Genomic DNA, 57,671 nt, shown 5'->3' with positions numbered 1-57,671 from the left:
ATCGGTGTGTGGTGATTCTTCTCGTTGGGATCATTGTCTGCCCACGGACGTGTATCCCAGTGTGCAAAAAGGGCAATGCGTTTTTTGCTTTCGGGCTTGAATGAACCGATGATATTGCGTGCTTTCAGCAGCGTGCCGTCATAGGCGGGCAGTTCCACATTCTGGTTAGTCACTTTGGCCCCATGTTCTGCCAGCTTAGCAGCCAGATATTCTCCACATGCTGCATGTCCTTTACTGTTCGGATTGCGAGGGCCGAAGTCCACTTGTGCCTGTATGTATTTATAGGCGCTGTCTGCATCGAATTGTGGTGCTTTCACGGTTATATTCTTTTCAGGCTCCTGAACTGAATTGGTTTTGTTGTTGTTCGTTCCGCAAGAAAAGGCGGATAACAAAATAAAAGCTGTCAGTAATAGCATAGAATTTCTTTTCATAATTATGCTTTTGGGGTTAAGGCCTCAAAATTAGTCATTTTCGCAGTAGGGTAGGTCAGATAGGAGGGTTTATTAACAATTCTACTCCTTTCTTTCCGGATATAAGTTCTACTTCCGCCCCATTGATCAGTGGCAGATTTTCCGTTACATGCCCTACGGGGAAATCAAAGCAGATCGGATAATTATACTCTTCTACCAGATCGAAGAGTGCACCATAAAGGTCTTTCTTTATGGCACGATCTTCTTCGTATTCGGTAAACTGTCCGATGATGAGGCCTGACAACTTCTCAAGTACGCCCCCTAATTTCAGGTTATACATCATGCGCTCAATGGCATAAGGACGTTCGCCCACGTCCTCGATAAACAGGATTGTCCCTTCGGGAGGTATGTCGTATGGAGTTCCCCGAAGGCCGTGGAATACTGCCATATTGCCACCACGCAGAATACCCTTGGCTGTGCCGAGTCGGTTCAACTTGTGACGCTTACATTTATAGGCAGGCAGTTTACCGAAAAGTATATCCCTCAGGTACAGTGAACACGGATCGTCGGCCGCTTCTACTGCGAGATGGCGTGCCATAGGAGCATGTAACGAAGCAAACCCGTTGTACTGAAACAGATTATGGAGCACTGTGATATCACTGAATCCGATTATCCACTTCGGGTGTTCGCGGAAACGGGTGAAGTCGAGCCGTTCAATAAGATGAACCGCTCCGTAGCCGCCACGGCTACATAAAATCGCCTTAATTTCTTTGTCATCCATTGCTGTCTGAAAGTCCGAAGCGCGCTGCCGGATGGTGCCGGCATAGCATCCCCAGGAGCTACGGACGTGTTTCCCCATTTCAGGGACCAGTCCCCAAGACGCCAGTTGCGCCTTGGCACCTCTCAGAAACATATTGTCTATCTTGCCCGAAGGCGATACGATGGCAACTTTATCGCCTTCGTGCAGGAATGGGGGGAATTGTATCTTCATTCAGTGAATTTGTTTTAGTTTATTTCTTCTGGTAGAATTTTACCCAGTCTACATGCATTTCCACAGGAAGTTCTTTCGGGTCTACAGCTCCTACCCACGAGCCACCCAGTTGCATGTCGATCAGCAGATAGAAAGGCTGATCGAAAGGAAATTGCCCTTCTTTGTCTGTTTCGATGCGGGGATAGGTGAAAGTATGCGTATCATTGATATAGAATGCAATGCTGTCCGGATACATTTCTACCGAATATACATTGTAGTCATCGGGATTGATCGTACCTACGGAATGTGACAACGGATTGTCTTTGATGCCCAGATTGTATGTATAGTTGGTATGTATAGTCTGGTAAGCGATTGTGTCGTGATTCAGACGTTCCATAATATCGATTTCTCCACCCATCGGCCAGGGAGCATCTACCGGAAGCATCCAGATAGCCGGCCATTCGCCGCATGCACCGTTCAGCTTGGCACGTATCTCCAGGCGACCGTTGCTGAATGCCTTTTTCCCTTTGGTATAAATCCCTCCGGTCAGATAGGGTGCTGTGTCATTGGGCTGGCTGTAATTGATGATACCCCGCAGCACCATATTGCCGTCACGCATATCGAAACAAGAGTCGAAGTCTGTCATATAGTTATTCCAGTCCGATTTGCCACGTGGTATTTTGCTCCATACCTGTGGGTCAAAGCCTGTTTTTTGGTCGAAATTATCTTCCCAAACCAATGTCCACTGGTCAGACGAATGACGTTGGCACGATGAAAAGCCTGAACTGATACACAGCAGGCAGAAAAGAGCGAGAAAAGTTTTTGTTTTCATGGTTCTGTTTGATTATAGGTGTTTAACAGGATACAAATTTACATTAAAAAACGAAATTACCTGCATCCGTAGAAATGAAAGCGTTGTATAATATCAAAATGTTATCCGGTTTACCCATTTTTTCAGTATACCATGATGTACTTCTCGATCCTTTTTCTGATATTTGCTAAAAATCTAACGTTATGGAACCTATTAGAAACTTCGACCAACTGACAGAACACCTAAAAACCTTAAACCGACGGAAACGGATTGCCGTTGTCTGTGCCAATGATCCGAATACAGAATATGCCATTGCCCGTGCACTTGACGAGGGTATTGCAGAATTTCTGATGATTGGTGACTCAGCCATCCTCCAAAAGTATCCTACCTTGCAAAAGTATCCGGATTATGTGAAGACCATCCATATCGAAGATCCCGATGAGGCAGCGCGTGAAGCGGTCCGGATTGTCCGGGAAGGGGGGGCCGACATTTTGATGAAAGGGATTATTAATACTGACAACCTGCTTCATGCTATTCTTGACAAGGAGAAAGGGCTACTACCCAAAGGAAAGATCCTGACTCACTTGGCTGTAATGCAGATTCCGACGTATGATAAATTACTGTTCTTTTCGGATGCGGCTGTTATTCCCCGGCCCACTTTACAACAACGTATTGAGATGGTTTGGTATGCCATCTGTACCTGCCGGAGGTTTGGGATAGAACAGCCGCGCATCTCTTTGATTCATTGTACGGAGAAGGTAAGTGCCAAGTTCCCCCATTCTCTTGATTATGTTAATATCGTGGAGTTGGCCGAAGCCGGAGAGTTTGGCAATGTTATTATTGATGGCCCGTTGGATGTTCGTACTTCCTGCGAGCAGGCCAGCGGGGATATTAAAGGAATTGTATCGCCTATCAACGGGCAGGCAGATGTATTGATATTCCCTAATATCGAGTCGGCCAATGCTTTTTATAAGTCTGTTTCATTATTTGCCAAGGCCGATATGGCAGGATTGCTGCAAGGCCCCATTTGTCCGGTGGTGCTACCGTCACGTAGTGATTCCGGACTTTCCAAGTATTATAGCATTACGATGGCATGCCTGACGGCTTCTACCCGGTCGGCAGAGGGAGGAAGATGCTCCGAATGATGATCATAATTAAACTAAGAATATGGATAAACTGAATGCAATCCCCACTTCCCCTTCTGCAAGGAATGGACGGAGTGAAAGGGTCCTTGTTATCAATCCCGGTTCCACTTCAACAAAGATTGCCGTTTATGAAGACGAAACTCCTTTGTTGGTACGCAACATCCGCCATACAGTAGAAGAGTTGTCTGCCTTCCCCCAGGTGATCGACCAGTTTGAGTTTCGTAAATCACTTGTCCTCCGGGAGTTGGAGGCAAATGACATTCCTTTCCGGTTCGATGCTGTCATTGGACGCGGAGGTCTGGTGAAGCCTATTCCCGGTGGAGTTTATGAGGTTAACGAAGCCATGAAGCGGGATACTCTCCATGCCATGCGTACGCATGCCTGCAATCTGGGCGGTTTGATAGCCGATGAATTGGCCGCAGCTTTACCCGGGTGCCGGGCGTTTATTGCAGATCCAGGTGTGGTGGACGAACTGGAAGAGGTTGCCCGCATTACCGGTTCGCCCTTGATGCCGCGTATCACTATCTGGCATGCACTGAATCAGAAAGCTATTGCCCGTCGTTATGCTGCCGAACATGGCACTCATTATGAAGATCTTGATTTGATTGTCTGCCATTTGGGAGGAGGCATTTCCGTTGCGGTCCATCGTCATGGGCGTGCAGTCGATGCCAATAATGCACTGGATGGAGAAGGTCCTTTCTCACCCGAAAGAGCCGGAACTCTTCCCGCCGGACAACTGATAGACCTCTGTTTCAGCGGGAAATTCACCAAAGATGAATTGAAGAAACGAATTTCGGGCCGTGCCGGGCTTACCGCCCATTTGGGAACTACTGATATTCCTGCCGTTATTCAGTCCATTGAGGCAGGTGATGATCATGCCCGGTTGGTGCTCGATGCCATGATCTACAATGTGGCTAAAAGTATCGGTGCTGCCTCTACTGTTTTGTATGGAAAGGTAGACGCCATCCTGCTGACCGGAGGCATTGCCTATTCTGATTACGTAATTTCCCGTTTAAGGGAACGTATCTCTTTTCTTGCTCCTGTCTTCGTGTATCCGGGAGAAGATGAGATGGAGGCTTTGGCATTGAATGCTTTGGGTGCTTTAAGGGGAGAACTTCCGGTACAGGTTTATCAGTGATGGGCGGAGCTTGATGTAGTATAGGTGTTTGTGCAGAGCCAGAAAGCCCGTTCTTTAAAGTGTCAGGCTCACTGGCTTCTGGTCCCATTTGGTAAACTCACTAAAGATTGCGAACACATCGGACAGAAACACCGGACTGCCTGTTACCGTTACCGTCTACGAAGACGTCATTATTGCGGATGTAAAGACCGTAGCCTGAATTGCCGTTGAGGTCACTACTCCAGTAGTAGCTGCCTGTGCCATCGGTATAAGTGGTAGCAGCAGTACCACTACCTTTGTTGCCGTCTCGCCAGCCTGCAGCAGGCAAAAATAGACCGATCGAGCTATTCATAAACCACATACCTTGGGTACCGTTATACTTTACCAATTGCTTGTTACTACAGCGGGAGAGACTTGTGAATTCATTTCTTGTTGGAGTACGCCAACCGCTACCGTATTTACTTTCGTCAAGACGTGTACAAGGATCGACAGCACCATAACCTGTATAACCGGATGATACGTATACATTCTTCCATATATAATAGTAACCGTAATCGGTAGTAGAAGAAGCCCATGTCAGATTGTAGTTGCTTTGGGAATTGAGATTACCTTCAGCCCATCGGAGTTTTGATAAGATGGTCTTATCGTTTGCTGTACACCCATTTTGTGTGAGATTAATATCACCGTAGGGTACATTAATTCCGATGGCTTTCTTAAACTGTATTTTCATCGTATAGCTTTTTCCCTCTTTCAGTTGCACGCTTTGGGTGGAGGTGATTTCCGTATTGTTGGGCACGGTCCGTCCGTTTATTGTCAACGTATTGAAATGCACTGTAATGGTCCTGGCCCCTGCAAACGGAACCATGCGTATGGTTGTACTCAGGGTCGTGTTCGGACTGAATGCCGCCGTATTATTCGTGTTGGCGGCTACCACATTGGTCGAAGGACCGATCTTCCACGATGTGGAATTTCCCCCTTGCTTTACGTATACACCCGTGCAATTGCTGATCGTATTGCTTGGAAATCCGGTAGGACTGATGGTAATCGTCAATTTACATAGCTTCTGGCCGAAGCTCACCGGAAGAAGATTGTGGCTGAGGCTGTTTACATTCGTTATATCTCCGGAATCGAAGGTCATGAAGTCCTTGTTCATGTTAGGGATAGATACTGTGCTGCTGTTGTAGGCATACGTGGAAGGTATAGTTCCCAAGTCGGCAGCGGCAGTGGTATTAAAAGAGTAGCCCACCACGCGTATCGTTCCCGAGCGTGTTAGCAATTTCCCCTGTTTGAGTACAGGAGTGCCCGTACCATTTGAGGTGTAATCGGCCGCCGACTGGAAGACATAGTTGTTTCCGGACTTCCGGAAAACAATCAGCCGGAAATAAACTCCCACAGGCACTGTTGCCGCACGGGTATTTACCTGGGGGAGGATATCTTCCGTCAGTTCCATCGAGGCTATCCGGGGACCTTCATAGTCCGGTTGCTCTCCTGTACGTGTGGGGGAGAAAGCTTTTACCCCCACCCATTCGGCGATCAAGGGAGGATGGCTACGGGTCGAAGCGTCGTTAAAAGAGGAAGAATGATAGTCGTTGTTACTTGCCAGACTGATATGGATGGGGATTAGCTCGTCGGCAGTATCCCCGCTGTCAGCAGACAGGGGAGTCATTCTGTCATCTTCTGCACATCCTGTTATCGAAAGGCACAAACACAGCCATAAGGCTTTACCGAGACACTCTCGCGTAATAAAAGTTCTATTCATATACTAAGATATTAAAGTGAATAATCGTATCAAAGACACATTGCGGACTTATACATTCTCGTATAGGTCCGGAAAGGCTGTTTGATACCACTTTTATTATGCGTAAGTTTGTGTATTACAATCAGATATAACGGTCTTGGATACACAATGGTGTTTCAAAAAACGTTCGTCTGATGCAACAAAGATAAACCTCTTTTTTTATTCATGCAAATCTTTTTACATTGTTTTAATTATCAGCGATTTATCTACCCCCCTTGCATCCAGTGCAGAGGGTAAAAATGGTGTTTCAAAAAACGAACGTCCTTTGAAACATGATATTACATATAAGGTGTTTATTATCAGAGGAGTGATGTTTCCTTTAGTTGAATTTTTGTGCTTGCTTTTTAGGGACTGTTGTCACTGGAGTATTTTAGATTTCCCTTCAAGCGGTGCGCTTGGAATTTTGTTGGAGGAATGATTAAAGTTATAATGAGGCAACTGATTCGAAATAAATTAGTTGCCTCGCGCCTTTTGATTTATGCAATATCTTTGAAAATATTAGACTGTGGATTGTCAATAATATCTCTGTTGTTAGTCGTAAGAGTTTCGATAGTGGTGTTTTGCTTGGTGTTATGAAGAGCCGTTTTTGGTACATATTTGGCTTGTTTCTTCATTTCATTCATCGCATCAACCAAAGTTAGATTTCCGGCACTTTTCAGGATTAAGATTTTGCTTTTTTATTTTCAGTAGTGTTATTGATCAGCCAACCTTAAAGTTCTGTTGGTTCTTCTTCAAATTTGGTGGTGAATTCTTTATTTCTTTATTTTCAAGTTGATAATTGTCCTTTTTGCTTGCTTTAATAAGAAAAACCAGACACCGGCTGAATAAGATAACTCAAGTTTCGGAAGTGAATTTGCACCGTCCGGACCGGTATCTTCATCCTTATACCTTTCTTCAATTAACATTGTTAACGCCTTTTGCAGTTCGTCAGGTTCTTATGCGCAAATAATAAGGCTTTTGCATTTAAAGAACTTGTTATTCACATCCAAAGAACAAGCTTTAACTCTGTGTTAAAACAAAGCTTTTGAGGATAGAAATCTTACTCTTTAAAGATATTGATTTTCAGATGGTTTATTCTAAAATTCGCTTCTTCACCTCATGGATGGACTCTTCGGGGGAAAGCCGGGATACCTGCTTTTTTGTCAACTATAAACGAGGGCTTACACTTCCGAAAACTGAATTAGATTCCATGAGTAAAAGAAAACTTACCACCAAATTTGACGAAGAACCGTTCTGTTTTCATTCTTTTTGTTTAAAGGTAAATATTATAGTTTGGGCCCTTTGACACAACGAACTGGGTATACTATTCTCTTTTGTGTGCTATTGACATCGGCTTTACCTTCCCCTGGAGCTATATTCAATCTATAACAATCATTAGCATTAATTGATTCATCTGTAAAATAGTCACCATAAGTTCCTGGCCAGTGCTCCGCTTCCGTTCCTGGACTATTATCACGCCAACCACTTAATGGCAGGAAAATACCGGTTGTAGCATTTAGGAACCACACACCATTCACTCCATTGGAGACTTTTTTCACATTTGTACATCTTGTCAGTCTTTCAAATTCATTGCGTGTAGGTAGCCGCCAATCATTTCCATAAGTTGTGGGATTCAGTCTGGCACACGGATCAATGTTGTTTCCATTATAGTCTTTTTTCCATTGATAATAATAGCCATATTCTCTATTGGTTGCCCACACATAATTGTTGCTTGCACCGGTACTTTTTAAATTGCCGTCAGCAAATACCAATTTTGATAACTTTTGCTTATCGTCATTGGTACATGCTTTTTTCGGATTGCTTAGATTTATGCTGCCTGCCGGAACGTTTATTCCGGGGCTTCTCTTAAACTGTATTTTCATTGTATAGCTCATACCCTCTTTCAATTGGACACTTTGGTTTGAGGTAATGTCTATATTATCCGCATTATTAGCAATTATATTTCCTACTGTCAGTTTGTCGAAGTGTACTGTTATTGTCCTGGCACTTGCGAAGGGAACCATTCGTATAGTGGTAGTCAGGTTGGTGTTTGGGTTGAATGAAGCTGTGTTGTTGGTATTAGCAGCCACTGCTGAACTTCCAATCACCCACGAGGTTGAATTACCTCCCTGCTTTACGTATACTCCTGTACATCCGCTGATGGTATTACTTGTGAAGCCTGTAACACTAATGCTTATTGTCAGTTTGCACAGTTTCTGTTTGAATGTTACCGGAAGGTTATAGTTAAGACTGTTTACATTGGCTATGTCTCCTGAATCATAAGTCATAAAGTCATTATTCATGTTTGAAATGTCTATTTTGGTGGTATTATAGGTATATGATGCCGGGATATCGCCCAATGCCGCAGTTGTATTGAATGAGTAGCCGATTACCCGTATCGTTCCTGACCGTGTGAGTAGTTTACCCTGCTTCAGTACAGGCGAGGAAGTACCATTTGATGTATAGTCAGCGGCTGATTGGAATACGTAATTGCTCCCTGATTTCCGGAAAACGATCAGACGAAAGTAAACACCTGTAGATAGATTGTTTGCACGGGTAGTTAGGGTGGAAAGGGTATCTTCCGTCAGTTCCATGGATGCGATTCTGGGACCACTATATTCCGGGGATTCTTTTGTGCGGGTATGGCTTAGAGTTTTTACCCCTGTCCATTCGGCAATCAGAGGAGCATTATGACGGGGGGGCATAGTATTGTCCGGAGAGTAAGCATTGTACTCACCATTTTCAGCCATACTGATGTTAATAGGTATTACAATGCCGGAATCCTTATCTTTTTCCTGAAGAAATGGATACTTCTCTTCTTGGGTGCATCCACTGACCCAGAAGCTGGATGCTGTCATTACCGCGATCCATAAGAGGTGTGCTCGCATAATAAAAAGTTTGTTCATTCTAAATTTGTTTAGTGAATAATCAGATCAAAAATCTCTCGCCCGGCTTATACATGTGTGTATAAGTCGGTAAAGACTGTCTGATACAACTTTTATTATGCGTAAGTTTGTGTATTGCAATCAGATATAACGTCTTGGAAAATACACTCGGTGTTTCAAAAAACGTACGTCTGATGCAACAAAGATAAACCTCTTTTTTCATTTGTGCAAATATATTCTATCAATTTAATTATCAATTGTTTATCTATTTCCTTTGTCTTCAGTACAGAGAACAAAAATCATGTTTCAAAAAACGTACGTCCTTTGAAACATGATGTTACATATAAGGTGTTTATTATCAGAGGAATGATGTTTCCTTTAGTTCAATTTTTGTGCTTACTTTTTAGGGACTGTTGTCACTGGAGTATTTTAGATTTCCCTTCAAGCGGTGCGCTTGGAATTTTGTTGGAGGAATGATTAAAGTTATAATGAGGCAACTGATTCATTCCGAATCGGTTGCCTCGCACCTTTTGATTTATGCAATATCTTTGAGAATATTAGACTGTGGATTGTCAATAATATCTCTGTTTTTAGTCGTAAGAGTTTCGATAGTGGTGTTTTGCCTGGTGCTATGAAGAGCCGTTTTTGGTACATATTTGGCTTGTTTCTTCATTTCATTCATCGCATCAACCAGATTTAGATTTCCGGCACTTTTCAGGATTAAGATTTTGCTTTTTTATTTTCAGTAGTGTTATTGATCAGCCAACCTTAAAGTTCTGTTTTCATTCTTTTTTGTTTAAAGGTAAATATTATAGTTTGGGCCCTTTGACACAACGAGTTGTGTATGCCATTCTCTTCGGTGTGCTATTGACATCGGCTTTACCTTCCCCTGGAGATATATCTATTCTATAACAATCATTAGTATTAATTGATTCATCCGTAAAATAGTTACCGTATGTTCCTGGCCATTCGTCTGCTGCCGTTCCTGAACTATTATTACGCCAACCACCTAACGGTAGGAAAATACCGGTTGTAGCATTAAGGAACCATATCCCATTCACTCCATTAGAGACTTTTTTCACATTTGTACATCTCCCTAACCTTTCCATTTCATTGCGTGTAGGTAGCCGCCAATCATTTCCATAAGTTGTGGGATTCAGTCTGGCACACGGATCAATGTTGTTTCCATTATAGTCTTTTTTCCATTGATAATAATAGCCATATTCTCTATTGGTTGCCCACACATAATTGTTGCTTGCACCGGTACTTTTTAAATTGCCGTCAGCAAATACCAATTTTGATAACTTTTGCTTATCGTCATTGGTACATGCTTTTTTCGGATTGCTCAGATTGATGCTACCTGCCGGAACGTTTATTCCGGGGCTTCTCTTAAACTGTATTTTCATTGTATAGCTCATACCCTCTTTCAATTGGACACTTTGGTTTGAGGTAATGTCTATATTATCCGCATTATTGGAAATTATATTTCCTACTGTCAGTTTGTCGAAGTGTACTGTTATTGTCCTGGCACTTGCGAAGGGAACCATTCGTATAGTGGTAGCCAGGTTGGTGTTTGGGTTGAATGAAGCTGTGTTGTTGGTATTAGCAGCCACTGCCGAACTTCCAATCACCCACGAGGTTGAATTACCTCCCTGCTTTACGTATACTCCTGTACACCCGCTTATGGTATTACTTGTGAAGCCTGTAACACTAATGCTTATTGTCAGTTTGCACAGTTTCTGTTTGAATGTTACCGGAAGGTTATAGTTAAGACTGTTTACATTGGCTATGTCTCCTGAATCATAAGTCATAAAGTCATTATTCATGTTTGAAATGTCTATTTTGGTGGTATTATAGGTATATGATGCCGGGATATCGCCCAATGCCGCAGTTGTATTGAATGAGTAGCCGATTACCCGTATCGTTCCTGACCGTGTGAGTAGTTTACCCTGCTTCAGTACAGGCGAGGAAGTACCATTTGATGTATAGTCAGCGGCTGATTGGAATACGTAGTTGCTCCCTGATTTCCGGAAAACGATCAGACGAAAGTAAACACCTGTAGATAGATTGTTTGCACGGGTAGTTAGGGTGGAAAGGGTATCTTCCGTCAGTTCCATGGATGCGATTCTGGGACCACTATATTCCGGGGATTCTTTTGTGCGGGTATGGCTTAGAGTTTTTACCCCTGTCCATTCGGCAATCAGAGGAGCATTATGACGGGGGGGCATAGTATTGTCTGGAGAGTAAGCATTGTACTCACCATTTTCAGCGATACTGATGTTAATAGGTATTACAATGCCGGAATCCTTATCTTTTTCCTGAAGAAATGGATACTTCTCCTCTTGGGTGCATCCACTGACCCAGAAGCTGGATGCTGTCATTACCGCGATCCATAAGAGGTGTGCTCGCATAATAAAAAGTTTGTTCATTCTAAATTTGTTTAGTGAATAATCAGATCAAAAATCTCTCGCCCGGCTTATACATGTGTGTATAAGTCGGTAAAGACTGTCTGATACAACTTTTATTATGCGTAAGTTTGTGTATTGCAATTAGATATAACGTCTTGGAAAATACAATCGTGTTTCAAAAGACGTTCGTTTTATGGAACACGATTTTTGCTTCCTACACAGAATGTAAGAGAGAGAGATAAAAGATTGATAATTAAAACAATGTGGAAATATTTGCACAGATGAAAAACACACCTTATCTTTGTTCCATAAAACGAACGTCTTTTGAAACACTCTATGATGGGTAATATGTTTGTTATTAATCTATTATAGACTTATTGTTTAGGTTTTCGGGGATTTTTTCTATTGATTTTATTTTTAATAGAAAAGGGACAAAGCCCCCCGACTTTGCCCCTTCCAATCTTTTTTCCCGTAACTAATACGAAGAAAACACCACTAATTAAAATTTATACCTTTGTGTGTCAGAAATTTCTTCCGGTGTCCCACCACAGGCGAGTGCCGCAATTATCGGCTCCACCCAAAGCATTTACCAGTTGAGTATATTGTTCCGGGTTTGTTGTTTTGATACCTACGAAGAAGTTCAGTCGGCGTGGCCCGATGCCGGTGTCTACTGTACCCTCACTCTGATTAACCAAAACAGGGAATAATTTCGGATAACCTGTACGACGTTGTTCTGCCCAAGCTTCTCCTCCTTCCGGATACATGGCCAGCCATTTTTGTGTAATGATACGTCCCAGTTTATCTTCATTGCTGGCAGCATCGTCCCATTTTGGGGTCAGCGTATTGACAGCTTTCACATTATTCTCCGCTTTGAAAGCATCTATGTAGTCTGCAGGTTTCTTCTCGCTTTCCAGGTAAGCTTCTGCTCCTGCAGCACCCCATTGGGTAAATGATGCTTTTACACCTTTTTCATAACAATCCTTGACGGACTCACTACTCCACCCCCTCAGAGCTGCTTCGGCACGCAGGAACCATATTTCGGCAGGAGTCATTAGTATGGCGTCGGTTTGCTGGGTGATAGTGCTTTTGGAATGTCCGTTGTAGTTCTGGTGATTGAAACCCGTTCCCTGGCGGATTCCTTTGTAAGTACCCTTGTAGTTAATAATACTTGTTGCGTCGGAGCCGGCTGCTTTATTAAAGTATTTTTCCAGACGGGGATCTTCATAGCCTACTAACAAGGACTCCATATTGGCGTTCATAAACACCTCGCCCCATCCAATATTGATTTCTCCGAAAGGGTTGGTATAGCCCGACGCTGTCGATACGGCTATCACCTCATCATTTCCTTCCAGCAATCCTTCTTTGTCTGTAAGGGATTTCTGCGCCTCTGCAACAGCCAGTTTAGAGTCCGCCATGGCGATGCGGACAGCCAGGCGCAAACGGAGAGAGTTCGCGAACCGGATCCACTCGCTGAAAGTGCGTTTTCCCTGGGGCATCAGGATATCGAACTTAGCAAAGCTCTCTATCTCCGGATTGGCTTTTTGATATTCACGTATCTTTGCGATACCTTCGTCCAGATCGTTGAAGAAAGCTTTGTAGGCTTCCGGTTGTGTATCGGGAGTAGAACCAGTTTTCGATCCGAATTGGGTGTAAACGATCGGACCATATAAGTCGGACAAACGGTGCATTAGCTCCACCTTCAATATCTTGGTGATGCCATAGAATCCTATATTGTCTTTTTCGTTGATTGTCTCAGATTTCTGGACTTCCGGCATGATGTATCCGTAGGTGTTATCCCATGTGGAACCGTTCCATCCGTCCATCATATAATAAGTGCTGTTGTTCTTCCCCTCGTTGAAGGGTTTGAAGTCATGCACGTATCCCGAGAATAAATCCGCTCCCAGATTTTGCATGGTCTGGAAAGGCCAGTTCTTACCGCTTCCCCAATCGTAATTGAAGTAGATTCCTTGCTGGATAATGCCCAGTGGAATACCATAATAGTTGAAATCCTGTTTCTTGCTATCGTTATCGAATCCCGCTTCGTTGGTATTGAATGATTCGAAAGAATCGGTACAGGCTGAAAATCCGATCAGTCCTCCTAAGAGTATACTTGCTATATATTTGATATTGTTTTTCATGATGAATCTCTTTTAGAATGTGAACTTAATATTGAAACCTAAGCTGCGGGTAGTCGGCATGCCGAATACGTCAATACCCTGATTATCGTTACCTGTTGAAAGAACAGCATCCGGATCGAACGGAGCTTTCTTGGAGATGAAGAACAGGTTGCGTGCTACGAATGACAACTGGACATCTTTGAAAGCACCGCCGGCTTTGGCCAACCAGCTTTGAGGAAGTGAGTAGCCTAATGAAAGTTCGCGGAGGCGGATGTTGGTAGCATCGTACATATAGTATTCCGTACATCCGTCACGTCCGCTGACTGCGGTATAAAACTTTTGCGGTTTCACTTGGGTTCCATCGACATTGACATAACCTGCATCACGGGCTTTTCCACTGTTCAGGCTGACACCTCTTTGGTCAAGTTCGGCCTGAGTCTGTGAAAGTACATCGCCACCGAAACGTCCGTCAATCAGGAAGTAGAGTGAGAAACCTTTGTAAGTGAAAGTATTGCTCCATCCCAACATAAAGTCCGGATTACAGTTTCCTACTTTTTCTGTATTGCCGCCACCGATAACGTTTGGAATCTTGTCACCGTCTGCGTCTGCAGTGAACACCACTTTGCCATTCTTGTCACGCTCGAATGCCTTGCCATAAATATCACCGAATGAACCACCTTCTACCAGGCGCATGGAGTAGGAGGAAGAGAAACTTTCGTCACCATAAACAAATGTTTTCAGGTCCGGATGAAGCTTGATAATCTTGTTTTTGTTGGTAGAGAAGTTAAATTGAGTCTTCCAACGGAAAGCGTCATTCATCACCGGAGTGGCTCCTAAAGTGATTTCTATACCTTCGTTCTGAATGTTACCGGCATTTACCATGTAGTATTTATACTCGGCACCTGCCGATGAAGGCAATGTAAATAACTGATTCTTGGTGTTGGTACGATAATAGGTGAAGTCAAAATCCAGTCGGTAGTTGAAGAATTTCCATTCGGTACCGATTTCATAGGAAGTACTCATCTCGGGTTTCAGATCATTGAAAGGAGCTTTAGAGTAAGTAACGATGGCACCACCTGCACCGATGATATCATTACTGCCCGGAATCGTGTTGCTGATGAACAACGGGAGATCGTTACCAACTTTGGACCATGAACCTCTGATCTTTCCGAAAGAAATCCATTCGGGGAGTTTCACTGTATTGTTCAGCACCCATGACAGACCTACCGAGGGATAGAAGAAACTGCTATGTTTGGTATAGGCCAATGTAGACGACCAGTCGTTGCGTGCGGTGACATCCAGATACAGGCTTTCTTTCCAACCTAACTGGGCAGTGCCGAACAGAGACTGTAATACTCTTTTTTGATTGATTTGTTCGTCGATATAAGCAGCCTGTGTCATTTTGATATTGGCTACGGTGAAGACGTTGGGGTAGTACAGTGAAGCTGTTTTGGAGTCCAGTCTCAAAGAATTGACATTCGTACTGTTAATGCTGCCGCCGATTGCGCCATTCAATGAGAAGTCATTCCATTTTTTGTTTATCATAGCCATGACATCACCGTAATACAATGTTTCAGTATGGTTCAAGTCAATATAACGTCCGTTTTGTCCTGATAGGGCAGGAGCAGTAGAAGCGTACATACGTTGTTGATACTGATCGTGTGTGTAATCGGCAGTGCCACGAGCCTGGATATTCAGCCAGTCAGTGATTTTCACGTTGGCGGTCAGTGAAGCGATGGCGCGGGTACGTTTATCGTTGCTGTTGATGCGGTTGGTGATCCAGTAAGGATTCTGTTCCATATCCTGATAAGAAGTATACCAGTTCTGTACATTCATATTACGTGCCGGGTCAAACACTTCGAAGTTGTTTTTATATTCGGATAAGTCTTCACCTCTCGGGAAACCGTAGAGCCCCACCAGCGGATTCATATAATAACCACCGGAAGTCGGACGATTTTTGATTGTTTGTGTCATCAGGTTGACATTGGCGTCCAGCTTTAGATAGTCGTTAAAGAAATTGGCTGTTTCGCGGAAATTCAGATTGTGCTTCTGCATTTTGTTTTTCTCGACTATACCTTTGGCGGTGGTATTAGCATAAGAGAAGTAAGTTTGCATCTTTTCACTGCCGTTCATAAAGGATACGGAATTGATGGCTGTTACACCATTCTGGAAGAAATTATCTGCATTGTCATAATCTTTTAGAGTTGCCTTTTTCCCCCAACCGTTTTTTGCTTCGGGATCCATGGCATAACTGTTTTGGAATTCGGGCAGGCAGATGGCATGGTCTACAGTCAAGTTAGAAGAGAATGTGATTTTCTGGATACCGGCTTTACCCTTCTTGGTAGTAATCAGGATGACACCATTGGCAGCTTGTGAGCCGTAGAGGGCTGCTGCGGAAGCTCCTTTCAGGATACTCATGCTTTCGATATCATCCGGGTTCAGGTTGGAGATACCGTCACCGCCATCACGGTTACCTGCATCGGCAGTACCACCGATGGCTGTGGAAGCCTGTTCGTTGCTGCTATTCAGCATCGGTACACCGTCAATCACATAAAGGGGCTGGTTGTTTCCGCTGATAGAGCGGCTGCCACGAATAGACACTTTGGCTGAGCCGCCCAGTCCGGATGAACTTTTGGTGATTTGTACACCTGCTGTTTTACCGGCAAGGGCATTAATCATATTCGGATCTTTGGCGCGGGTCAGTTCGTCGCCACCTACTTGTTGGGTTGAGTAGGTCAAGGAGGCTTCTTTTTTCTTGATACCCATGGCGGTTACGACTACCTGTTCCAGTGCCATGGCTTCTTCCTGCATCTTTATGTTGAGATTTTGTTGTCCGTTTACCTGTATGTTTTGTGGATGATAACCGATATAGGTAATCGTAAGAATAGAGTTGCTGGGTACATTAAGGCTGAAGTTGCCTTCCATATTGGTGATGCAACCGTTTGTAGTACCTTTCTCCAATACATTGGCACCGATGATGGGATCGCCATTCTGGTCAGTAACTACTCCTTTTACGGTTACTCTGTCCTGCTGGGCTGTTGAGGCGTTATCGTTGTTTTTGGTCAGAACAATGTTGTGCCCTTCCATTACATATTTAATGTTGGTACCTTTAAATGCCTCGTCGAGAACTTCGGATACGGCTTTGTTGTCAGCCTGTACGTTTACTGTACGTCTGGTATCTACATTCTTTTTGTTATAGACAAACAGATATTCCGTCTGAGATTCAATCTTTGATAGTAATTCGCTTACTTTCAGACTTGAACGTGGTATGCTTATTTTAGCATTTTGAGAGTATCCATTCTCACTGTAAGCTTGGAATGCTACGAAAAAGAGAAGGAATAATGTGATCTTCATGGTTAACAATATTTGTTTTGAAACAAAATTTTTTGGGCATAAATGCCTTGGCAAAGAAATTTTTCTCATATCTTTGTAACGTGTTAAGTTAATAAATTGATTAAGGTCGATTTTTGACTGTTTCGAATCGGAAAGTATGGGGGTACTTTCCGATTCTCTTTTTTGAGAATAATGGACTTTCTTTTCTACTTTTTCATGCGTATCTGGTTTTTAATGGTTCGTACTAATTTAAGGTCTATATTGAGCTCTTTCCTTATTTCTATTCAATGATGATACTGTCTTTTTCTTCATTGATGCGGTATGTGAACTTATGATCTTTCTGAATGACTTTCAGAATATGCTCTATGCCATCCTGCTCTTTAAACTTACCTGTACAACGGTAGTTCAGTATTTTCAGATTTCTTACGCTTATGTTCACATTATAATATTTTTCCAGTTTGTTGAGCAGGCTGTTAAGCGGCGCATCATCAAAACAGTATAATCCTTCTTTCCATCTCAGATAATCGTACGAAGGTAAAGTAGTTTTCTTGTACTTTCCGTTGTATGATCCGAAGAACTCGTCTTTGGTCAGTCGGGTGATCACTTGATCACTTCCTACCGGATAGATGTCGACAATACCTTCAATCAAGGTCGTTTCAAATTCGTTACTGCCTTTGTAGGCGCAGACGTTGAAATGGGTTCCTACCACTTTTACCCGGTTTATTTCCGTGTTGACAAAAAATGGTATCTTTTTGTTTTTGGCTACTTCAAAATAAGCTTCTCCGTCCAGCTCTACGTTTCTTTCCTGGCGTCCGAAGTTGGATGCATAAGTCAAAGTAGACTTTGAGTTCAACCATACTTTTGTTCCATCTGCCAGTGTGATTTGTGCACGTTGTCCTGCAGGAACAGTTATGGTTTGCCGGTGAGCTGATTTTTCATATTGGTAATTCTTAAACAAGAACCCACAACTGACAGCTACGATGAGTACGGCAGCAACACGTGCACTCCACTTCAACATCGGGAGAATCCGGTTTTTTTTGTCTCTCCGGTTTATTTGTTTTTCATCCGTGAACAGAGCGATGTCATATAGCATCCGTTCTTTTTGAAATGCTTTCCGGTTTTCGGGAGATGCATCCACCCAGTTTAGAATTAGTTTTTCTTCTTCTTCGGAGGCAGTTCCTTTAAAATACTTGTATAGTAGTTCCTCTTCCATAAAATGTTTTTAGTTTATATATTGTCGGAGGCCTTATTTCCTCTTTCTGTATATATAACAGGATACTCCCGGACAACCCTAAAGGAAAATGAAGTTTTTTTTAGAAAAGTAGGGAAATAAGATAATCTTTGAGCTCAAGCCGCAATAATTTCAGTGCTTTAGTGATATGGAACTCTACACTCTTGATGGAAATACCGAGTTGTTCGGCTATCTTTTTATTGGGAGCATTGTGATAGCGGCTTAATATAAAGATGTGACGGCTTTGTTCCGGTAGCTGTTCAAGTGTTTTATATACAATGCGTTGTATTTCGGTGTTGAAGATCGATTCGGGTTCACAAGCTTCCAAAGTAGCAATGCGGAGGTCGAGTTCCCGCTGTTTGTGTGTGTTGATGGCTTCTTCGGCCCGCATACGTACCTGTTCGTGCTCAAGGTAGTTAAGAGATTTATTCTTGATGATAGTGAGCAATAATGCGTGGAGATTAGAATCTTTTTCCCATTTTTCACGGTTTTCCCACAGGCTGATCATTGCTTCCATCAGGATGTCTTCAGCTGCGGCTTTATTTCGGGTATATGAGTAAGCAAACGACAGAAACCTCTCCTGGTTTTCTTGGAAGAACCGACTGAATAGGTCCATGGTATGAAGACTGTTGTTGCTTGACATGAATAGATTTTAAAGGTTCGTTGGATTTTGTTATGACAAAGCAACATAAACTTTTTGGAATATCAAAATAAAAGAATGACTTTTATGCTGATTGCCGGTTAAAAAATAACCTGGCTATAAATAATAGCCAGGTTATCAATCTGTCAGTAAGGACAGGAATTATTTATTTTTTTTCCGGACGGGGTAACAAAACTTTTCTTGAAAGTTTGAACTTACCTGTCTTCGGGTCAATGTCGATCAATTTCACTTCGATCTCGTCACCTTCTTTGATGCCGGCTTCTTCTACAGTTTCAAGGCGTTTCCAGTCAATTTCTGAGATATGGAGTAGACCGTCTTTTCCCGGAAGGAATTCAACGAATGCACCATAAGGCATGATTGAGCGTACCTTACCTTTGTATACTTCACCTATTTCGGGAACGGCAACAATACCTTTGATCAGGCGGATTGCATCATCGATTGATTTCTTGTTGGTTCCGGAAATCTCAATGCGGCCCACGTTGTCGATCTCCTCGATAGTGATTGTAGCACCTGTTTCTTCCTGCATACCTTGAATGATTTTTCCACCCGGGCCGATTACAGCACCGATAAATTCTTTAGGAATAGTCATTGTTTCGATACGGGGAGCATGATCTTTCAGTTCGGTACGTGGTTCGGCAATTGTCTCCTGGATTTTACCAAGAATATGCATACGTCCTTCTTTTGCCTGGTTCAAAGCACGTTCCAGAATTTCATAAGACAGACCGTCTACTTTAATGTCCATCTGGGTAGCTGTAATACCGTCTTTGGTACCTGTTACTTTGAAGTCCATATCACCCAAGTGGTCTTCATCACCGAGGATGTCAGACAATACTGCATATTTTTCTTCGCCGGCGTTCTTAATCAATCCCATAGCGATGCCCGATACCGGTTTCTTAATCTTCACACCGGCATCCATCAGGGCCAGAGTTCCGGCGCATACAGTAGCCATGGATGAAGAACCGTTTGATTCAAGGATATCTGAAACAACACGTACTACATATGGGTAATCTTCCGGAATCATTCTCTTCAGTGCTCTGTGTGCCAGATTACCGTGCCCGATTTCACGACGGCCTACGCCACGTTGAGCTTTTGCTTCACCTGTTGAGAAAGGAGGGAAGTTATAGTGCAATAAGAAGCGTTCTTTTCCGTGAGCCAGAACGTCGTCAATGATTTTTTCATCCAGTTTGGTACCCAAAGTGACTGAAGTCAATGACTGAGTCTCACCACGGGTAAAGATGGCTGATCCGTGAGGTCCGGGTAGGTAGCCGACTTCACACCAGATAGGGCGAATTTCAGTAGTCTTACGTCCATCCAAACGTTTTCCTTCATCAAGGATACAACGACGCATGGCCTCTTTTTCTACGTCATGGTAATAACGATCAATCAGTGCACCTTTTTCTTCCAACTCTTCTTCGGAGAACTGAGCTTTGAATTCGTCACGGATAGCGTCGAAAGCATCCTGACGTTCATGTTTGTTTCTGTTTCCGGAAGCTGCGATGGCATACGATTTATCGTAGCAGGCATCGTGAACAGCTTTGCGGAGTTCTTCGTCGTTTTCTTCGTGACAATATTCACGTTTTACGGTTTTACCAACCATTTCAGTCAGTTCCATCTGTGCTTTGCAATGTACTTTGATAGCTTCGTGAGCTACTTTCATTGCTTCCAGCAATTCGGCTTCTGATACTTCGCTCATTTCACCTTCTACCATCATGATGTTTTCATAAGTAGCGGCAACCATGATGTCCATATCAGCTTTTTCAAGCTGGTCGAAAGTCGGGTTGATAACGAACTTCCCATCAATACGCGCAACACGTACTTCCGAAATAGGTCCGTTGAAAGGAATATCTGAAACAGCAAGTGCTGCTGAAGCTGCAAGTCCGGCCAATGCATCGGGCATATCAACACCGTCTGCTGAGAAAAGGATAATGTTTACGTAAACTTCTGCGTGGAAATTATCGGGGAATAAAGGACGGAGAGCACGGTCTACTAAGCGGCAGGTAAGAATCTCATAATCAGATGCTCTTCCTTCTCTTTTTGTAAAGCCACCGGGGAAGCGGCCGAATGCTGCAAATTTTTCTTTGTACTCTACCTGAAGCGGCATGAAATCTGTTCCGGGAACTGCATCTTTAGCGGCACAAACAGTAGCTAACAACATGGTGTTACCCATGCGAAGCATCACAGAGCCATCTGCCTGTTTTGCCAGCTTTCCCGTTTCGAGTGTGATGGTTCTGCCATCTCCCAACTCGATCGTCTTAACAATTGGGTTAATCATAAAAATTGTTTTATCTAATATCTTTCTTTCAAAATTCCCGCAAAGATATACATTTATTGCACTAATCTCGTGAAAATGAGATAAAAAGTTAGTGGGAATTTGATTTTTTTCAATTTTGGAGTGAAGAACATGGCAAAATGCTTTGACTAATCTTGAAAAGAAGTATATTTGCAGCTTGAAAAATAACACGCATATTATGAAAAAAGTAACGTTAGTAGCTCTTGCGGCTCTTGCTTTAAGTTCTTGTAATTCTGACCCTAAATTTAATGTGAAAGGAGATGTTTCGGGAGCAGATGGAAAAATGCTTTATCTGGAAGCTTCCGGACTTGAAGGAATTGTGCCTTTGGATTCTGTAAAATTGAAAGGAGACGGTTCATTCAGTTTTAAACAATTACGCCCTGAATCTCCTGAGTTTTATCGTTTACGGGTGGAAGATAAAGTGATTAATTTCTCGGTTGACTCTACAGAAACTGTCAGCATCAAAGCGCCTTATACAGACTTTTCGACTGCTTATACAGTAGAAGGCTCGGACAATTCTGCGAAAATTAAAGAACTGACTCTAAAACAGATCCGTTTACAGAAGAATGTGGATGCGTTGGTAAAAGCTGCGCAAGCCAATCAATTAGGTAACGATGTGTTTGAAGACAGCCTGGCTGTATTGTTGAAGAATTATAAGGATGATGTGAAAATCAATTATATTTTTGCCGCTCCCAATACAGCTTCTGCTTATTTTGCTTTGTTCCAGAAGCTAAATAATTATATGATTTTTGATCCTTTGAACAATAAAGACGATATTAAATGTTTTGGTGCCGTAGCCACAAGTCTGAACAATACTTATCCGCATGCGGTACGTTCGAAGAATCTCTATAATATAGTTATAAAAGGTATGAAGAATACTCGTACCCCCCAGCAAAAGACAATCGAGATACCGGAAGAAAAGATTGCTGAAACAGGTGTGATTGATATTGCTTTGAGAGATATGAAAGGTAATATCCGTAAACTCACTGATTTGAAGGGTAAAGTCGTTCTTCTTGACTTTACGGTCTACCAAAGTGCAGTTTCGGCTCCACATAACCTGATGCTGCGTGACTTGTATAATAAGTATGCGGGCCAGGGGCTGGAAATTTATCAGGTTTCATTGGACGCTGATGAACATTTCTGGAAAACTTCAGCCGATAATTTGCCTTGGGTATGTGTTCGCGATGAAAATGGAATTTACTCAACGAATGCAGCTTTATATGGCGTAAAGAATCTGCCGGCTCTATTCCTGATCAATCGTAACAATGAACTGAGAGCCCGTGGAGAGACGATAAAAGACTTGGAAGGAACTATCAAGTCTATGCTTTAAGTTGTTATAAATTAGAAGTTTTCGTTTAAATATGTTACATAGCATTACTTTTTGCTTGACGCATATCGTTTAAAAGGTTATCTTTGCGAAGAAATAATTGAAAAGAGGGTTCCAGCATGACTCATGTTGGAATTCTTTTTTGTTTTATATGACCGTTAAAAAATAAAAGGAGGAAAACATCATGGCTTATATGTCAGAAGAAGGTTACAAGAAATTGATGGCGGAACTTAAAGAACTGGAAACAGTGGAACGTCCCAAAATCTCTGCGGCAATAGCTGAGGCACGCGATAAAGGAGACTTATCGGAGAATGCCGAATACGATGCTGCAAAAGAGGCTCAGGGTATGCTTGAGATGAGAATCAACAAACTCAAAGCTGTAATAGCGGATGCTAAGATTATCGATGAATCGAAACTGAAAACAGATTCAGTGCAGATTCTGAATAAAGTAGAACTGAAGAATACCAAGAATGGTATGAAGATGACTTATACCATCGTTTCAGAAAGCGAGGCTAATCTGAAAGAAGGAAAGATTTCTGTTAGCACGCCGATTGCTCAGGGATTACTCGGCAAGAAGGTAGGTGATGTTGCTGAGATCCAGGTTCCACAAGGTAAAATCAGTCTTGAAGTAGTAAACATTTCGTTTTAACAAGAGGGCAGGTCCATGCTGGGGCTTGCCCTATTTTATATATATGGGATTATGGCAACAATATTCAGTAGAATCATAGCAGGTGAAATTCCATGCTATAAGGTAGCCGAAAACGAAAAGTTTTTTGCTTTCCTTGATATCAATCCGTTGGTGAAGGGACATACTTTGGTTGTGCCTAAACAGGAAGTTGATTATATCTTTGATTTGAGTGATGAGGATCTGGCTGCAATGCATGTCTTTGCCAAAAAAATAGCCCGTGCTATTGAGAAAGCCTTTCCTTGTAAAAAAGTGGGTGAAGCAGTGATCGGACTTGAGGTTCCACATGCTCATATTCATTTGATTCCTATTCAGAATGAATCGGATATGCTTTTTTCTAATCCGAAACTGAAGCTGGCAGATGAAGAGTTCGTCGCTATTGCTAAGACTATTAATTCTGCTTACGAAGCAGCCCAATAAAATTCTTCCTTCATAATATAGTAAAGGGACTGAACCTGGCGTTCAGTCCCTTTTTTTAGTTTTACGCAGAAATCAAATATAGTCTTCTCCTAATTTCATTTGTGCATCGTTTACATACTTGCGTATGGCATGTTCTTCGTCTTTTTTGCATATCAGCAATACATTGTCTGACTCGGCAACCAGAAATCCCTCTAATCCTTCTATTACAGCAAGCTTGCCTTTTGGCAATACAACGATATTGTCGTTACTGTTATAGATCATAGAATCGCATTTCAGAGTTACATTTCCTTGTTCATCTTTAGGCGATAAGTCGTACAATGATCCCCATGTTCCAAGGTCCGACCATCCGAAATCTCCTAAAGAAACATATACATTGTCGGCTTTTTCCATGATGCCAAAGTCTATTGAAACATTTGGGCATGCCGGGAAGTTTTCTTCGATGAAGGCTTTCTCTTCCGGTGTGCCGTATACATCTTTTCCCGGAGCCAGTTTTGATGCTAATTCTGGAAGAAGAGCTTCTCCTGCTTTGATGATTGTATTGACGTTCCACATGAAAAGTCCGGAGTTCCAATAAAATTCTCCACTCTCGACAAAAACTTTAGCAAGCTCCAACTCGGGCTTTTCCGTGAATGTTTTTACTTTGTAGAAATTATCTCCTTCCTGTTCTGCTATCTGAATATATCCGTATCCTGTTTCCGGGCGATTAGGTTTTATCCCTAAGGTGAGGAGCTTGTCGTATTTTGAAACAAAGTCCAGACCTTTCTCTATGGCGGCTAAGAATTCTCCCTCTTTCAGAATCAGATGATCAGAAGGAGCAACTACGATATTGGCGTTCGGATTTAAAGAGCGTATATGGTAAGAGGCCCATGCGATGCAAGGAGCTGTATTTCTCCTTGCCGGCTCTAACAGAATCTGTTTGGGGTCTAATTCCGGAAGTTGTTCTTTTACCAAATCTGCATATATCGCATTTGTCACAATAAGTATGTTCTCCGTAGGAATAATTTTATTGAATCGATCGAAGGTTTGCTGCAGCAACGAACGACCTGTACCAAAGAAATCCAGAAACTGTTTAGGCATTGTCTTGCGGCTAAACGGCCAGAAACGACTGCCGATACCTCCGCCCATAATTACGCAATAATTATCTTTACTTGTCATGATATTGACTGTTTTAAATGTTTCTGCTAAAATACAGTTTATTCTCTGAAAACCGAAGCGTTTATGAGATGTTTTATTCTTTTTTTCTCCTTTTTTTTATAAAACTCTTGCAGGTTCAAAAAAAAGCCGTATCTTTGCACCGCATTTGAAACCAATGCCCAGATGGCGGAATCGGTAGACGCGCTGGTCTCAAACACCAGTGGATTCACTTCCATCCCGGTTCGACCCCGGGTCTGGGTACGAAAGATGAAGATAAACCCTTGTAAATACAAAGTTTACAAGGGTTTTCTATTTTTCTACTGAAACATTTAATCATTTTCTATAATCATATAAAACAACTTGTGCTGAAGAAATCTCTTACATATGGAATCATAGAGATTCCTTTGCTTAGTTTTCTTGGCGGAAAGCCAAATTTGACTTCATAGTGAGGATTGAAAAGATATAGTTGTTCATTCATAATCTGATATCCGGCTTGTTTTGCGATGTTTCTGAATATTTCAACGCTACATTTTGTCTGTTTAATATTTAGTAGTTCTTTTATAGTATCATCTTTTTCACCGCATAGTTTTAGTAGCCATCTACACAAGAAACGAGGAAGGAGATGTATAAAAGGCAGATGTGAGATAATTTTTCCTTTTGCAATCTGTTGATGTTCTTCGCCACATCCTACTTCCAACACTTTATCGGGGAGATATTCTATCTTGCTTTTTATATATGGAATGTAATCGTTTCTGCAGGTTTGCGCTTGTTCATTAAAATAGCGTTTACGGTCAATATGTCGTTCTTGCATTTCTATTATTGCTTTATCTTTTTAGAAAGAGCTATATTCTATTAAACAATTAGTTTTTAAACAGCCTTTTTAGTATTTATTGCCTCTGTACATTCCATGAAGAGCCAGTGAAGAATTATTAAACAGGTTCTTTTAATGGTTCGGTTGAAGCGTTCATGCAATTAATTCCGCTCTAATTGGTTTTATTATATAAATAACTCATTCGGGAACTGATTTTAGCAAGTTTCGGGTTATTTTTCATTTGGAAACTTCGTACATTTGCTACGTACTCGAACAGAGTGAATGTGTCTGTGTTCCTTGTGCTTCGGATAATGACAGATAAATCAAAGAAACAAAAAGCTATTAATTTTCCAACGAAGAGAGAAATATGAAAAACGTTATTCAGATACAATACTACCAATCACCATGCGGGGAGCTGATATTAGGCTCTTACCAAGGAAAACTTTGCATGTGCGATTGGAACAGGGAAGGAAGGCGGGCATTAATTGACCGGAGAATGCAGAAACTGTTACATGCCGATTATGAAAAGAGTTTATCCGAAGTAATTGTACGAACAATAATTCAGCTGGATGAATATTTTGGCAGGAAAAGAACGGCTTTTGATATTCCGTTGTTCTTTGTCGGTACCGATTTTCAGAAGACTGTTTGGAAAGAGTTGTTGGATATCCCGTATGGGATGACATTATCTTATGGCGATTTATCGCGGAAATTAGGCAATCCCAAAGCTATTCGCGCTGTGGCTGCCGCCAATGGGGCGAATCCCATTTCAATACTTGTTCCTTGTCATCGCGTGATTGGCAGTGACCGTAAATTAGTAGGGTATGGTGGTGGAATTCCTGCAAAGAAGATATTACTTGAACTTGAACTTTCTGACAAAGTGTTTTTTTGAATATAGATGAAGTCACAGCAGGAACTGAATTATAATCGGATTGCAGATGCTATCCGCTTTATTAAAAAGAACTATCGTACGCAGCCTAAATTGGAGGAGATCGCAGAACATATCAATATGAGCCCCTTCCATTTCCAAAGGATGTTTAGCGAGTGGGCGGGAACAACTCCGAAGCGTTTCTTGCAATATCTGAATATTGAGTATGCAAAAAAGATATTGAAAGAAACCCATGCGACACTTTTTGATACAGCCTGCGAGCTTGGACTTTCGGGAACAGGGCGACTTCATGACTTGTTTATAAACATAGAGGGAATGACTCCCGGTGAATATAAAAACGGCGGACTGGCATTGAATATTAATTATTCGTTTGCCGATACACCGTTTGGTAAAATAATAGCAGCATCTACCGATAAAGGTGTTTGTCACATGGCCTTTGTCGATGAAGGAGAGAGGAGAGCTTTTGATCATTTGCGAAGTATATTTCCTAACGCAAAATATGTGCTATCACCGGACACGAAGCAGCAACATGCATTGTCTGTCTTTGATCGGGATTGGAACAGGCTGGAAGAAATCAAACTGCATTTGAAAGGAACGGAATTCCAGTTAAAAGTATGGGAAACTTTATTGAAGATTCCGGCAGGAGGGCTGGCGACTTATGCCGATTTGGCGACCAAATCCGGATACAATGGTGCTTGTAGGGCTGTCGGAACTGCTGTGGGGAAGAATCCGGTTGCTTTTCTGATACCTTGCCATCGTGTGATAAAGGCTACCGGCGAACCGGGAAATTACCATTGGGGAAAGATGCGCAAGAATGCTATTATTGGTTGGGAAGCTGCCCATAAGGATTTCCCGGACCAGTGATCTGTCACCCCTCTGAAAGCCCGGTCAGGAAAGTAGTTTTAGCTCTTTCGCTATTCTGCAAGCTTCAATGGAATTCTTTACCTGGAGTTTCTCCAGTATATTTTGCCGGTGTCGGCTGACGGTATTTTTACTTATGAATAGGGTCCGGGCAATCTCCTGACTTGTTTTCCCCGTATCGATCAGCTTCAATATCACCTTTTCCCTGTCGGATAAAAGGCTGCTGTAGTCCTGTTTTTCCAGTTCTATGGCCTGTCCGTTTGCCGAGTTGATGACCATGCAATTCATGGTAGGATCAGCCGATAAATTGTAAAGGCACAGGGCCAGCCACATGCTATTGCTTGAGTGGGTAGATACATAAAACATCCTGTGCAGGACAGGAACATATTTTCCGGAAGTATTACGCATGCGAAGTTTGCTCATAAGAAAATAATCTGCACGCTTTTTCGCAGGAATCTGTTTCAGGAAGTGATAGAAGCGGAGTTCCTGTACATACTTTTCTGACAGATCATCGGGATGAATCTGTTTAAAGATTTCCTTTTCCCATATTGATTCAAAATTCCGGCTTTCTCCACGTTTGGCTATACCCAACGTTTCGGCTGTTCCCCCATAATAAATGTAGCTGATGTTGGTATGCATATCGCTAAGCACAGCAATTGCATTTTCTATCCGTGCATAGTTGTATGCTATTTGTTTATACTCTTTTAGTTCTTCAGGCAGTTGTTCATCTTTGCAGAAAGGCTGTGCCAGAAACTCTTTGTTCAGTTTGTCAACAATGTCCATATCGGGAAGGGAAATGGTTATTAATAAGCATTGCAGGCTTAGATACAAGCTCTTACCTTTGCAAAGATAATCATAAAACATAGTTGTTGATGGAAAGTGAAAAAGAAAAAATGGGAACAGGCAGGCTGTATGATGCTAATTATGATACAGAGCTGATAGCCGAACGGCAGGCCTGCAAAGAATTATGTTATGAACTGAATCGTTTACGTCCTTCGCAAATAACTGAACGGGAAGCCATTATTCGTCGATTGCTTCACAAGACGAAAGAGCATTTTCTGTTGGAACAACCCTTTTATTGCGATTATGGCTATAATATTGAGATAGGAGAGAATTTTTATGCCAATATGAACTGTGTCATTCTGGACGAAGCGAAAGTAACGTTCGGTGATAATGTTTTTATAGCTCCTTCTTGTGGATTCTATACTGCGGGGCATCCTCTGGATGCAGAACAAAGAAACCGGGGATTAGAGTATGCCCGTCCCATTCATGTGGGTAATAATGTCTGGATAGGAGCACAAGTTTGTGTGCTGCCGGGTGTGACAATCGGTGACAATACAGTGATAGGTGCGGGGAGTGTGGTGAATAGAGATATCCCGGGCAATGTGATTGCAGCAGGTAATCCTTGCCGTGTGATTAGGCAAATCACGGAAAAAGATAAAGTAAAATATACATTATAAGATAAGCATAATTAAAAAGTAAAATGAAAAAAGTATGTTTGGCCCTATTTATGGGCTTGATGGCGCAAGTGACATTTGCGCAGACGCTGGGAAAAATGCAATGGTTCAATGAACCGGACCAATGGGAGATAAAAGATAATGTACTATCGATGTCTGTCACTCCGCAAAGTGATTATTGGCGGATTTCTCACTATGGTTTTACGGTGGATGATGCACCATTCTATTATGCTACCTATGGTGGTGAGTTTGAAGCGAAAGTAAAAGTGACAGGTGACTATAAAGTACGCTTCGACCAAGCCGGACTGATGCTTCGTATTGACCATGAAAACTATATTAAAGCAGGTATTGAGTTTGTAGACGGGAAATTTAATTTGAGTACAGTCGTTACTCATAAAACGAGTGACTGGAGCGTGATAACTTTGGATAAAACCGTGCCTTATATCTGGATAAAAGCTGTCAGACGACTGGATGCGGTAGAAATTTTCTATTCATTTGATGATAAAACTTACACGCTAATGCGTAATGCCTGGTTACAGGATAATATACCCGTGAAGGTGGGACTGATGGCTGCTTGTCCTGATGGAAATGGATTTGAGGTGAGATTTGAGCACTTCAAGGTAAGGCATCTGCCTGACCAACGCAGAGTAGAATGGTTGAAGAAGAATGCCGAATAAATCAGAAAAATGGAAGATGGACGGTTTGGAAAGCCGTATCTTCCATTTTTCATTTTAGGAGTATGGGCAGGGTAGCTGTAGCCAGGTTTATTTATAAATCAAACGGCTTATAAACAGGTATCCTCCGAATATTTGCAGAGCCATTCCCGGCAGGCCGATACGGAAATCCTGTGCGGCACTGAGGAAATCTTTGACCATGATCCACTCACCCAGAGTACCGGCCACCTGGTAGGCCAACACGACAACCAGCAGAATGGGAATGGAGATACGCTTATAATGATGGGCGGCATAACCGGCCGCTACAGCCAGAAGCACTGATTTTAAAAGGATAGCAGGTAAAACTGCCGGATGGGGCATACCGAATAACAATGAATTCAGGACAGGTGAAAAGAGTGCTGCCAACAATCCGACTTTCCACCCATATTTATAGGCTCCGATCAGAGTAAAGAAATAGATCGGTAACCAGGTGATACCCCCTTGGGGGATGAGATGAAAAAGTTGGGGCAATGCCATATTTCCCACGACAAACAGCATTGCTGCCAGATATGTTTTGGCATCGTTGTAATTTAATGAATAAAGCTTGATAGATGTTGTTTCCATATTATGATATGATAATTAAAAGTTAATGTTGATTCCTCCCATAAATGTAGCTTTCGGCATAGGGTAACCGGCATTTATTTCATAACGTTGCGCCAGCAGATTCTCTCCTTTTACAAACAGACCGGCGATGGAGCAGATACGATAATTACCCCGAAGATTCCATAGAAGAAAGTTTTCTTTCTTTTCTTCAGGGCTCACTACAGTATAAAGTCCTGCCACATATTGTATTCCGGTGGAGAAATTCCATTTGCCTTTTGTGTAATCAATTCCTGCATATAATTTATGTTCCGGTGCGGCAACCAGAGGGTGTTCCATATGAAGCCAGCTGTAGTTGGCAGTCAGGTTCCATGTAGGATGGATGTGGTACGCTATACTGGCTTCTGCTCCCCAGTTCTCTACTTTACCGGTGTTTACGTTCAGCGGACGTACGTCTGTGCGGATAGTCTGGATCATATTGTCACCATTGATATAAAAGAGGTTAACCCCATAATAAAACGTTTGATCGAACAGTCGTTGAGAATAAGACAATTCGTAATTCCATAACCGTTCCGGTAATAAATCGGGATTGGCAGGGCGGAACATATATAGTTCGCGGATTGTAGGGTTGCGGAATCCTTTACTGGCCATAGCTTTCAAGCTTGCGTTGTGTGGCAACTGTACCGACAAGCCGACTTGTGGTATCCATTCTGTTCCGGAGACAGTGTGATGATCTGCACGGATCCCTGCGTCTATTGTCAGATGACTACCGATTGCCTGACGGAAATCAACGTATCCCGCAATTTCATTTTCCGATTTATCCGAGATATTTTCTTTATGGCGGTCTGTAATGAAGCGATTCCATGCTTCACCGCCAAACCGCATATAGTCTAATCCTACAGTCAGCCGGTTACCCGTAAATAAAGAAGTACTCTGGTACCAGGAAATTCCCGTCATCCGGTCTTTAGAGTTGAAACGGTAGTTCAGTGGTTCTTCGCCTGTACCGTATCCGTCATTAATGTGATGTTTACCCCAATTATAAAAAAACTTGAGTGCCCCCGATGTATGTTCATACTTATTCTCCAAAGCAAATGAAGTCATGCCACGTGTAATGCGTGAATCGTTATCGAAAACCGGAGTGCTGACTGTTCCCGGATTAGAGGCATTGAAATGCGTCAGGTTCAGATCTGCGGATATGTTCCATGTGCGGTTCAATTCATAGCCCAGCCTTGTATATCCGCCGTATTGCTCAAACTCCATATCGGGGCGATGTCCGTCTGTCCGGTTGTAAGAACCGGTGATAACACTGCTGAAACGTCCTTTTTTTACTTGGTTGGTAACTTCGGTCGTCCATGTATTATATGAGCCATATCCCAGCCGGGCTCCCGTTCTCACTCCGTCTTCCCGTTGCTGACGGGTCACGATGTTGATTACTCCGCCCATTGCATTCGAACCATAAAGTACGGATGCAGGGCCACGTACTACTTCCACTTTTTCAGCCAGCATCGATTGATAAGCGTCGGCAATAGGATGCCCCATTAGCCCCATGTACTGTGGATGTCCGTCAATCAATACTAATAATCCTGTAGTGGGGCTGCTTCCGATGCCACGCAGGCTGATACCACCTGCCGCACCGCTCGACACGCCATACCCCATGATGCCACGGCTGGTTGTGAATAACCCCGGGATCTGTTCTGTCAACATGGGGAGTAAAGAAGGCTCTAAACGTTTCTCTATGGTTTCGCGGTTCAGGACTGAAACAGTCATAGGCAGATGGCGGATGTCAGTTTCATTTCGTGTGCCGGTGACTACTACCCCGTCTATCTCGTAATTCTGTGTCGTGTGGGTCGTGTCTCTCCGGACTTGTGCCTCTAAAGAGGTACTTAGAAAAGTACAGGCAAACAGGATGCCAAGCAGATTTTTCTTCATCCTCATTTTGGAGAGGAAATTCTCAATGATCCGGAATATTTCTTCTAAAGAACTGATTTCATGGCAAGCTGTTTCCAGCGGACACCATCCGCTTTTGTCCCGATTCTCAATGAAAGGCACCAATCGGATATAAGTAACCTCAACATTGGCATCATGCAGGAGTGTAAGTGCGGGTTGGCTGATGACATCTGCATATACCCGCCGGATTCCTCCCAGAACCATTAGTCCTGCGGCAGCTTTCCCAATCACCTTGTCGGCAATGCAGGCTCCTTTCATGAAAGAGGGTTCTTGCCGGAACAGATCGTATAAATCGGCTACGCCCCGCTGAGTGAAGGTGCGTATTTCCGCTCCGTTCCCGATCACACAGGAATAGCCTCCGGAGTGGAGTAGATCGATTATCTTTTCCATTATAGCGTTTCCTGTTTGAGTTGTTCTACAAAATGATCGATACGGTGCAGTTCGTCCGGAATCCGGATAGACTGCGGACAATGTGAGGTGCATTGGTTGCAGCCAATACAATGGCTGGCTTGCCGTAGTTTGGGTACACTGCGGTCATAGCCTATCAGGAAAGCGCGCCGTGCTTCTTTATAGTTTTCGCTTGTCCGGCTTTGCGGAATATTCCCTTCGTTTACGCACTTGTTGTAATGAACGAGGATGGCAGGAATATCGATGCCGTATGGGCAGGGCATGCAATATTTGCAGTCATTGCATGGGATGGTAGGATATTGCATCATAAGTTGTGCAGTCTCTTCCAGATATTCCTTGTCGTCATCGGTCAGAGGAACCAGTGGTGAATAAGTACGGATGTTATCTTGCAAGTGCTCCATGTAGGTCATACCGCTCAATACAGTCAGTACCAGTTCCGGTGAACCGGCAAAGCGGAAAGCCCACGATGCTATGCTGTCTTCAGGACGTCGCTGTTTCAGTCGTCCCACGATGTGTTCAGGGACATTTGACAGGCGCCCGCCCAACAGTGGTTCCATGATGACAGCGGCAATGTTTCGTTTGGCCAGTTCTCCGTAAAGATATTCCGCATTGACATTGTTTCCTGTAGCGTGGCGCCAGTCCATATAGTTGAGTTGAATTTGTACAAAATCCCATTTCACCGTATCATGCATGGCGAGTACCTGGTCGAAAACCTCGACATCACCATGAAATGACCAGCCGAGGTGCCGGATACGCCCGGCTTCACGTTCTTTGAGAAGGAAGTCAAGCATGCCGTTATCGATATATCGTTCGTTGAACACTTTCATTCCGCCGCCACCGATGGCGTGCAGCAGATAATAATCAAAGTACTCTACCTGCATATCCTCAAACGACTGGTGATACATAGCCAGTGAGTTTTCACGTGAGAAGTTTGAAAAATTCGATAGTTTGGTTGCTATGTACAGTTTTTCACGCGGATGCCTTTTGAGGGCAATTCCTGTTGCTTTTTCCGACCAGCCCTGTACATATACGGGCGATGTATCGAAATAGTTTACTCCATGAGCAATGGCATAATCTACCAATTCGTTGACAGCTTCCTGATTGATAAGGTCTCCTTTCCCTTCCGGTGAAGGGATTGTAGGCCAGCGCATGCAGCCATACCCCAGGAGAGAAACTTTATCTTTGATTCCGCCTACTGAGCGATAGGTCATTTTATCTGTGGGGACAGGAGAAGAGGCACTCCGTCCCTGACCGGCTTTATCTCCGGAGCCGCAACCATAAAGAGCGGCAGTTGTTGTAGCGGCGCTGATACCCACAATTTTGAGGAATCCTCTTCGGTCTATATGCTTATTCTGTTTTTCCATATGTTTCTACTTTTGGGATGTGTTATATGATACGGTGTCTTTCGTGACCTTCTACATAGATGGCACTGAACGGGCGTGCCGGGCAAAGATTTTCACATGCTCCGCAACCGATGCAACGTTCGGTATTGATTGCCGGTATTTTGGGAGAGTCTGTTTGGTCCGGTATGGATAGAATCATCTGAATGGCTCCTGTCGGACAATGACGGGCACAATTGCCACATTCCACCCCGTCAGTCAGTGGTACGCAGTTCGCTTTTACCCAGACCGCATGCCCGATTTGAGTCGAAGACTTGTCGGCCACCGTGATAGGGCGGATTGCTCCTGCCGGACATACCTGGGAACAATCGTTACACTCCGGACGACAATAGCCGCGTTCGTACGACATTTCGGGCTGCATCAGGTTCATCAGTTTCGTGGAAGGACGCAATACCTGATTGGGGCAGGCTGATACACACAGTTGGCAGGCCGTGCAATGTGCAGACATATTACGCGCACTCAACGAACCGGGAGGTGTGATGGGTGTCTGCCGATTGGGTATTTTCTTATCTTCTATGGTGGCGAGTCCGCCATCTACTTTTTTCTCCTGTGCTTTGAGTGCCGATGTTGCGGCTACCATTGTCGTTACGGTCAGGAAGTTGCGGCGTGCTTCATTTACTTGGCCGGATGAGGCCAGAGGAGCATTCTGCTTCACTTGTGTTGATCCTGTTTTGCTTGTTCGTAATTGGTAACTGAGCGCTTTCTGCTTGCATTTGCCAAGGCAGTCCATGCAAGCCACACAACGGCTGTAGTCTATCGTATGTTCTTTGGAGTTGATGCATGCCGCTTTGCAATGGCGTGCACACAGTCCGCACCCGTTACATTTATCCGTATCAATCGTGACGCGGAATAAAGAATAGCGTGAAAGAAATCCCAGTACTGTCCCCACAGGGCAGATGGTATTACAGTAGGTACGCCCGTTTCGCCATGCCAGCAGAATCAGGATGACGAAAGTCGCTGCAGCGATGATAAATGTCGGCAGACTTTTCATCCAGACTTCGACGTCATAAAATGCATAACTGTCGAATCGTTCCGCCAGATGAGCAAACAGGTTGTTTCCCCATAACCAGATGGGTTGGAACAGGTTGTTTGCAATACGTCCGTAAGCACTATACGGAGCAAACAAAGTTGCGATGAAACTAACTCCTGCTATCAGGGTAATGATGAATATAGCCAATGCCCCGTAGCGTAGTGAAGAGAGTGCCGGAGAATAGGAGTAAGGCAACTTTTTCCGTCTTTTCCCAACCCAGGCTGCCACATCCTGGAATACTCCGAGCGGACAAATCACCGAACAGTAGATTCGTCCGAATACGGCTGTCAGAATTATTAAAAAGGCTACTACCCCTATGTTCAATGCCAGTATCGCAGGAAGGAACTGGATTTTTGCCAGCCAGCCGAACCAACCGTGCAGTGTTCCGGTGAAATCAAGGAACAGCAGGGTGATCAGTGTCAGGCAGATGATGCCACATGTTAGTCTGATTTTTCGTATCATTGCGTTTGTTTTTTATTGAGTTTGTTATTTATCGTTTACAAGCCACGTCTTAAATTCCGATGCTTTGTTTTTGCTGACATAAACACGTTCCGGCACTTCGGTATCGAGTGTGATAAGCAGTCGGCTGTCAAACCAGATAGTTATATCCGTTACGCTGTCTCTGGCTATGACAAACTGTTTGTTAGCCCGGATAAAGTCTGTCGGATTGAGTGAGGAGACGATCTGTTCCAAGGTCTTGGAATAAGGATAACAGTTGCCGTCCTTCAGGCGTACATATGTGTTTTTACCGGTTGCGTAGAAATAAGAAATCTCTTTTATGCTCACCGGGAGCAGTTTGTCTTTATGTGCAATCAATAGTTTGTCTTTGTACTTGGGTGCGGGTTTCAGCTGCGTCAGTTGTGCCAAATATTGCAAAAGGTCCTGTCGGGTCAGTTTGCTGTATTTTTCCAGTGCGTGTTCTACATCCTCCACCTTGACAGGTTTCAGTAAATAGTCTATGCTGTTCACTTTAAAAGCTTCGATGGCATATCGGTCATAAGCCGTTGTAAATATAATAGGAGTCTCCAGCTTTATTCTGTCGAAAATGGCAAAGGCCGATCCGTCTGATAAATGAATATCCATGAATATCAGATCCGGAGCCGGATTTGACTGCAACCATCCGACAGTCTGCGTGACACTTTCTGTATTGGCCATGACCCGGATATCGGGGGCTACCTCCGCGAGGATATCCGTCAGGTTTTCATAGGCAGCGGTTTCGTCTTCTACAATCAGTACTTTCATAACAACTACTATATTAGAGGTAGATATACCCGGAATGTCTCTTCGTCAGATTCCACCCGGATTTGCTTATTCATTAACAGATTGAATCGATTTTCCAAGTTACTTAGTCCGGTTCCGTTTGTGTCGGGCGGGGATAGTTTAGGGTAAATGGGATTGGACACCACCAGTTCAGATTGTTCGTTCATCCGGATGGAGATCTCCATCTTGTGTTCGCTGTCTATCCGGTTGTGTACGGTGACGTTATCGACTAACGGAAGTAGTGAGAGTACAGGCAGTGTCAGCAAATCTTTTTGCCTTTCGGCTACGTCGATGGCAAAAACCAGTTTATTGGCAAAACGTACCTCCATTACGTATTGGAAAGATTGGATGAACTCCAGTTCTTCTCTCAGCGTGACGAGCCCTTTCCGGTCGCTTTGCAAGATGTACCGGAAGATATCAGATAGCTGATTGACGTACATCAGCGTGTTTTCATCATTCTTTTTTCGTATTAATGAAGATATTCCGTTCAGTGAGTTAAAGAAGAAATGCGGGTTTACTTGATTGGCCAGTGCGTCACAACGACTTTGTAAGTTCTCAAAACGAAGACGTTCTATTTCCTGCTCTTTTTCTCTCTGCCGGGTATAAAGCATGGAGATGTATCCTACCAATGTGCATAAAAAGCAGAGCGTGAAGAACTGGGAGATTAAAGTGCTTCCCAGAAAATCCGTATGGAAACCATGCGAAGAGATGGTGTACGAAACGGATGCGAAGAACAGATAACCGGTCAGTGCAAACAGGAAGTTGTGAGTCAGGCGTTTCCGGAATAGCGCTGTCGGGATCTGCCGCAGATTGTAGTTTATCAGGAAACCGATCATCCCCCAAAAGAAAAGGAAGCGATATATAAAATAAGAAAAGAAACCAAGGTAGTCCGATGGCTTCAAAGAGTTTAGCTCCCACGGAGTGCAGGCTATATTGGGGTATATGATAAAAACCGCACTGATCAGGCTGACCAGCGGAAGGTTTCGGGATATATATTTATCAAAGGAATCCATGATGCTCTTCTTTCTCACTGCAAAGAAAAGCAAAATAATGATTCCTTATTTGTTATGTCATGTCAAAACGAAAAAAGAGGCATAAAAGCGAAACTTTTTCATTTTTTCAGCATAAATACGATATAGTCTCTACACAAAATAAGAATGCAGAATGACAAAACCAGAGAAGCGATCAGCATAAATTCTTTCATAATGTTTGTTGGTTTTATAGGTTCTTTCCTATAAAGACAACACCCAATGAAAAATTCCCTACCCGGATAACTGTTTTATTTCATTTGTTTTTGTTCTGCTACGTATTTCCAGAGCGGTGCCGCATGTAATGCCTGTATGATTTGGTTGCTTTGCAGGAGTTCTTGTACCTCTTCAAAGGTGAGCAGATGCACTGTAAGTGACTCCGTATCTTCCAGATGTTGTATGTCTACTCGTTCTACATCCGTTGCCAGAAAGCAGTGAGTCAGATTGGTATGTGTGCTTGGATTGGCCGAAATCACCATATATTCCTGCCAGTTACCATTGCCGTATCCGGTTTCTTCCAGCAGTTCACGTTGTGCCGAAACAAGCGGTGATGCATCCTCTTTCTCGCATACACCCGCACAAAGTTCATATAGCTGTTTGCCGATTCCCGGTCGGAACTGGCGGACAAATACAAACTTTCCTTCTCTGGTGATGGCGATGGTGTTCACCCAGTCGGGATACTCAAGGATGTAGTACTCCGGGATATGATTGCCGTTAGGCAAAAGCATGTCGTCGCACCGTACGGTCAACCACGGGCGGCGAAATAGATATTTGCTGCTGACTACTTGCCAGGCTTCGTCTTTTGTTTCCATTGTTTTATTGATAGCGGTTGCTGGCAAAGGTAATTAGAATAATTGTCAGGAACAATTGTTTTCATACGTATCTTTTTGGGTTTAAAAACCGTTGTGTATCTTTGGGGCGGATAAACTAACAGAATAATGAAAAACGCAATTATCTCTTTATTCCTGCTTTTTATTGCCGTGCAATATGTAGCAGCACAAAAAAAGGTTATCAAAATAGCCTGTATCGGTAATAGTATCACATATGGTGTAGGTACACGTAATCCTGCTAAAGACAGCTATCCCGCTGTGCTGGGGCAGATGTTGGGCGACGGTTATGAGGTCCGGAACTTTGGAGTCAGTGCCCGCACCATGCTGATGAAAGGGGACAATCCCTATATGAAGGAAGAGCGCTATCGGCAAGCATTGGACTATAATCCCGATATTGTGACTATTAAATTGGGGACCAATGATACGAAACCTCAGAACTGGCGATATAAATCCGATTTTAAGAAAGATATGGAGACGATGATCCGAACGCTTCGGGCATTACCGTCGAAGCCGGAAATTTATTTATGTTATCCTATTCCCGCATACGCTGTCCAGTGGGGCATCAATGATAGTATCATTGTTCATGGAGTGATGCCGGTTATCAACCGGTTGGCTGCCAAATACGGATTGAAAGTAATCGATCTGCATACTCCGTTAACGGGGATGAAAGAGTGTTTTGCCGACAACGTACATCCCAACGAAAAAGCTGCTGTCCGTATTGCACAGGCCATTTACCGGCAACTGACCGGCGAAGAACCACCAGCACATGTTTCTCAACCCTTCCCGGGACTTAAAGGTAAATGGAAAGGGTTCGATCAATATACTTTTGCTTATCAGGATCGGGAGGCTATTGTTGTCTGCCCGAAACATGCGGCAACCGGTAACCCCTGGATCTGGCGTCCTGCTTTTTTCGGTGCTTTTGCTTCAGTTGATGAAGAATTGTTGAGGCGTGGTTTTCATGTGGCATATTATGATCTGACTCATCTTTATGGAAGTCCCCGTGCCCGGAAGTCCGGTACTGATTTTTATTGGAATATGGTACGTATGTATGGACTATCTCCCAAAGTAACGCTTGAGGGTTTCAGTCGTGGAGGTCTGTTTGCTTATAATTGGGCGGCCGATCATCCGGATAAAGTGGCCTGTATCTATGTGGACGCTCCGGTTTGTAACGTATTCAGTTGGCCGGGACGTTCGCCTGAGAATGCCGGACTATGGAAAGGTCTGTTAGAGGAATGGGGGCTGACGGATGATCAGATGAATTCATTTTCCGGTAATCCGATTGACCGGCTGAAACCTTTGACGGATGCGGGGATTCCGGTGATCTGTGTATGTGGAGACAGTGACAAGGTAGTGCCGTTTTCAGAGAACTCGGCTATTGTCCGCCAACGATATACAGCCATGGGGGCTCCATTCGAACTTATCTTGAAACCAGGAGTGGATCATCATCCGCATAGTTTGTCAGATCCTGCTCCGGTGGTCGACTTTATTATCCGCCATCAGCCGGGTTATGAAGCCAAACAATGCTATACATTAAGAGGGGACTATCGTAACTCGTATCAGATGTTTGAGAAAGAACGTGTTGGTACGGTTGCTTTTCTGGGAGGTTCCATCACAGAAATGAAGGGATGGAGGGATATGATTTGTGAAGATTTGAAGCAGCGTTTCCCTTATACAAAGTTTACCTTTATCGATGCCGGGATTCCTTCTACGGGCAGTACGCCCGGAGCATTCCGCTTGGCGGACGATGTGTTGTCCAAGGCCAAAGTCGATCTGCTTTTTGTGGAAGCGGCGGTGAACGATGATACCAACGGCTTTAATGCCATTGAGCAGGTAAGAGGAATGGAAGGTATCGTACGCCATGCTTTGCTTTCCAATCCGTCTATGGATATCATGATGCTGCATTTTATCTACGATCCTTTCATCCCGAAACTGGACGGAGGTCAGATGCCCGATGTGATTCTGAATCACGAACGGGTGGCGAACCATTATCTGATCCCTTCCGTCAACCTCGCTACAGAAATCGCCGCCCGTATGCGGGAAGGTGAATTCAATTGGGAACAGTTTGGCGGTACGCATCCCAAACCTTTGGGGCATGCTTATTATGCGGCTACGATAAATAAGGTGCTCGATGAAATGTATGCTTCTTGTGTTGCTGCCGGACCTGCCGTCAAGCCTCATGTGCTTCCTGCCGTGCCGCTGGACGGATATAGTTACACAAATGGCAAGTTGGTCGACATCCGGCAAGCTCATATAAATAAAGGCTGGCAGTTAGTCCCTTCGTGGACTCCGCGCCTTATTGCCGAAACGCGTCCGGGCTTTGTCGATGTGCCCATGCTTGAAACCGATCGTCCCGGAGCGAAACTGACACTCGACTTTGAAGGGACGGCTGTCGGTATCTTCTGTGTAAGTGGTCCGGCTGCCGGGATTCTGGAATATAGTATTGACGGTGCTACGTTTAAAAAGTTGGATACGTTTACGGCTTGGAGCGGCGGACTGTATATTCCTTGGGTATATATGTTCGATACGGAGTTGCCGAAAGGCAAACATCGTCTGATGCTCAGGATGTCAAAAGATCATCATCCGCAAAGTAAGGGTACGGCCTGCCAGATCAGACAGTTTGTGGTAAATGAATAGAATGAATGGTAAAGTTGGATTGCGTTTGATTGAACATATACTGCCATCCGCATAATCTTCTTGCAGATAGATAAATGCTTTTCTGAAAAACATTCATTATTGTTTGTTGTTTTGTTCAGAAAAAACGTATCTTTGCAGTAGAACTATGGTTGGCATAAACATTTTTATGCCCATAAATACGCAGTTCTCTCCGGTCAAACGAAAAATGTAGCGATTTTTAAAGATGCACCGGATGAGTACAGCCTGTATCTGTATTGGTACGGGCTTACTTATCCATGCATCAAGGGTGCCGCTACATACCTCGTTTGTTGGATGAGTAATGCCCCGTACCTTTTCATATAATCACATTCAAGAAACCGTGCAGGGTAGATTATTTTAACTTTAATCTTTTTCCCTGTATGGCTAATTGGATTACTCTACGGCAAGCTGCCGAAAAATACGAGACTACGGTAAAAGATGTTCTCTCTTGGTCGGAACTTCCTGAAATTACTTTCACTTACGTAAACTACACTTTGTTATTGAATGATGACAGCGTGTGTGATTTTATTAAATTGCATAGCCTTCCGGCTGAAGCAGGAAAAGACTACGGTTGTGCCATCACCTTTGAAAATGTCGAGATAATCGCGAAATTATATGCTAATGCATTAGAAAAGATCCGTTTGCTGGAAAAGCAAACCGAACTGCTGAATGAATGTGTTTCCAAACAGTCAAAACTCTTTGAATCGATAGAGGAGAGGCTTGCGGCAATGCTGGTCTCCATGGAAGATACTGAAATTCAGGATACAGACCCAATAAACGAGGAATCGAAGTTTGCCGCTTTCATGAAGAAAATCCTTCTCTCATACAAAAAATGCATTTCGATCTTCCATCTTCCACCTTTTAAAAGATAACTGTCTGATTCGTAGTAAACTAATAGGGTGGAAGATGCGGTTTTTTAGCCGTTTATCTTCCACCCTCATCTTCCATCTTCCACCCGCTAAATTTCCTCTTTGGAAGGCGATTTTTTGATAAATACCAGCAGGCTTCCTCGCCCTTTTGGTTCGATAATTCCCTGATCTACAAATCGGTGTAGATCTTCCAACGCTTTATTTTTCAGTCGTCCGGTCAGTCGGGTGTAGTCCGAACGGGTGATAAAAGCATTTTCATTTAGATACCTTTCCAGTCGAAAAAGCTTTTCTTCTTCGCTGAGCTGTGACGAGCTTCGTGAACCGTATTTGCCGGCACGTTCCACATAGCCCTTGGTATGTCTGCGAAACCACATCGAAGCCCTGAAATTAATGTTGTCGAAGTAAATGGATTGTGCGCGGATCTCTTTTTTATCTTTCACCGGATGCGTTGCCTTCAGGCTTGCCGAGAAATAGCCGATCTTGCCCAACTCCACATGGTATCCGTCCACCAGATATTTGGAGATTTTCTCTGTCAGGGCACAGAGCACTCCTTCCAGGTCGCCTACTGTGAAGGTGGAGGCTTCCGAAATTTCTTCAAGAATGGTGCGTGTCCGGATGGTTCCACTCGAAATGATGTGGGGATAAAGCTTGGGTTCCTCTCCGTTCTCTTTTTTAGAAGGAACTTCTCTGAAATCATAACGTGCTGCCATAATTTGTTTGGTTTTTAATTGTTGATAGTTATTTGTTTATTGGTTTTTCTTTCTTTGTTTTAGTCTTTTTCCTTTGTTCTTTACCTGAGCCCGCATCCCCGGGCTCATTAGCCTCGGTATGCAGGCCGGTCAGCCCGGGTATGCGGGCCCATGAGTCCCGCTGTCCGGGCTTGGATAATGCTCCTATAAAGATACATAATATTTATCGTGAAAACAAGTAATACTCCTCTTGTTTGTTATTAAATATAATTGATTTATTTGTGATGATCCGCTTGCTTTATCCGGTAAGAAAGAGTACCTTTACCACATTATAAAAAACCGGAAAAACCATGAAAATAACCCTGATCCGAAAGGAAGAAACTGTCGTAGCACAACGTACGGTGAAACTCGAAACTGTGTTGGAGAATATGAAAACCGAAACCAAAACCTGCCCCGTGAGTGCTTTACGTCGGACACTGAAGTTTTCGGGTGGAAGTGGACATGTCACGGCGGTGGACAAACTGCCCCGTATCCTTTTTTCGGTGGAACTGGGCAAGAGTAAAGAAATATCGGTGATGAAGGCTTATCATGGATTGGTACTTCTGAGTGTGAAGGGATTCACCGGAGTAGAAGAGGCTGCACGCTTGCGTGACAAGCTGTCCGGACTGCCTCAGACGATGATTGCTTTTGTCGGTTCAAGCGGGCGGAGTGTAAAGATACTCGTGCCTTTCCTACGTCCCGACGGTTCATTGCCCGTAACCGTAGAGGAAGCCGGATTTTTTCATGCTCATGCCTACCAGTGGGCGGTGAACTTTTACAGAGGGCAGCTTTTGGCGGAACACCGGGATGTTACGCTTGAGAATCCGGTGCCGGAACAGAGTTGCCGGTATTCATTCGATCCGGGGCTCTATTTCAATCCGGATGCCTACCCCATTCGCCTGGAGCAACCTTTGTCGATGCCCGGTGAAGTTACCTACCGCGAAACAGTGGAGGCGGAAACTGATCCTTTGCAGCGTATGATGCCCGGTTACGAACGGAGCGAAATTATCTCGACATTGTTTGAAACTTCACTGTATGAAGCTCTTAATACGGTAGGCTGCGACCGGGAGGAGGATTCTAAATCTTTGATCGTGGAACTGACCCGGAACTGTTTTCGTTCGGGAATCCCCGAAGAAGAGGTAGTGGGTTGGACGCTGATGCATTTCCGGGGTAAAGTGTCCGAAATACTGATACGTGAGACGGTTCACAATGTGTATGCCGTTGAGAAGCGATTCGGAAGTAATCCTTGCATTTCTCTCAAGCAGACCATGGCCGTACGTACCGACGAGTTTATGGGCAGACGTTATGAGTTTCGCTATAACATACTGGCCGGAGTGGTGGAATATCGTGAACGAAAGACGTTTTGTTTCGATTTTCGTCCGGTGACGGACCGGGTGCTCAATACAATTGCGGTAAATGCTATCAGTGAAGGGCTTGAACTTTGGGACAGGGATGTGAAACGCTGGATTAACTCCGAACGTGTGCCGGTCTATTCACCTGTTACCGACTTTTTGTATGGCTTGCCCCGTTGGGATGGAAAAGACCGCATTCGGGCGTTAGCCCGCTACGTGCCTTGCGACAATTCGCATTGGCCCGACTTCTTCCATCGCTGGTTTCTCGCAATGGTGGCCCACTGGAAAGGAAATGACAAGCAGTATGCCAACTCCGTTTCACCCCTGTTGATCGGTTCGCAGGGATGCGGCAAATCCACTTATTGCCGCAATATCCTGCCGCCTGATTTGAGAGCCTATTATACCGACAGCATTGACTTCAGCCGGAAACGCGATGCCGAGCTTTATCTCAACCGCTTCATGCTGATCAATATTGACGAGTTCGATCAGGTAAGTGTCAATCATCAAGGCTTCTTGAAACATATACTCCAGAAACCGGTGCTTAATGTGCGTAAGCCCAACGAGGCGGCTGTCCGCGAGTTGAAGCGTTATGCTTCGTTCATAGCGACCAGCAATCATAGCGATTTGCTTTCCGATCCTTCGGGAAGCCGCCGTTTTATCTGTATCAATATCACCGGCAGAATCCGTAATGATGCTGTCATCAACTATCCGCAACTCTATGCGCAGGCAGTGCGGGAGCTCCGTGACGGTGAGCGCTTTTATTTCTCTCCCGAGGAAGAGGCCATTTTGATGGAGAGCAATCAGGAATTTGAACTGCAAACTCCGGTTGAACAGCTCTTTCAACAGTATTTCCGCTCTGCCGGCGAGGGAGAAAAGTGTGAAACCCTGCTCGCAGTCGATATTTTAGGACGCATACAAAAGAAAAGCGGCTTTAAACTGTCGGCTACGAAGATAGTGCATTTTGGCAGAATACTTCGTAAGCTGGGAGTGCCTTGCAGGAAAATGAAAAACGGGAATTTCTATTGTGTGGTGGAGTTGTAGATGTATTTTATTCAATCTGTATACAATCCAGTCCGAACAAAGTTCCTGTCGATAGCGGATTCCGTCCGATCAATTCTATCCGCAGGATAAATTTACCGTTTATGGGCTTGTGCATTCCCAGGCTTATGGCACCTGTCGGCTCGACTTTCTCGCTGTAACAGTCCAACTGCTTTCCGTTTTTGGGGTGATTTACATACAACCTTATATTGCCGTAGTCGGTTGCTTTGGTACAATATAGACTCAAGTTGTATTCACGATCCTCAAAACCGGAGAATTCGAACTCAATGTAATCGCCTTCCTTACCGCCATGGCATACCAGGTGGTCTTTTAAGTTCCATTTGCCCGGATGCCCGCTGAGTCTTTGTCTGTCATAACGCAGTCTTTCTGATTTGGAAGTTGGCCGGATTTGGCAAAAATCAATGGCATTTGGTATGCTGCAGACAGGAGATTGAGTGGGGGTAGGCAATAATCCTGCTTCTATTTCTTCTATGCCGGAAGAGCCTGTGGCTTCGGAACCTAAGTCTCCGTACCAGAATACAGTCGAAGAGTAATCTACCGTCCCGTTTTCCCAACCTAACAATTCGAAATCGAACTTCAATTGCCGGTTGAAGGGAATGGCATCTAAGCATCTGACTCTGAAGAAGCTGTTGTAGCCATAAAAATCTCGCATATCCTGGCGGGGTTGCCCGGCAAATGGTGTCTGACTTTTAAAATAACCATCGAAACTGTAGTAGTCTTCAGTGCCTGTTCCGAAATGGGAAGGAAATGGTTCGTGATCTACGGTTATTTTTTCATCTCCTTCTCCATACCACTCTGCCGTATGGTTGAAAAGTGATAGCAGGTCTCCCCGATAAACTCCTCTGCCGGATATAGTGGCGAAATTCCAATCCATACATTTTTCGTGTTCCATCCAGGTGACGACGGGCAGACCACGTTCCTGCTTCCAGGCTGTATGGAAATAGAGAGACCGGTTGTCCCACTTATAGGGCTGTGAAACAATATCTGTTTGTATATCGGCTTTGTATGGAGAGAGGTTTAAGATCGTGATTTCACAATCTTGCTTATAGGGCATCAACCATTTGCTGCAGACAATCCCTTTGCCGTCGGAATAGAAGAAAAAACTCCTGGACGCAAAAGATCCCATGCCGGAGCCTGCAAAATCGGATAGTGGAGCCCATACGGTTTGTTTTCCGTCAAAGCTTATGGTTACGATCAGGCTACGCATCAATAGGGCAAAATCGTCTGTTCCGGGTTTCAGGTTTTTATCTGTTTTCACATTGAACTGAAGAAGGCTGATCGCTCTTTTTCCTGTGCGAAGGTTCAGCTTTTGCTTTTCACCTTTATTTAATGAAAAGCTCTGTTGATGGTTAAGTGAACCTTTGCCATAATCAGACTGAGGATCAAATCCCTTATCCATCTTTTTATAGAGTGCGTCGGATGTTTTTGCTGCTAAAGCGGGTATGCGGTCTGCCACTTCCTGTGAGAAAGTTTCTACCGGAGTACCTGTGGGGTATTTGCGGTAATTGAACAAAAAGTGTCGGTTAGTCCGTTCGGGGGTAAGTTCCTCCATGGTTACTTTGCAACCGTTGTTATAGGGGACAGGTAGATAAATCAGGCTGCCTCTGTTCCATTTATTGTCCGGTTCGATTAACCCTTTCTTCAATCCTCGCACACCGAACTTCTGGAGATCATAAGAGGGCACCTCCCAGCCCGGTTCGTCTTTTCCGTCAAAATAGAAACGTAAGATTGTATTTATGCTGCCAAAGGTCGTGAGCCATATACGGGTAATGGCACCGGGACCTTTGTCCTCAAAAAGAACCTTTTCTTTCCGTCCGTTGCGTTCTTCGAGACGGATGAATCCTTCGCCGTCATCATTGGCAAACCAATTGGGCCGGTCAGGAGAAACGGACCTGCGATCGTAGCTGCTTTGTTGCATACTGCGATAGGGCAGGGCCGGATAGCGGCTCATTTCATCCCGTGAGGTCATCTCTTTCAGGAGAGTTTCTACTGTGATCTGATATTTTGTCTGTGCAAATGAACAGGTGCACAGAGCGGAGAAAAGTAAGGTGATCCCCCATCTCATTATTCCTGTTGTAAACTCAGGCTTCGGAGAAGATAATAAGCGTTGTTTCCATTTTGTGTCCATAATACGATTTTATTGATGGTAAGTAGCCGCAATATTAAGAAAGTATATCGGATGAGGCTATAATGAATCGTACCAAATCGTAGTACAGACGTTACATGAAGCATTCTTTTGGGGTTTTGCCGACTCATGGTGGGGTGAGCCGGCGTATTTATTATTCCAGTGTCGGTATGTCTATCGTTTCGTTTTCTTCTTGCCAGTTGTCGATGGTGAATCCTCCGGAAGTTTCTTCCGAGAAGATGTCACCTAAAGTCAGTGTGAGAGTCAACTTGTTATTAGCTTTTAACGGAGCGTTCAGCGGTTGCTGATAGGTTTTGGTATTTCCGTTCTTCAGTTTGATGATCAGTTTGAACATTGGTTTCGCAGATGAAGGAAAAAGCATGACCGTAGCATTGCTCATCTGCGTGCCGTCAGCTGACAGTACGAGTGGGAAGGCCACTGTCTTGGTTTGGTTTACCGGAGCGGCAGTATACACATTCAGTTTTTCGGCAATGCCTCCTATATGAACTTCCATGCTGGCAATGCTGGAACTGAGGATTCCATTGTTCTTGTTTTTTACGATTACTTTCAGACCTGCAACCACACGCTGCATGGCTGCGCTCAACTCTTCCGTACCAATATGTGCCGGTTTTACGGTATATACCAAATCGAATACCGGATAATAGGTGGTATCCGTCGAGATTCTCCGGAGCCCGAAGTATTGCTGGGAAAGATCGCCTCCGATAGTGATTTGGGGATCAATGACAACCGGATTGCTGTAAATGGGCTCTTCATATTTCGGGGTACCCCAATAAATCATGTTATAAGTACCTACCGGAAGTGAGAGTTCCCTATTCTTATTTCCGTAAATTGCCCCATCTTGAAGATAGTACATTCCCGGGAATGGGGTCAGCTTGCCTTCTATGTAATTTCCATAATAAATGGCACTGCCAGCCTGGCAAGGATAGGCTTCTAATACACCGGTCATCGGACTTTGGGTATCGGATAAGGTGACACTCAGGTCGGGGGTGACCAGTCCTCCGTTATCTTCCTTACATGGCGCACACGAATTGTCATCCGAACAACTGTAGAATATTGCAGCCGTCAAGAGGGTCAGGAATATTAATTTCTTCATACTTAATGCTGTTTAGGTTTTTAGTCTTTGAATAACACACTATGAAGTATTTGGTTCTAAAAAGTTTAGGAAGAGTATCAATGGTAGGGAGAGTGGTAGGCAAAAAATATAGGGCTACTTTGTTGAGTAACCCTATCAATTGGATTGAAAAAATAGCATGACGTTGATCATGTCTTTATGTTTTGGTTATTATAAGCTGTCTATGGATACACAAAGGCTTTTGGGACTGTGTCAAAACTCTTTTTTACCACAGATTGCACAGATTATCACAGAATAAGAATGATGATAATTAATAACTTAAAAATCACTCTATGTTACTCTGTCTCCTCTGTGGTGAGTTTCGATACACCCTCATCACGAATGGAATGCGGTCTTTCTTCTAATGTACTGTAGTATCACGTCATTCTCTCTTTCTATCATAATAAATTAATGTTCAATTCATATTTAATAAGTTAGTTCCTAAAGAAAGTTTCGCTATCTAAATGGAATGGGTGGTCTATGACGCCGATTAATAGCCCCTGATTTGCAAAATATATGTTTTCCATGTTTTTCTTTTCATTAGTAATGCAAATATATTAAATAAAAGTCAACTTGTAATAAATGTGCTGATTAAATATTAATCGGTTTTTAGATCAGGATATTGTGCTAAGATATATAGTATATTCTTAGAACTGTGCTGAATAGATAGTTTGGATATGAGTTGAATCTATCAGAAGGTTTGGGTTGAAATTGTTCTGTTTTGATAAAAAGTATATCTTTGTGCGTTGAACGCGATATATTTCAATTTATTATGAACGGATTTCTACTGTTGAAACGCCCTTTTATCTGGCTGGCCCGCTTTCGTCACCGTTGTGGATATGGGGTTCATTCACCATTTGCTTTCGACTTGATAACCAACGTCATTTATGAGCGTACCCCTTACTATGCTTACAGTTTGCTGGAGACTGAACAAAAGAAAATGTCGGTAAATCCCGGCAAGAAGTGGAAGCATGAATCAAAGAAGGTGAACCGGTTATTGTTCCGGTTGGTCAACCGAATGCAACCTGCTACGATTGTAGATGCCGGAACGTTGTCGGTATCGTCTCTATATTTGCAGGCCGGACATGCTAAGGCGGGTTATCTGGGTGCTTCTGATTTGTCCGAACTCTTTTTAGAGAAAGATACACCTGTCGATTTTCTTTATTTGCACCATTACCGTAACCCGGAATTTGTAGAGAAAGTATTCGATATCTGTGCGTCGAGAACAACGGAGCAAGGAGTTTTTGTGATTGCCGGTATCTGCTATACGAAAAAGATGAAAGCACTCTGGAAAAAGATACAGCAGGATGACCGGACGGGTGTTACATTCGACTTATATGATCTTGGAATCGTCTTTTTCGACCGTACGAAGATAAAACAGCACTATATCGTCAACTTCTGAATCCTTTTGTGTGTTAACCTTTACAGAAATAATAAACTTACTATCATTATGAAAAAGAGTCTTGTATATACAAAAACGGGTGATAAAGGAACAACGGGTCTGATAGGAGGAACCCGTGTGCCGAAAACCCACATCCGCCTTGAAGCGTATGGAACGGTCGATGAACTGAACTCGAATCTGGGATTACTGGCAACTTACCTGATGGACGAGCATGATTTGGATTTCGTACAGTCGGTGCAGGATAAACTGTTTGCCATTGGTTCGCATCTGGCCACTGACCAGGAGAAGATCCAACTGCACGATGTCAGTATTATTACCCCTGCCGATGTAGAAGCTATTGAACGTGAAATTGATGCTGCCGACGAAATTCTTCCGCCTTTACATTCCTTCATCATTCCGGGAGGAAGTCGTGGCTCGGCACTTTGCCACGTTTGCCGTACCGTTTGCCGGAGGGCGGAGCGGCGTATTCTTGCATTATCCGAAAGCTATACAATCTCTGCTGATTTGCTGGCTTATGTCAACCGGCTGTCTGATTATTTATTTGTCTTGTCTCGTAAAATGAATTTTAATGAGGGAAAAGACGAAATATTTTGGAATAATAGTTGCAAGTGAAATTTTTTATTATACTTTTGCCGAAAAATAGAGAGTAGGTATTAATATTCACATTTTAAATACGAAAGCTTATGTATTGGACGTTGGAATTAGCATCTAAACTGGAAGATGCTCCTTGGCCGGCAACTAAGGATGAACTGATTGATTATGCCATGCGGTCGGGTGCTCCTCTTGAAGTGATTGAAAACCTTCAGGAAATGGAAGATGAAGGCGAAATCTATGAAAGTATAGAAGATATTTGGCCGGATTACCCCAGTAAAGAAGATTTCTTCTTCAATGAAGAGGAGTATTGATACGAACGAATGAATTGAAAATAATAAATAGTCCCGATAAACGATCCGGTTTATCGGGACTGTTTTATTGGTATTAGAACATCGGTAACTGATAGATGAAACCTAAAGACAAACGATTGGTACTGTAGTTCTCCTGTCCCAGTACTTTGGCACGATGTGTGAAGTCGTATGAACGTCCCACGTAAGTCAGGAAGAAATGCAGGTTGGTCTTCATCGGGTAGAACTCTACTCCGGCCAGGTATCCCCAGGAAGTACGGTAGTTACCTTTTTCAATGCCGTCAGTTGCTTTAGTAACCGAAGCGGTTTCATACATACCTTTTACAAAAGCATTCCATTTCGGGAGGAAACGGTAGTTGAGCTTGGTCACCACGGATAAGTAACCGGCGTTGAAAGCATTGTGTCCGCTGGCATTACCCACGATTCCGGTGATAGTACCGTTGCGGTCGATGCCTTCCTGCGAATACATGAAGTCGACAAACATATTGAACTTATCCAGATTCAGCTCGTTGCCCACTGCATAATAGTAGAGGTTCTTGCCTTTGGCTTCACTCATGACGGAGGCTGACCAGCGGGTTTTGAATACCTCATTGAAGTTGCCGTTCCAGTTCAGGGTATAGACCAGTGGCATCTTCCCCGATTTGAGATCCGGCAATTTGCCTTCCGAATCTTCGGTGATTCCGTATGTTTTGTCAAACGAACTGTTACGACTATTCAGAATCTGCAGGTTGAGTTGCTGGGTGGGGGTAATATTATAACCGACGTTCAGTCCGGTCATAAAATTACTCATATTGTCGATCATGTCACTGTATTCGTAAATGTCGATCGGATTCAGGTCGAACTCAAATCCCCCGTAAGCGGCACATTGCTTACCGGCAAAGAAAGAGAACTGATCATTCAGTTTCACACCGATTCCGGCATAGTCTATCGAGGTAGGGATGTTATCGATCATTCCTCCTCCTTCGTTCGAACGGTTCAGGCGTTGACGATAGCGGTAAGAGAGCCAGCTGTTGAGATTGCCTTTTGCTTCGATGCGGAGTTGACGCATTTTGAATACTCCTTCGTCGAAACCATCGCGGAAGTTAGCGTCAAAACTACCTTGCATATTGAGGTACAGATTGAACTTATCCGTCTTTTTTTGCACGTTGGCCAGTTCTTCGTACAACGATTTGTTTTCCAGAAACATTTCTTTCTTTTCTGCCTTTTGTGCATATACTCCTTGAATGCTGCCCGCAAGGAGCAGCATTGCCATTAATTTCTTCATAAGTGTTCAGGTTTTATCGGTCCGATGCCCGGTTAGTACTCATTAAAATATTGCTGAATCTGCTTCCAGTCGTTGGTTTTGGTCAGTGCAAGCATCAGCAGTACACGTGACTTTTGCGGGTTCAATTCCTGCGAAGCGATAAATTGATATTGAGCATCATCCACCTCGGCATCCAGTGTCGTAGGTCCGGTCGGTACACGGGATGAACGGACAACGAGTATTCCTTTCTTACGGGCTTCTGTCAGTACCGGGAAAATGTTCTTGTGAATGTTTCCGTTACCTACGCCGGCATGGATAATACCCTTATAATCGTGGTGTAGAAGTGGGGTTACCATATCTGCCTCAATGTTTGAGTAGCTATAAACGATACCTACTTTAGGCAGAGAGTTCAGGTTGGTTACGTCGAACACAGACTGAGTGGTATGCTTTTTCAGTGGGGCTTGGTTGTAAAATACCTTTCCGTTGAAGATATAGCCCAACGCTCCGGAGTTGGGTGCCTGGAAGGTTTGTACATCGATTGTATTCATTTTTAATACACTTTCTGCCCCGAGAATCAATCCGTTCATGGCTACCAGTACGCCTTTGCCTACAGATTCTTTGGCCCCTGCGGTGACTACGGCGTTATAAAGGTTCAGCGGACCATCGGCACTAAGTGCGGTGGAAGGACGCATGGCTCCTACCAGCACCACCGGCTTGTCGCTTTTGACGGTCAGGTTCAGGAAGTAAGCCGTTTCTTCCATTGTATCTGTTCCGTGAGTGATAACGATGCCGTCGATATCCGGACGTTTCAACAACTGGTTGATCTTTTTGGCAAGTATCAGCCATACTTCGTCGTTCATGTCCTGCGAACCGATGCGCACAATTTGTTCACCGGTCACATTGGCAATGTTTTTTAGTTCGGGTACTGCATCCAGCAGTGTACCGATTGCTACTTGTCCGGCTGTGTAATTGGTAGAGGTTGCCGAGCCGCCTGTCCCGGCAATCGTTCCTCCGGTAGCAAGGATGTGAATGTTTGGCTTCTGTGAGAAGGCCATCATTGTGGAAAGCAGTAGTGTAACCACTACAAGGCTTAGTCTTTTTAGTTCTTTCATGACTCAACTGTTATTTAGGTTAAAAAATAGATAGTTCGTATTTTTAAAATACCTGGATGAAGAGCAATCCGAGTATGATAGCTACAACGGTTGATACCAATCCGGGCATCATAAACGAATGATTCAACACATATTTACCGATTTTGGTTGTTCCTGTACGGTCGAAATTGATGGCAGCAACCACCGTCGGATAATTCGGAATGAAGAAGTATCCGTTTACGGCCGGGAACATGGCGATCAGCATATACGGCGAAATGCCGAGGGCGATGCCCAGTGGCATCAGTGCACGTACTGTGGCTGCCTGACTGTAAAGCAGGATAGACATTACGAACAAAGCTATTCCGAATAACCACGGCATCTGCCGAACCAATCCTTCGATAGATTCTGTCAGTTGCCCCATGTTGCCTTGCAGGAATGTGTCACCCATCCAGGCTATACCGAAGATGGCGATTACCGCCTGCATTCCTGCCGGGAAAACAGAACCTTGTGTTGCTTTGATTCCATCCGTCTTGGTAATCATCAGGATAAGCGCAGCTGCCGAAAGCATTACGATTTCAATAATGGCAGACATCCCTAATGTAACGGTTTCTCCGTCTATCAGGAAGGTGGGGCGCATACCGTCGAAAGAACCGAAGAATACGATGAAGGCCGTTGCTAAAATGAAAATTAGAACCGAGATCATTGCATTGCGCTTGTTGTGTACGTCCTTAATCTCTACTTTCTTAGAGTTGAAATACCCTTCTGCCAATCGCTTCTGATATTCCGGGTCGTCCACCAGTTCTTTGCCCACTTTCATTGAGAACAGTGCACCTACCAGCACACCGATAATGGTAGCGGGGATCGTTATTTTTAAAATGTCAAATAAAGTAATGTCAAAACCTGCCAGAAGTCCGAGCAAGGCAACTGTGGCTGCCGAAATGGGACTGGCCGTGATGGCTTGCTGGGAAGCGATAACGGCGATGCCAAGAGGGCGTTCCGGACGGATTTTTGTTTCGGTGGCCACTTCGGCAATCACCGGCAGTACGGAATAGGCAACATGTCCCGTACCGGCGACGAAGGTGAACAGATAAGTCACAATAGGACTCAAAAGAGTGACGTGTGACGGGTTTTTACGCAATAACTTTTCTGCCAGCTTCACCATATAGTCCAGTCCGCCGGCTGCCTGCATGCATGATGCGGCCGAAATAACCGCGGCAATCATCAACATTACATCGATCGGAGGGGCTGTGGGTTGCAGTCCGAAGACAAAAGTCAGTATCCCTAAACCTACGCCACCCATTACTCCGAGTCCGATACCTCCCAAACGGGCACCGATAATAATAGCTGTCAGTACAAAAGCCAATTGTAAAATCATATCTTTCTTTTTTAATTTTTTGGCAAAGATAATTTAATAAATTGTCTCTGAATTGGTAAATGATATGGTAATCAACAAAAAAGAAGTTAATTGGTTTTTGCTGATTTGCATATTTTTTCATTATGAAGGAGATTTTATAAAATATCTCTCAATCGGATGCTATTTACAATATGATACATGTATTTGCTTTATTATACGTAAATCACTCCTTGTTTAAAGTATGTTAACTAAATAGTGAATATGATTGCTTTCAAAACAATATTGCTTAAGTTTGGTTATTATAAACACAGTTAAGATTATAATTGTTAATAAAGATATATTATGAAAGAAGAATTATCGAAAGCAACTCGTACAGAGAGTGATTTAATAGGTGAACGTGAAGTACCCGAAACCGCTTTGTATGGCGTACAAACCCTTCGGGGCATAGAGAACTTCCGCATTAGTAAATATCACCTTTGTGAGTATCCGTTGTTTATCAATGCACTTGCCATAACCAAGATGGGAGCCGCTATGGCTAACTTTGAGCTTGGATTGCTGACTGAAGAACAGGCAAATGCCATTCTCCATGCATGTAAAGAAATTCTGGAAGGCAAACATCACGACCAATTCCCGGTAGACATGATTCAGGGTGGAGCCGGAACTACCACCAACATGAATGCCAACGAGGTGATAGCCAATCGTGCCCTCGAACTGATGGGACATAAACGCGGAGAGTATCAATATTGTTCGCCCAATGACCACGTCAACCGTTCGCAGTCCACCAACGATGCCTATCCCACTGCCATCCATATAGGTATGTATTATACGCATCTGAAACTGGTGAAGCATTTCAAAGAAGTGATCGGTGCTTTCCGGAGAAAAGCAGAAGAGTTTGCACATGTGATCAAGATGGGGCGTACACAGTTGGAAGATGCGGTGCCGATGACGCTTGGGCAGACATTCAATGGTTTTGCCAGCATCCTTCAAGATGAAATTAAGAATCTGGACTTTGCTGCACAGGACTTCCTGGCAGTCAATATGGGAGCTACTGCCATCGGAACCGGAATTACCGCCGAACCGGAATATGCTACCAAATGCATCGCGGCCCTTCGGAAGATTACCGGGCTGGATATCCGTTTGGCCGACGATCTGATAGGAGCTACTTCCGATACTTCCTGTCTGGTGGGGTATTCTTCAGCCATGCGTCGTATAGCTGTAAAAATGAATAAGATTTGCAATGACTTGCGTCTTCTGGCATCCGGTCCGCGTTGCGGGTTGGGTGAGATCAATCTGCCTGCCATGCAACCCGGGTCGTCTATCATGCCCGGTAAGGTAAATCCGGTTATCCCCGAAGTGATGAACCAGATCGACTATAAAGTGATAGGCAACGACCTTTGCGTGGCTATGAGTGGCGAAGCGGCTCAGATGGAGCTGAATGCGATGGAACCGGTTATGGCACAGTGTTGCTTTGAATCTGCCGATTTGCTGATGAATGGCTTCGATACACTGCGTACTTTGTGCATAGACGGCATTACGGCCAATGAGGAGAAATGCCGGAAAGATGTTCACAACAGTATCGGTGTTGTGACGGCCCTCAACCCTGTCATCGGGTATAAGAATTCTACCAAAATTGCCAAAGAGGCACAGGAGACCGGTAAGGGAGTTTACGAACTGGTGTTGGAACATAACATTCTTTCGAAAGAAGACCTTGATACGATCCTGAAGCCGGAAAACATGATTCATCCGGTTAAACTCGATATTAAGCCTAACAACTGATCCGGGGAATCCGGTCAGCATATTTAAGAAGTTGTATCCCAATCCGGTTACAGTTCTTTCTTCCGTTTAGGGAGGATAGGAGAATTGCAGCGGTTTGGGGTACAACTTCTTTTTTTATTTTCTGAAGTTTGAGAGCTGAATCCGGTATTTTTTTTCTATCTTGCCGGTGTGATTAATGATGATACTATGAAAAAATTCCCTTTTTACTTTCTGGTGCTGTACCTGTTGGCTTCATGCCAGGGGACGAAGCAGGCGGAGACTCAGGCTTTATCCGTTGTCGACATGACAAAAAGTTACCCTGAAAAAGAGATTGTTCTGCAAGACATTGCCGATGTGGAATATATTCCTTTGGAAACTACCGATGACTTTCTGTTCAATGGTGTTGCCGCGATAGTGTCCGATAAATATATCGTGACGATAGGTCACCAGAGTGAAGATGTCTGTCTGTTCAGCCGGGAGGGAAAAGCCCTTACCCGTATCCACCGGGTGGGAAATGGTCCGGGAGAATACAAAGATATTGCGACGGTAGACGTAAACTGGGAGAATGGCGAACTTTATCTGAAAGAGATGAACCGGCAAAAAATTCACGTCTATTCGCTGGATGGCACGTTCAAGCGTTCGCTTCCTTATCCCGAAAATATATGGTTGAACCAGATGTATCTTTTCTCTCCCGAATATCTGATTGCCTCCCGGGACTTCACTCCTTCCGCAGGTTCGGATGCCGGGTTCCATCCCTACCTCCTTGTCTCTACCGAGAGCGGACAGCTGGATTCTTTGAGCTATGTGCAGAAAAAATGTGTGCAAGTTAAATTAATCATCAACGAGCAAGCGCATCTGTATGGCTATATGCATGAGCCATCGATTATTTGCAATGGTTCCCGGTTCTACATAGGCAATGCGGACTCGGATACTTTGTTTACGATGGAGCCGGATTTTGCTTTAAAACCTTTGCTGGTCCGGACCCCTTCACATAATGAAGAAGGGAACCAGTATGGTTTGTTTTTGAAAGGAGTGGCGGGACCCTATCTTTTTTTAACCAAGCAACCGATGGAGATACCTATGAACAGCATTGATCATCTGGATTTGCAAAATGAAGAATGGCTTTATGATCGCCGTACCCAGGAGGTTTTCCGCTATATTTTCAAGAATCGTGAAGATACTTCGAAACCGGTCTCAGGCATCATGTTTTATCGTTATCCCGAAGATTGCGCTTTAGTCATTCTGAAGTCGGAAGATTTGGTGGAGGCTTACGAAGCCGGTGAGTTGAGTGGTGAACTGAAAAAGATTGTTTCGGGAATGAAAGTAGATGATAATCCTGTCCTGATGCTGATACAGTTTAAGGGATAGGGAAACGGTCTTTATAGAGAAGGGGGAGGTGTCACAGTCTGTGGTGAAACGGGCTTTTGCAAGGCTCTTTTTCTTAATCGGAACCTGCAAGCCTGTGCGGAAAGAGTGGGATTCAAACCCACGGAACAGACAAGCCGTTCACCGGATTTCGAGTCCGGCCCATTCGATCACTCTGGCATCTTTCCTTAAATGTACTACAAAGGTAAATCGTTTTATGATTTGTTGTTCCGGTAAGGGTGTTTTTTTCTTCTTGCCGGGATTTTGCTGCTACTTTATGAGGTTGCGGGTCTATTATTAAAAAATCCGATATACCAGTTGTACATCTCGTATATAGTTCCCTAAGATGATAAAGATGGATCTTTTTATTGAGAAAACGGCAAGTCCTTTATATTGGCGATTGAAACAACAAAATGCTGTTGAGTAATGTTATAGAATAGAGCGCTTTGCTGAAAATATGCAAACGAATTTAATGTTTTTTTAATTTAAAACTATATCTTTGTCCCGAATTTTAAACACAACTTAGTTATGAAAAAGATTATTAGTGCTTTAATGATAGCTGTATGTATCGGTATGGCTATGCCTGCTCAGGCACAACTTATCAAGTTTGGTGTGAAAGGTGGTGTAAACCTGGCAAAAGCTGATTTTAATAAGTCTGATTTAAAAACAGACAACTTTACCGGTTTCTTTATCGGCCCGATGGCTGAGGTTACTATCCCACTGGTAGGTTTGGGGGTTGACGGTGCTCTT

Annotated in this window: 47 protein-coding genes and 2 tRNA genes (2 of these 49 cut by a window edge); 20 read left to right on the top strand and 29 right to left on the bottom strand. The window is 43.7% G+C overall.

Annotated features, from left to right (window positions below):
- The 3 genes in view from R3O62_RS03610 to R3O62_RS03600 are tightly spaced (at most 55 nt apart) and all read right to left on the bottom strand, a layout consistent with a single transcriptional unit that may run on beyond the window.
- Positions 1-431: the 5' end (the start) of a M20 family metallopeptidase gene (locus R3O62_RS03610; protein ID WP_032538243.1), read on the bottom strand. 574 nt of this gene lie to the left of the window's left edge; the window shows 431 of its 1,005 coding nt (coding positions 1-431); it begins with the start codon at positions 429-431; its stop codon lies off the left edge, out of view.
- A gap of 55 nt (positions 432-486) precedes the next feature.
- Complete coding sequence (locus R3O62_RS03605; RefSeq protein WP_317472877.1) at positions 487-1,401, bottom strand: LD-carboxypeptidase; 915 nt, start codon at positions 1,399-1,401, stop codon at positions 487-489.
- Positions 1,402-1,420: 19 nt separating this feature from the next.
- Positions 1,421-2,212 (bottom strand): glycoside hydrolase family 16 protein, encoded by a 792-nt coding sequence (locus tag R3O62_RS03600; protein ID WP_317472876.1) that lies wholly within the window; start codon positions 2,210-2,212, stop codon positions 1,421-1,423.
- A gap of 182 nt (positions 2,213-2,394) precedes the next feature.
- Between R3O62_RS03600 and R3O62_RS03595 the strand changes: the two genes are divergently transcribed.
- Both R3O62_RS03595 and buk read left to right on the top strand, forming a co-directional pair.
- Positions 2,395-3,336: a phosphate acyltransferase gene (locus tag R3O62_RS03595; protein ID WP_317472875.1), complete on the top strand. Its 942-nt coding sequence runs from the start codon at positions 2,395-2,397 to the stop codon at positions 3,334-3,336.
- Positions 3,337-3,358: 22 nt separating this feature from the next.
- On the top strand, positions 3,359-4,474 hold the full coding sequence (buk, locus tag R3O62_RS03590; RefSeq protein WP_044299617.1) for a butyrate kinase: 1,116 nt from the start codon (positions 3,359-3,361) through the stop codon (positions 4,472-4,474).
- Positions 4,475-4,574: 100 nt separating this feature from the next.
- Here buk and R3O62_RS03585 read toward each other — a convergent pair whose 3' ends face one another.
- Entirely contained in the window at positions 4,575-6,212 is a 1,638-nt protein-coding gene (locus tag R3O62_RS03585) for an FISUMP domain-containing protein (RefSeq protein ID WP_317472874.1), read from the bottom strand.
- 136 nt (positions 6,213-6,348) lie between these two features.
- Here R3O62_RS03585 and R3O62_RS03580 point away from each other — a divergent pair, with 136 nt between their 5' ends.
- Positions 6,349-6,669 carry a hypothetical protein gene (locus R3O62_RS03580; RefSeq protein WP_413958297.1) on the top strand — a complete coding sequence of 107 codons (321 nt, stop codon included), beginning with the start codon at positions 6,349-6,351 and terminating at the stop codon, positions 6,667-6,669.
- Between the two features lie 334 nt (positions 6,670-7,003).
- Here R3O62_RS03580 and R3O62_RS03575 read toward each other — a convergent pair whose 3' ends face one another.
- The 8 genes from R3O62_RS03575 to pnp form a co-directional block, all read right to left on the bottom strand.
- Entirely contained in the window at positions 7,004-7,156 is a 153-nt protein-coding gene (locus R3O62_RS03575; RefSeq protein WP_080714256.1) for a hypothetical protein, read from the bottom strand.
- Positions 7,157-7,516: 360 nt separating this feature from the next.
- Positions 7,517-9,136: a hypothetical protein gene (locus R3O62_RS03570; protein WP_234212739.1), complete on the bottom strand. Its 1,620-nt coding sequence runs from the start codon at positions 9,134-9,136 to the stop codon at positions 7,517-7,519.
- 788 nt (positions 9,137-9,924) lie between these two features.
- Positions 9,925-11,544 (bottom strand): hypothetical protein, encoded by a 1,620-nt coding sequence (locus R3O62_RS03565; RefSeq protein WP_033572567.1) that lies wholly within the window; start codon positions 11,542-11,544, stop codon positions 9,925-9,927.
- Positions 11,545-12,044: 500 nt separating this feature from the next.
- Entirely contained in the window at positions 12,045-13,661 is a 1,617-nt protein-coding gene (locus R3O62_RS03560; protein ID WP_005811586.1) for a SusD/RagB family nutrient-binding outer membrane lipoprotein, read from the bottom strand.
- 12 nt (positions 13,662-13,673) lie between these two features.
- Entirely contained in the window at positions 13,674-16,994 is a 3,321-nt protein-coding gene (locus tag R3O62_RS03555; protein WP_080714257.1) for a TonB-dependent receptor, read from the bottom strand.
- Positions 16,995-17,253: 259 nt separating this feature from the next.
- The gene (locus R3O62_RS03550) at positions 17,254-18,186 is read right to left on the bottom strand and encodes a FecR family protein (RefSeq protein ID WP_005811580.1); all 933 of its coding nucleotides are present in this window, start codon (positions 18,184-18,186) and stop codon (positions 17,254-17,256) included.
- A gap of 100 nt (positions 18,187-18,286) precedes the next feature.
- Positions 18,287-18,847 carry an RNA polymerase sigma-70 factor gene (locus tag R3O62_RS03545; protein WP_032530804.1) on the bottom strand — a complete coding sequence of 187 codons (561 nt, stop codon included), beginning with the start codon at positions 18,845-18,847 and terminating at the stop codon, positions 18,287-18,289.
- A 163-nt stretch (positions 18,848-19,010) separates the two neighbouring features.
- Positions 19,011-21,137, bottom strand: a complete 2,127-nt coding sequence (gene pnp / locus R3O62_RS03540; RefSeq protein WP_005811578.1) for a polyribonucleotide nucleotidyltransferase — start codon at positions 21,135-21,137, stop codon at positions 19,011-19,013.
- Between the two features lie 196 nt (positions 21,138-21,333).
- Here pnp and R3O62_RS03535 point away from each other — a divergent pair, with 196 nt between their 5' ends.
- From R3O62_RS03535 to R3O62_RS03525, 3 genes are all read left to right on the top strand, one after another.
- Complete coding sequence (locus tag R3O62_RS03535; protein ID WP_005811576.1) at positions 21,334-22,485, top strand: thioredoxin-like domain-containing protein; 1,152 nt, start codon at positions 21,334-21,336, stop codon at positions 22,483-22,485.
- A 181-nt stretch (positions 22,486-22,666) separates the two neighbouring features.
- Positions 22,667-23,131 carry a transcription elongation factor GreA gene (gene greA / locus R3O62_RS03530; protein WP_005782039.1) on the top strand — a complete coding sequence of 155 codons (465 nt, stop codon included), beginning with the start codon at positions 22,667-22,669 and terminating at the stop codon, positions 23,129-23,131.
- A gap of 51 nt (positions 23,132-23,182) precedes the next feature.
- Complete coding sequence (locus tag R3O62_RS03525; protein ID WP_032530810.1) at positions 23,183-23,587, top strand: HIT family protein; 405 nt, start codon at positions 23,183-23,185, stop codon at positions 23,585-23,587.
- Positions 23,588-23,659: 72 nt separating this feature from the next.
- Here R3O62_RS03525 and R3O62_RS03520 read toward each other — a convergent pair whose 3' ends face one another.
- On the bottom strand, positions 23,660-24,742 hold the full coding sequence (locus R3O62_RS03520; protein ID WP_005811573.1) for a mannose-1-phosphate guanylyltransferase: 1,083 nt from the start codon (positions 24,740-24,742) through the stop codon (positions 23,660-23,662).
- 156 nt (positions 24,743-24,898) lie between these two features.
- Here R3O62_RS03520 and R3O62_RS03515 point away from each other — a divergent pair.
- Positions 24,899-24,982 (top strand) — tRNA-Leu (locus R3O62_RS03515).
- Positions 24,983-25,067: 85 nt separating this feature from the next.
- On the opposite strand, the gene R3O62_RS03510 is transcribed toward R3O62_RS03515, so the two are convergent.
- The gene (locus tag R3O62_RS03510) at positions 25,068-25,532 is read right to left on the bottom strand and encodes a hypothetical protein (RefSeq protein ID WP_234164402.1); all 465 of its coding nucleotides are present in this window, start codon (positions 25,530-25,532) and stop codon (positions 25,068-25,070) included.
- 367 nt (positions 25,533-25,899) lie between these two features.
- On the opposite strand from R3O62_RS03510, the gene R3O62_RS03505 reads away from it, so the two are divergent.
- On the top strand, positions 25,900-26,421 hold the full coding sequence (locus R3O62_RS03505; protein WP_234164403.1) for a methylated-DNA--[protein]-cysteine S-methyltransferase: 522 nt from the start codon (positions 25,900-25,902) through the stop codon (positions 26,419-26,421).
- A 6-nt stretch (positions 26,422-26,427) separates the two neighbouring features.
- A complete protein-coding gene (locus R3O62_RS03500; protein ID WP_032531590.1) occupies positions 26,428-27,282 on the top strand; it encodes a methylated-DNA--[protein]-cysteine S-methyltransferase in 855 nt (284 codons plus the stop codon).
- A gap of 24 nt (positions 27,283-27,306) precedes the next feature.
- Here the strand turns inward: R3O62_RS03500 and R3O62_RS03495 are convergent, their stop codons facing one another.
- The gene (locus R3O62_RS03495) at positions 27,307-28,143 is read right to left on the bottom strand and encodes a response regulator transcription factor (RefSeq protein ID WP_022012266.1); all 837 of its coding nucleotides are present in this window, start codon (positions 28,141-28,143) and stop codon (positions 27,307-27,309) included.
- Between the two features lie 8 nt (positions 28,144-28,151).
- Between R3O62_RS03495 and R3O62_RS03490 the strand changes: the two genes are divergently transcribed.
- A complete protein-coding gene (locus R3O62_RS03490; protein WP_022012267.1) occupies positions 28,152-28,739 on the top strand; it encodes a sugar O-acetyltransferase in 588 nt (195 codons plus the stop codon).
- 23 nt (positions 28,740-28,762) lie between these two features.
- Positions 28,763-29,413, top strand: coding sequence for a DUF1349 domain-containing protein (locus tag R3O62_RS03485; protein ID WP_005811559.1), 651 nt, complete (start codon positions 28,763-28,765; stop codon positions 29,411-29,413).
- A gap of 87 nt (positions 29,414-29,500) precedes the next feature.
- On the opposite strand, the gene R3O62_RS03480 is transcribed toward R3O62_RS03485, so the two are convergent.
- The 7 genes from R3O62_RS03480 to R3O62_RS03450 form a co-directional block, all read right to left on the bottom strand.
- Positions 29,501-30,013: an ECF transporter S component gene (locus R3O62_RS03480; RefSeq protein ID WP_005811556.1), complete on the bottom strand. Its 513-nt coding sequence runs from the start codon at positions 30,011-30,013 to the stop codon at positions 29,501-29,503.
- A 15-nt stretch (positions 30,014-30,028) separates the two neighbouring features.
- A complete protein-coding gene (locus tag R3O62_RS03475) occupies positions 30,029-32,326 on the bottom strand; it encodes a TonB-dependent receptor domain-containing protein (protein ID WP_317472980.1) in 2,298 nt (765 codons plus the stop codon).
- On the bottom strand, positions 32,326-33,708 hold the full coding sequence (locus R3O62_RS03470) for an aldo/keto reductase (RefSeq protein WP_005811550.1): 1,383 nt from the start codon (positions 33,706-33,708) through the stop codon (positions 32,326-32,328). The genes R3O62_RS03475 and R3O62_RS03470 overlap by 1 nt, the downstream gene beginning before the upstream one ends.
- 22 nt (positions 33,709-33,730) lie before the next feature.
- A complete protein-coding gene (locus R3O62_RS03465) occupies positions 33,731-35,236 on the bottom strand; it encodes a 4Fe-4S dicluster domain-containing protein (RefSeq protein ID WP_317472981.1) in 1,506 nt (501 codons plus the stop codon).
- Positions 35,237-35,260: 24 nt separating this feature from the next.
- Positions 35,261-36,016, bottom strand: coding sequence for a LytR/AlgR family response regulator transcription factor (locus R3O62_RS03460; protein WP_032531584.1), 756 nt, complete (start codon positions 36,014-36,016; stop codon positions 35,261-35,263).
- A gap of 8 nt (positions 36,017-36,024) precedes the next feature.
- Positions 36,025-37,047 carry a sensor histidine kinase gene (locus R3O62_RS03455; protein ID WP_032536168.1) on the bottom strand — a complete coding sequence of 341 codons (1,023 nt, stop codon included), beginning with the start codon at positions 37,045-37,047 and terminating at the stop codon, positions 36,025-36,027.
- Between the two features lie 266 nt (positions 37,048-37,313).
- Positions 37,314-37,874 carry an NUDIX hydrolase gene (locus R3O62_RS03450; protein ID WP_044300916.1) on the bottom strand — a complete coding sequence of 187 codons (561 nt, stop codon included), beginning with the start codon at positions 37,872-37,874 and terminating at the stop codon, positions 37,314-37,316.
- Positions 37,875-38,000: 126 nt separating this feature from the next.
- On the opposite strand from R3O62_RS03450, the gene R3O62_RS03445 reads away from it, so the two are divergent.
- Positions 38,001-40,526, top strand: coding sequence for an alpha/beta fold hydrolase (locus R3O62_RS03445; RefSeq protein ID WP_227559720.1), 2,526 nt, complete (start codon positions 38,001-38,003; stop codon positions 40,524-40,526).
- A gap of 398 nt (positions 40,527-40,924) precedes the next feature.
- Positions 40,925-41,416 (top strand): hypothetical protein, encoded by a 492-nt coding sequence (locus tag R3O62_RS03440; protein WP_005782123.1) that lies wholly within the window; start codon positions 40,925-40,927, stop codon positions 41,414-41,416.
- Positions 41,417-41,502: 86 nt separating this feature from the next.
- On the opposite strand, the gene R3O62_RS03435 is transcribed toward R3O62_RS03440, so the two are convergent.
- Complete coding sequence (locus R3O62_RS03435; RefSeq protein WP_005811523.1) at positions 41,503-42,123, bottom strand: HU family DNA-binding protein; 621 nt, start codon at positions 42,121-42,123, stop codon at positions 41,503-41,505.
- Positions 42,124-42,452: 329 nt separating this feature from the next.
- Here R3O62_RS03435 and R3O62_RS03430 point away from each other — a divergent pair, with 329 nt between their 5' ends.
- Positions 42,453-44,534 carry a VapE domain-containing protein gene (locus R3O62_RS03430; protein WP_005811521.1) on the top strand — a complete coding sequence of 694 codons (2,082 nt, stop codon included), beginning with the start codon at positions 42,453-42,455 and terminating at the stop codon, positions 44,532-44,534.
- Positions 44,535-44,541: 7 nt separating this feature from the next.
- Here the strand turns inward: R3O62_RS03430 and R3O62_RS03425 are convergent, their stop codons facing one another.
- Complete coding sequence (locus R3O62_RS03425) at positions 44,542-46,680, bottom strand: glycoside hydrolase family 172 protein (RefSeq protein ID WP_317472982.1); 2,139 nt, start codon at positions 46,678-46,680, stop codon at positions 44,542-44,544.
- 151 nt (positions 46,681-46,831) lie between these two features.
- Positions 46,832-47,791: a FimB/Mfa2 family fimbrial subunit gene (locus tag R3O62_RS03420; protein ID WP_005811517.1), complete on the bottom strand. Its 960-nt coding sequence runs from the start codon at positions 47,789-47,791 to the stop codon at positions 46,832-46,834.
- Between the two features lie 790 nt (positions 47,792-48,581).
- On the opposite strand from R3O62_RS03420, the gene R3O62_RS03415 reads away from it, so the two are divergent.
- From R3O62_RS03415 to R3O62_RS03405, 3 genes are all read left to right on the top strand, one after another.
- Positions 48,582-49,211: a hypothetical protein gene (locus tag R3O62_RS03415; protein ID WP_044300934.1), complete on the top strand. Its 630-nt coding sequence runs from the start codon at positions 48,582-48,584 to the stop codon at positions 49,209-49,211.
- Positions 49,212-49,259: 48 nt separating this feature from the next.
- The gene (locus R3O62_RS03410) at positions 49,260-49,823 is read left to right on the top strand and encodes a cob(I)yrinic acid a,c-diamide adenosyltransferase (protein ID WP_005782133.1); all 564 of its coding nucleotides are present in this window, start codon (positions 49,260-49,262) and stop codon (positions 49,821-49,823) included.
- Between the two features lie 71 nt (positions 49,824-49,894).
- Positions 49,895-50,116: a DUF2795 domain-containing protein gene (locus R3O62_RS03405; RefSeq protein ID WP_002558131.1), complete on the top strand. Its 222-nt coding sequence runs from the start codon at positions 49,895-49,897 to the stop codon at positions 50,114-50,116.
- Positions 50,117-50,189: 73 nt separating this feature from the next.
- Here the strand turns inward: R3O62_RS03405 and R3O62_RS03400 are convergent, their stop codons facing one another.
- From R3O62_RS03400 to R3O62_RS03390, 3 genes are read right to left on the bottom strand one after another with little or no spacing between them, the layout of a single operon-like run.
- Entirely contained in the window at positions 50,190-51,377 is a 1,188-nt protein-coding gene (locus tag R3O62_RS03400; protein ID WP_234069847.1) for a porin, read from the bottom strand.
- A 32-nt stretch (positions 51,378-51,409) separates the two neighbouring features.
- Positions 51,410-52,468 carry an L-asparaginase 2 gene (ansB, locus tag R3O62_RS03395; RefSeq protein ID WP_005782137.1) on the bottom strand — a complete coding sequence of 353 codons (1,059 nt, stop codon included), beginning with the start codon at positions 52,466-52,468 and terminating at the stop codon, positions 51,410-51,412.
- A gap of 43 nt (positions 52,469-52,511) precedes the next feature.
- Positions 52,512-53,822, bottom strand: coding sequence for an anaerobic C4-dicarboxylate transporter family protein (locus R3O62_RS03390; protein WP_005811415.1), 1,311 nt, complete (start codon positions 53,820-53,822; stop codon positions 52,512-52,514).
- A 321-nt stretch (positions 53,823-54,143) separates the two neighbouring features.
- Between R3O62_RS03390 and aspA the strand changes: the two genes are divergently transcribed.
- Both aspA and R3O62_RS03380 read left to right on the top strand, forming a co-directional pair.
- Positions 54,144-55,577, top strand: coding sequence for an aspartate ammonia-lyase (gene aspA, locus R3O62_RS03385; protein WP_032536174.1), 1,434 nt, complete (start codon positions 54,144-54,146; stop codon positions 55,575-55,577).
- A 186-nt stretch (positions 55,578-55,763) separates the two neighbouring features.
- A complete protein-coding gene (locus R3O62_RS03380; RefSeq protein ID WP_195341508.1) occupies positions 55,764-56,924 on the top strand; it encodes a 6-bladed beta-propeller in 1,161 nt (386 codons plus the stop codon).
- A 97-nt stretch (positions 56,925-57,021) separates the two neighbouring features.
- On the opposite strand, the gene R3O62_RS03375 is transcribed toward R3O62_RS03380, so the two are convergent.
- Positions 57,022-57,109: transfer RNA gene (locus tag R3O62_RS03375), tRNA-Ser, on the bottom strand.
- Between the two features lie 340 nt (positions 57,110-57,449).
- On the opposite strand from R3O62_RS03375, the gene R3O62_RS03370 reads away from it, so the two are divergent.
- Positions 57,450-57,671, top strand: partial view of a porin family protein gene (locus tag R3O62_RS03370; protein ID WP_005782143.1) — the beginning only. Its footprint extends 357 nt past the window's final position; the window shows 222 of its 579 coding nt (coding positions 1-222); it begins with the start codon at positions 57,450-57,452; its stop codon lies beyond the right edge, outside the window.

The organism is Bacteroides hominis, from assembly GCF_033042785.2.
Classification (GTDB): Bacteria; Bacteroidota; Bacteroidia; order Bacteroidales; family Bacteroidaceae; genus Bacteroides; species Bacteroides hominis.
This window is presented reverse-complemented; position numbering and strand designations above follow the sequence as displayed.

What these genes read in the sequence shown, in the direction of transcription:
- R3O62_RS03485 (WP_005811559.1), top strand. Translation starts at nt 28,763, where the DNA reads ATGAAAAAAGTATGTTTGGCCCTATTTATGGGCTTGATGGCGCAAGTG.
- R3O62_RS03565 (WP_033572567.1), bottom strand. Translation starts at nt 11,544, where the DNA reads ATGAACAAACTTTTTATTATGCGAGCACACCTCTTATGGATCGCGGTA.
- R3O62_RS03570 (WP_234212739.1), bottom strand. Translation starts at nt 9,136, where the DNA reads ATGAACAAACTTTTTATTATGCGAGCACACCTCTTATGGATCGCGGTA.
- R3O62_RS03535 (WP_005811576.1), top strand. Translation starts at nt 21,334, where the DNA reads ATGAAAAAAGTAACGTTAGTAGCTCTTGCGGCTCTTGCTTTAAGTTCT.
- aspA (WP_032536174.1), top strand. Translation starts at nt 54,144, where the DNA reads ATGAAAGAAGAATTATCGAAAGCAACTCGTACAGAGAGTGATTTAATA.
- R3O62_RS03575 (WP_080714256.1), bottom strand. Translation starts at nt 7,156, where the DNA reads ATGTTAATTGAAGAAAGGTATAAGGATGAAGATACCGGTCCGGACGGT.
- R3O62_RS03450 (WP_044300916.1), bottom strand. Translation starts at nt 37,874, where the DNA reads ATGGAAACAAAAGACGAAGCCTGGCAAGTAGTCAGCAGCAAATATCTA.
- R3O62_RS03510 (WP_234164402.1), bottom strand. Translation starts at nt 25,532, where the DNA reads ATGCAAGAACGACATATTGACCGTAAACGCTATTTTAATGAACAAGCG.
- R3O62_RS03495 (WP_022012266.1), bottom strand. Translation starts at nt 28,143, where the DNA reads ATGTTTTATGATTATCTTTGCAAAGGTAAGAGCTTGTATCTAAGCCTG.
- R3O62_RS03435 (WP_005811523.1), bottom strand. Translation starts at nt 42,123, where the DNA reads ATGGCAGCACGTTATGATTTCAGAGAAGTTCCTTCTAAAAAAGAGAAC.
- R3O62_RS03605 (WP_317472877.1), bottom strand. Translation starts at nt 1,401, where the DNA reads ATGAAGATACAATTCCCCCCATTCCTGCACGAAGGCGATAAAGTTGCC.
- R3O62_RS03520 (WP_005811573.1), bottom strand. Translation starts at nt 24,742, where the DNA reads ATGACAAGTAAAGATAATTATTGCGTAATTATGGGCGGAGGTATCGGC.
- R3O62_RS03480 (WP_005811556.1), bottom strand. Translation starts at nt 30,013, where the DNA reads ATGGAAACAACATCTATCAAGCTTTATTCATTAAATTACAACGATGCC.
- R3O62_RS03465 (WP_317472981.1), bottom strand. Translation starts at nt 35,236, where the DNA reads ATGATACGAAAAATCAGACTAACATGTGGCATCATCTGCCTGACACTG.
- R3O62_RS03475 (WP_317472980.1), bottom strand. Translation starts at nt 32,326, where the DNA reads ATGGAAAAGATAATCGATCTACTCCACTCCGGAGGCTATTCCTGTGTG.
- R3O62_RS03505 (WP_234164403.1), top strand. Translation starts at nt 25,900, where the DNA reads ATGAAAAACGTTATTCAGATACAATACTACCAATCACCATGCGGGGAG.
- R3O62_RS03420 (WP_005811517.1), bottom strand. Translation starts at nt 47,791, where the DNA reads ATGAAGAAATTAATATTCCTGACCCTCTTGACGGCTGCAATATTCTAC.
- R3O62_RS03415 (WP_044300934.1), top strand. Translation starts at nt 48,582, where the DNA reads ATGAACGGATTTCTACTGTTGAAACGCCCTTTTATCTGGCTGGCCCGC.
- R3O62_RS03455 (WP_032536168.1), bottom strand. Translation starts at nt 37,047, where the DNA reads ATGGATTCCTTTGATAAATATATATCCCGAAACCTTCCGCTGGTCAGC.
- buk (WP_044299617.1), top strand. Translation starts at nt 3,359, where the DNA reads ATGGATAAACTGAATGCAATCCCCACTTCCCCTTCTGCAAGGAATGGA.
- R3O62_RS03405 (WP_002558131.1), top strand. Translation starts at nt 49,895, where the DNA reads ATGTATTGGACGTTGGAATTAGCATCTAAACTGGAAGATGCTCCTTGG.
- R3O62_RS03400 (WP_234069847.1), bottom strand. Translation starts at nt 51,377, where the DNA reads ATGAAGAAATTAATGGCAATGCTGCTCCTTGCGGGCAGCATTCAAGGA.
- greA (WP_005782039.1), top strand. Translation starts at nt 22,667, where the DNA reads ATGGCTTATATGTCAGAAGAAGGTTACAAGAAATTGATGGCGGAACTT.
- R3O62_RS03555 (WP_080714257.1), bottom strand. Translation starts at nt 16,994, where the DNA reads ATGAAGATCACATTATTCCTTCTCTTTTTCGTAGCATTCCAAGCTTAC.
- R3O62_RS03585 (WP_317472874.1), bottom strand. Translation starts at nt 6,212, where the DNA reads ATGAATAGAACTTTTATTACGCGAGAGTGTCTCGGTAAAGCCTTATGG.
- R3O62_RS03425 (WP_317472982.1), bottom strand. Translation starts at nt 46,680, where the DNA reads ATGGACACAAAATGGAAACAACGCTTATTATCTTCTCCGAAGCCTGAG.
- R3O62_RS03545 (WP_032530804.1), bottom strand. Translation starts at nt 18,847, where the DNA reads ATGTCAAGCAACAACAGTCTTCATACCATGGACCTATTCAGTCGGTTC.
- R3O62_RS03380 (WP_195341508.1), top strand. Translation starts at nt 55,764, where the DNA reads ATGAAAAAATTCCCTTTTTACTTTCTGGTGCTGTACCTGTTGGCTTCA.
- R3O62_RS03470 (WP_005811550.1), bottom strand. Translation starts at nt 33,708, where the DNA reads ATGGAAAAACAGAATAAGCATATAGACCGAAGAGGATTCCTCAAAATT.
- R3O62_RS03525 (WP_032530810.1), top strand. Translation starts at nt 23,183, where the DNA reads ATGGCAACAATATTCAGTAGAATCATAGCAGGTGAAATTCCATGCTAT.
- R3O62_RS03440 (WP_005782123.1), top strand. Translation starts at nt 40,925, where the DNA reads ATGGCTAATTGGATTACTCTACGGCAAGCTGCCGAAAAATACGAGACT.
- R3O62_RS03500 (WP_032531590.1), top strand. Translation starts at nt 26,428, where the DNA reads ATGAAGTCACAGCAGGAACTGAATTATAATCGGATTGCAGATGCTATC.
- R3O62_RS03560 (WP_005811586.1), bottom strand. Translation starts at nt 13,661, where the DNA reads ATGAAAAACAATATCAAATATATAGCAAGTATACTCTTAGGAGGACTG.
- R3O62_RS03460 (WP_032531584.1), bottom strand. Translation starts at nt 36,016, where the DNA reads ATGAAAGTACTGATTGTAGAAGACGAAACCGCTGCCTATGAAAACCTG.
- R3O62_RS03600 (WP_317472876.1), bottom strand. Translation starts at nt 2,212, where the DNA reads ATGAAAACAAAAACTTTTCTCGCTCTTTTCTGCCTGCTGTGTATCAGT.
- ansB (WP_005782137.1), bottom strand. Translation starts at nt 52,468, where the DNA reads ATGAAAGAACTAAAAAGACTAAGCCTTGTAGTGGTTACACTACTGCTT.
- R3O62_RS03390 (WP_005811415.1), bottom strand. Translation starts at nt 53,822, where the DNA reads ATGATTTTACAATTGGCTTTTGTACTGACAGCTATTATTATCGGTGCC.
- R3O62_RS03410 (WP_005782133.1), top strand. Translation starts at nt 49,260, where the DNA reads ATGAAAAAGAGTCTTGTATATACAAAAACGGGTGATAAAGGAACAACG.
- R3O62_RS03430 (WP_005811521.1), top strand. Translation starts at nt 42,453, where the DNA reads ATGAAAATAACCCTGATCCGAAAGGAAGAAACTGTCGTAGCACAACGT.
- R3O62_RS03595 (WP_317472875.1), top strand. Translation starts at nt 2,395, where the DNA reads ATGGAACCTATTAGAAACTTCGACCAACTGACAGAACACCTAAAAACC.
- R3O62_RS03490 (WP_022012267.1), top strand. Translation starts at nt 28,152, where the DNA reads ATGGAAAGTGAAAAAGAAAAAATGGGAACAGGCAGGCTGTATGATGCT.
- pnp (WP_005811578.1), bottom strand. Translation starts at nt 21,137, where the DNA reads ATGATTAACCCAATTGTTAAGACGATCGAGTTGGGAGATGGCAGAACC.
- R3O62_RS03550 (WP_005811580.1), bottom strand. Translation starts at nt 18,186, where the DNA reads ATGGAAGAGGAACTACTATACAAGTATTTTAAAGGAACTGCCTCCGAA.
- R3O62_RS03445 (WP_227559720.1), top strand. Translation starts at nt 38,001, where the DNA reads ATGAAAAACGCAATTATCTCTTTATTCCTGCTTTTTATTGCCGTGCAA.